Source organism: Cryptosporangium japonicum (genome assembly GCF_039524755.1).
Lineage (GTDB): Bacteria > Actinomycetota > Actinomycetes > Mycobacteriales > Cryptosporangiaceae > Cryptosporangium > Cryptosporangium japonicum.
The window spans coordinates 323827-378145 of record NZ_BAAAGX010000016.1; the positions used below are offsets into that span (position 1 = coordinate 323827).

Genomic DNA, 54319 nt, shown 5'->3' on the forward strand with positions numbered 1-54319 from the left:
GGTGGTCGGGTGGGGTGTCGACCGGCCGGAGCCGCCGGCCGACGCGGTGGCGGGGTTGCGGCAGGAGGTCGCGACGCTGCGTGCGGAGCGGGACGCGCGCACGGCCGCGGCGGCGCGCCGGCAGGACGCGCGGACCGCCGCGGCGGCCCGGCAGCGCGAGCGGCTCACCAGGGTGGCCGACGCGTTCGCCGGGCTCGACGGGGTGCGGGTCGAGCGGCGGCCCACCGAGGTGAGGCTGGTGTTCACGTCGGGGTTGTTCCGCTCGTCGACCGAGTTGACGGCGACGGCCCGGCCGGTGCTGGCCGAGGTGGGTCGCCGGCTGGCGCCCCTGGCCGTGGTGACCACCGTGGTGGGTCACACGGTCGCGGTGCCGGGCGGACGGACGAGCGGCGGTTCGGTGGTGGGGTACGGCCGGGCCGAGGTGGCGACGCGGGAGCTGGCGGCGGCGTCCGGGTGGTCGCTGGCGGAGTTCGTGCTGGAGAGCGCGGAACAGTCGGACGGGCCGTTCCCGGACGCCCGGCGCAACCGGACGGTGACGATACGGCTGCGCCCGGTGTGATTCCCGGTGAAGTCCGGCGCGCGCCCGGACGCGGCTGCGAGGCTGAGGAGCGATCGCTGGCCTCCCCACGGCGAACGGAGGTGCAACCGTGCCCGCACCCGACGCCACCCGAGCGCAGGACGGCCCCGAGCCGGACGGCGAACCGTGCGACGGTCCCGGCCCCGATCGTGATCGGGACGATGACCACGGGCCGGGTCCTGATCGGCGCGATGGCGATAAGGCCGGTCGTGACGCGGTGGAGGGCCACGGGCCGGGGCGAGACGCCCGAAATGGCCACTGGCCCGGTGGTGATGCGCCGGCCGGCGACGGACGGGGTCATGGTTCGCGCGACGGTTACAGAACGCGTGGTGAGGTGCCGGACGGGCGCGGGGCGCTGGGGGGCGGGTTGGAGGAGTTTCGGGCGGCGGCTCGGGCGGCGGCGTCGGCTCGGGCGGTGATGACCAATGCGGCTCGGCAGCGGGAGGTGGCGCTGGCGGCGGTGCGGCAGGCGGAGGAGTCGGCGCGGCACTACCGCGAGATCGATCTGCTGCGGACCGAGGACGCCCGCCTGGACCGGGAGCTCGAGGCCGCCCGTACCGAACTCGTGGCGGCTGAGCGGGCGGCGGCCACCGCGCGCAGTGCCGCGGGCCGGCTGCCGTTGACCGCGCTGACGCGTCGGCGGGAGGCCAGATCGGACGCGGCCCGGGCCACCGCGATCGCGGACGCCGCCAGGGTTCGTCTGGTCGCGGCGGAGGAAGCGGCCGGGTCGCGACGGACGCTCACCGACGCACGGGTGGCGCGCGAGCACGCGTCGGTGCGGTTCTCCCGGGCCGAGGTCCACGCCCGACTCGAGCGCCTCCGCGACGCCGACGAGCGCCTGCTCGCCGCGCAGGCCGCCGCCGAGGACGCGGCCGCGATCGAACGCGCCGCCGCGGCCCGCCGCCGCCCCCGACCGAGCCCGCCCCCCACCGAGCCCACCCCCGACTGAGGGCGCCCCTGATCGAAGCCGCCCCTGACCCAACTCGGCTCTGAGCAACGTCGCCCGTGGACGCGGACGGAACCCGCTGGCGGGCGGGGAATCACCCCGCGTCGGAAGCGGCGTCGACAATGGCCGGATCGGGTTCCGGCTGGCCGGGGAAGAGTCTTCGCCACAGATCGCGCTGGGCTGCGGCCGCGGAACCGCCGAACTCCCCGACGGACTCCCGCCACCACCCGCTGACCTCGGAACAGCCGGCCATGGCGCGTGCCAGCTCGTCGCGCAGCCACGTGTAGTGACCGTCGTCCAGGCTGGCGCGGAGGTCGGCGATGCCGCTGGGATCGAAGTTCCAGCAGTAGGTGCGCAGGATCTGGCGTAAGCGCAGGGACGGGACGGTGCGATCGTGCGTGCCTGGTATCGAAGGAGCCTGCATGGCGTGTTCCTCCCGCAACGGCGTGTTCACCCGAGCGTCAGGCTAGCGATACGCAACGCACATGAACACACTCCGACGGGCTCGAATTTGTGAGAACCAATGTGTGAATCGCAAATCTGCAATTCCCGCAACAACCGTCAGGCGTAGCTGGGGAGGGCCGGGTCCGACGCGAAGTTGTCGGTGCTCTTCAGCAGCAGGTCGCGCACGAACGCCCGGCGGAACAGCGAGTTGCGCAGCCACAGCCCCGACCGGGTACGCGGCGCGAGGAAACGGCCCGGGTCGGCGCGCTTCTGCCAGCGGCCGGCGTACGGGCGCAGGTGCTGCTCGTACGCGCTGAGCGGGCGGCCGGCCGCCAGCTCACCGGCGAGCACGTACGCGCCGACGATCCCGGTACCCACGCCCATCCCGCCCAGCGTGACGCCCCACGCTGCGTCGCCGAGCAGCGCGACCCGCCCGTTCGTCCACGTCGGCGCCTGGACCCGGCTGATCGAGTCGAAGTAGAGCTCCGGGGCGTCGGCCAGGCCGGCCAGCAGCTCCGGCACCCGCCAGCCGAGGCCGCGGAACGTCGAGGTGATCAGTTCCTTCTGTTGTGCGACGTCGTGGAAGTCGACGGGCAGCTCGGGTGCGGCGAACACGAGCATCGCGGCGGTCGGGCCGAGCACCGCGAGCCGGCCCGGCACCCCGTAGTGCAGCACGTCGGAGCCGGTGCCGGACACGTTCCAGCCGGCCAGGTAGTAGCGGAGATGGCGCACGAAGTCGCGCTCCGGCCCGAAACTGAGCCGCCGCACGCCGGAGTGCATCCCGTCGGCGCCGACGACGACGTCGAACGTGCGGGTGGCCGCGCGCCGGAACTGCACCTCGACGCCGTCGGGGGTCTCGGTGAGGCCGGTGATCGTGTCGCCGAAGACGTACTCGGTGGACGGGGCGCTGTGGCGGACCAGCGTCGCGGACAGGTCGCTGCGCCGCACCTCCAGCTCGCCGCCGGTGAACTCGGGCGGTAACCGGAAGATCTCGCTGCCGTCCTCGGCCACGAACGTCATCGCGCTGCCGTGGGTCTGCTGCTCGCGCAGGTCGTCGAGGACGCCGAGTCGTTCGAGGACACCCAGGTGGGTGGGGCCGCGGAAGTCGACGGCGAAGCCGCTGGTGCGCACGCGCGGTGCGACCTCGACGACGGTGACGTCGGCGCGGGCGTGGACACGCCGGAACGCCAGCGCGAGGGCCGGGCCGGCCACGCCGGCTCCGGAGATCAGTACTCGAATCGTCATGGGCAAAACTGTATCCGTTGGATACAGATTACGCTAGACGCAGTTGACGACGACGACGCGAGGAGAACGAGTGGATGTCCTGTGGGGCGAGCGGCCCACACCCCGGCGAGGCCCGCGCCCGGCGTTCGACCGCGAGCGCATCGCCAGGACCGGCATCGAGATCGCCGACCGGGAGGGCCTCGCCGCGGTGACCATGCAGCGCGTCGCCGAGAGCCTCGGCGTCACGAAGATGGCGCTCTACCGGTACGTGCCCGGCAAGGCCGAACTCGTGGCGCTGATGGTCGACATCGGAATCGGCGAGCCGCCGGAGGTCACCGGCGCGACCTGGCGTGCGGTCCTCGCGGTCTGGGCGCGCGAGCTGTTCGCGCGTTTCTCCGAGCACCCGTGGTCGCTCGAGGCCACCCGCGGCGCCCGCCTCGTCGGGCCGAACGAGCTCGGCTGGATGGAGGTCGCGGTCGCCGCCCTGGCCGGCTCCGGGCTCGACGGCGCGGAGACGCTCGACACGGTCGTGGTGCTGACCGGCCACGTGCGTGCGCTCGGCGAGCAGACCGGGGCGTTCGACACGGTGTCGGCCGAGGACGCGCTGACGACCGGGTTCCAGGCGATCCTGGCCGGACGCGAGGACCGGTTCCCGGCGGTGACGGCGGCGTTCGCCTCGGCCGCGGCGAGCGGCAAACAGAACCAGGCCCTCGATTTCGGCGTCGAGCGCATCCTGGACGGCGTGGCCGCCCTGATCGCGTCCCGCCGGTAAAATCGAGTATGGACACCGAGGCGATGTACCAGCGTTACGTCCTGGCCGGCGCGATCCGGCGCGACCCGGGCGCGGTCGCCGAGCTCTTCACCGCCGACGGTGTCCTGGAGTCGCCGCTGGTGCCGGCCGGGCATCCGTTTCCGCCCCGGCTCGCCGGCCGCGACGCGATCCGCCGCGGCCTGGCCGACTACTACGCCCGGTCGACGCCGCGCGGCGGCACCGTCGACGGCGAGCGGTCCTCGCTCGTGCTGCACCACGCCGGCCCGGACACGCTGATCGCCGAGCTGGACGCCGCGTTCACCGACGCGCCGCCGGTCTCGATGGTGCAGGTCTTCCGGTTCCGCGACGGCCTGATCGCGCACCTGCGTGACTACTTCCACCCCGACGCGCTCGGCTGACGCCCCTCAGCGCGACCACTCGGGGTCGCGGCCGAGGAAGCGCAGGAGCCGGGCCGCCGCGTCGTCGCCGGGCTCCGGGTCGAGCGCGGGGCCGAACGCGAACGCGCGCAGGGCCCCGGCGATCAGCTCGGCGACCGGGATGAGGTGCGCGGCCAGCTCCGGCGTCAGCGGCGAGGGCTGACCGGTCGCCACCGCGACGTCCCACGCGTGGACGGCGGCGTCGAGCGCGGCCGCGTCGACCACGGTCTCGGCCGGCAGCGGCCCGAGCGGTAACGGGCACGCCACCTCGGGCGTGCCCGGCGCGACCGTGGCGAACGCCGCCGCCGCGGCGGCCAGCGCCGCGTCCAGGTCGGTGGCGCCCGGCCGGCCCTCCGACGGCGCGAACGGGTCCTCGGCCGGCCCTCCGCTCCCGGTGATCGCGGCCGCGTAGCCGAGCTGGTCACCGGCGGCGTGCCGCACCACCTGGGCGACGTTCCACTTCTCGCACGGCGTGCGCAGCGCCCAGCCGCTCTCCCCGATTCCGGCGACGACCGACCGCAGCGCCCCGTGAGCCTGCTCCAACACGGTCCACGACATCGCACAGCTCCCTCGTTTCGGAACGGAACCAATCGTTCCGTTCGAGGTCTCCACCCTAACGGAATGGATCGTTCCGTTCAAGGGATATGCTGACGTCATGCCGAGCCTGAGCGGACGTCGCGCCGAAGCCGCGCGCAACGACCGGACGATCCTCGAAGCCGCCCGCGAGGTGTTCCTGCGCGACCCCACCGCGCCGATGTCCGCGGTCGCCGACGCCGCCCACGTCGGCATCGGCGCGCTCTACCGGCGGTACGCCAGCAAGGACGACCTGCTCCGCACGCTCTGCGGCAACGGGCTCACGCAGTTCGTGGCGATCGCCGAGCAGGCCGCCACGGTCGACGACCCCTGGGACGCCTTCGCCGGCTACATCACCGCGATCGTCGAGGCCGACGTGCACTCGCTGACCGTCCGCCTGGCCGGCACGTTCACCACGACCGCCGAGCTGAGCACCCTGGCCGGCCGGGCCTCGACGCTCGGCACCGCGCTGTTCACGCGCGCGCTGGACGCCGGAGCGCTCCGCGGCGACCTGCAGCCCAACGACGTCACGATGGTCTTCGAACAGCTGGCGGCGATCCGCCTCGACGACGCCGGGCGCACCGCGGCGCTGCGCCGCCGGTATCTGACGCTGCTGCTCGACGCCCTGCGGCCCGCGGCCGCGGCGACCCCGCTGCCCGGCACCGCCCCCACCCCCGCTGAACTGGGCGAGCGCTGGCGCCGCGAGTAGACGACAGTTGTCGGTCTGCTCTAGCGTCGGCCGATGTGAGCGCCAAACGGCCGATGATCGACAACACCGACCCGCGGGCCGTCCGCACCCGGGAGAAGCTGCTGGCCGCGTTCCGGGACGCGGTCCGCACGCAGGACCCGGCCCAGATGACCGTGGCCGCGCTCACCCGCACGGCCGGCGTCAACCGCACCAGCTTCTACACGCACTTCGCGTCGCCCGAGGACCTCGCGGTGCACGCGCTGAGCGAGCTGTTCGACCTGGTCGGCAACGCCGACATCGTGCTGCGCGCGGACGGCTCGGTGACCGGCGTGCAGGCCAGCCGGCGCGCGCTCACCGACATCGTCGGGTTCGTCGCCGAGCGCCGCGCCTCGTACGTGAACCTGCTCGGGCCGGGTGCGGCGCCCACGGTGAAGAAGGCGATCACCGACGCCTACGTGCGGCGCACGATCGAAGCGCTGGAACGCAACGAGAACCGCCCGCCCGACGTCGACCCGGTCGTCACCGCGCACTTCCTGGCCGGCGGCGTCCTCGGGGTGCTCGGCGGCTGGCTCGCGGCCGAGGAGCCCGAGCGCTCCCCCGACGCGCTCGTCGAGGCGCTGATCCGCTGCCTACCGGCCTGGATCGTCGCCGGCTGACGGCCACCTCTAAGGTGCGCACGTGCCACTTAGCGACACCGACATCGCCGCCGCGCTCGCGGACGTCCTCGACGGCGACCTCACGCTCCCCTACCCCGGCGACTGGGGCATCGGCCCCGACGGCAACGGCCGCACCCGCGTCGCCGTCGACCAGGGTCTGTCCACCATCGTCGTCGACCGCACTGACGGCACGGTGCTGCTGGTGGGCCCGGACGGCGACGAGTCGGTGATCAACAGCTCCCCGGACACCCTCGCCGAGTTCGCCGGGCAGTACAGCGCCGCGCTGGGCGCGTCGGCGGTGCCCGACGACGCGGACGAGGCCGACGAGTACTGGGAGTCGCTCGGCGAGCAGCTGCTCGAGCGGTTCCGGGGCATCGACCCGGTGGCCGTCGAGGACGCGGAGAGCTTCTGGTCGGTGGCCGTCGAAGAACTCGGGTACGGCATGCACGCCCCGAACTGACGCTTACGGTGAGCGGGTGGACGTGCTCGACTCCGGCGGCGCGGACCGCCCGCCCCGGTTCCGGCCGCCCCCGTTCCGGCCGCCCCCGTTCCGCCGGCCGCGGCTCGGGGTGCGGGGCCGGGTGGTGCTGGCGGTCGTGCTCGCCGCGGTGCTCGGCACCGTGGTCTGGGCGAACCGGCCGTCGGACACGATCACCGGCGCCCGCCTGCTCACCACGCTCGACGACGGCGGGACCGGCGCGGGCATCGTGCGCAGCGTCGCGTTCAGCCCGGACGGCCGGCTGCTGCTGACCGGCGGGGACACCCGGTCGCCGACGCTGTGGGACGTCGCCGCGCGCCGGGCGCTGCGCACGTTCGAGGTGGACTACCGGCTGCCGGTCAGCAGCGTCGCGTTCAGCCCCGACGGGCGCACCGTCGCGTTCGTCGGCGGACCGCTGCAGCTCTGGGACACCGCCACCGGGGCCCGCCGGCCCGGTCCGGCGTCCGGCCAGGCCATCGGCGTCACCGCGGTGGCGTTCGGGCGTACCGGCCGGATCGCGACCAGCGACACCGGCGGGAGCGTCTACCTCTGGGACGCGGCCACCCGCACCGCGCTCGGGCCGCCGATCGAGGTCTACGACATCGGTGACGTGCTCGACGTCGGGTTCTCGCCGGACGGGCGCCGGATCGCCACCGCGGGCGGCGACGGTGTCGTCGAGTTCTACGACGTCGAGACCCGGCGCCGCAGCGGCGGCGAGCTGATCGGGCACGAGGGCCCGGTGCTCGGCGTGTCCTGGAGCCCGGACGGCACGACGCTGGCCACCGCCGGCTCCGACGGCACCGTCCGGCTCTGGGACCTCGCCGGCCGCGAGCCGATCGGCGCGCCGCTGACCGGCCACGACGGCAGCGTCTACGAGGTGGCGTTCGCGCCCGACGGTCGCACGCTGGCCAGCGCCGGCGAGGACGGCACCGTGCGGCTCTGGGACATCGGCGACCACGAACGGCTGCAGGTGCTGCGCGGGCCCGGCAGCGCGGTCTACGACGTCGCGTTCTCCCCCGACGGCCGCACGCTGGCCACCGCGGGCGCCGACACCCGCCTCTGGGAGCTGCGCCGGGGCTAGCGGAACCGGGCGATCGTGGCGCTGAGGAGCACCAGGAGGAGCGCGGCGGCCGGCACCACGAGCAGACCGGTCCGCAGCGTCCAGGTGTCGGCGAGCGCACCGATCAGGGGCGGTGCCAGCAGGCTCCCGACCCGGGACACGCTGCCCACCAGGCTCAACCCCACCCCGGCACGCAGGCCGGGCAGGCCGTCGGCGTAGCGCATCGCCGCCGGGATCATGGTGGCGATGCCCAGGCCGGCCGCGCCGAACGCGGCGATCGTGCCCGCCGTCGACGGGACGGCCAGTGCCGCGCCGACGCTCACCCCGGCGAGCGCGGCGCCGGCCCCGGCGACCAGCGGGTCGCCCCAGCGGGTGACCAGGCGGTCGCCGACGAGACGCCCCAGGGTCTGCATCGACTGCAGCGCAGCGAACGCCAGCCCGCCGACCGCCGGCGCGGCGCCGAGACCCTCGCGCAGGTACACCCCGCTCCAGGTCGCGCCGGTGTCCTCGATTCCCTGGGCGAGCGTGGCCAGGCACCCCAGCACCAGGACGCCGACGCCCAGCCGCACCCGCCGCCGCACGGGGGCCGGCGCCGCACCGGGCCGGGCGAGCGGACCGGCGGGCCGGCCGTCCTCGCCGGTGAGCAGGAACCGGGACGCGGTCGACGCGACCAGCCCGAGCACGACGGCCACGATCGAGAAGTGCACGACCGGCGGCACGTCCCCGCCGGCGGCCGCGCTCCCGAACACTCCCCCGGTGACCGCACCGATGCTCCAGACGGCGTGCAGCGAGTTGAGGATCGAGCGGCGGTAGAGCCGTTCCACCCGCAGGGCGTGCGCGTTCTCCGCGATGTCGGCCACCGTGTCCAGCGAGCCCGCGACGAAGAGCGCGGCGGCGAACGACCACCAGGACCCGGCCAGCCCGACGACGACGAGGTTCGCGCAGGCGCCGAGCGTCACCGCGGTGGCCACCCGGCCCGATCCCCAGCGGCTGACGACCAGGCCGCCGCCGAACCCGACGAGCAGCGCGCCGAGCCAGAACGCGGCCACGGCCGAGCCCAGGCCCGCGTTCGACAGCCCCAGGTGCTCCTTCACGTCCGGGTACCGGGGCACGACGCTGGCGAAGACGGCGCCGTTGGTGAAGAACAACGCCGCCACCGCCGCCCGGGCCCGCCGCGCCGCGGGGCCGGGCCGGAGGGCGCCGGGGCGCTCGGGAGAGGTCACCGGAGCAAGCCTGCCGCAGCCGACCCGCTCTGCCCTCCCCCCACGCCGGAGGCCGGAAAGCTAGGCCCGGGCCGCGGTGACGAACTCGGTCCAGGTCTCCGGGTCGATCGGGTACGCGGTGTACGCGGACGCCCGGTCCACGACGCCGCTCAGCTTGGCCGCGAACGCCGCCCCGGCCGCGGCCGGCGTACCGACGACGGCGAACTCGTGCAGCATCTCGTTGTCGATCAGCCCGGCCATCTCGTCCCAGCGGCCCTGTTTGGAGAGTGCGGTCAGCTCCGGCTGGACGTCACCCCAGCCGTGCAGTTCCAGCACCGACCGGTACGCGGGCGTGGACGCGTAGAACGCGATCTGCTTCCTCGTACCGGCGACCGCCGCCGCCAGCGACGCGTCGTCGCGCCCGGTCGCGACGAACGCCGGCCCGCAGATCGTGAAACCGGTCAGGTCCTCCCGGCCGCGCCGCAGCGCCGGGAGCGTGACCTCCTCGACGTAGCGCCGGGTGGTGAACGCGTGCAGGATGAACCCGTCCGCGACCTCGCCCGCCACCGCGGTCATCTGCTCGCCGACGCCGGCCAGATACACCGGCGGCGGCCCCCACTCGTGCGGCGGCGGCGCGAACATCGGCGTCATCAGCGTGTGCGTGTAGAACTCGCCGCGGAAGTCCAGCGGGGTGCCGTCCTGCCAGGCCGACCAGATCGCCCGCAGCGCGAGCACGTACTCACGCATCCGCGCCGCCGGGCGTGACCACGGCATCGAGAAGCGCCGCTCGACGTGGGCCTTGACCTGCGAGCCGAGGCCCAGCACGAACCTGCCCCGGCTGTAGCGCGCGAGGTCGAAGGCGGTGCCCGCGAGCGTCATCGGCGAGCGGGCGAACGCGATCGCCACCGACGTACCGACGTCGAGGCGCGTCGTGGCGTCGGCGACGCGCAGCGCGATCAGGAACGGGTCGTGGGTGGTCTCCGGGATCCACACCCCGTCGTAGCCCGCGGCCTCGACCTCCCGTGCGGCCTCGGCCGTGCCCTCGCGCAGGCCGCCGTCCAGGCGCATCAGAAGCCTCCCGCTCCGCCGTCGACGACCACCCGGTGCCCGTTGACGTACCCGGCGCTCACCAGGAACAGCACCGCCTCGGCGACCTCGTCGGCCGAGCAGACGTGCCCGTAGGGCGACCGGCCGTCCAGTTCGCGGAGGTCGGCGGCGCCCACGGTCGCGCGGGCCAGCCGGAAGCCCATCTCGGTGTCGACCAGCCCGGGCGCGACCACGTTCACGTGCACGCCGTGCCCGGCCTCCTCGCGGGCGAGCGTGCGGGCCAGCGCCTCCACCGCGGCCTTGCCCATCGTGTACGGCGCCCCGCCCGGCGGCGCCGTGTGCGCGGCGATGCTGGACACGAAGACCAGGTCCGACCGCGGCGCCCGGCGCAGGTGCGGCAGCGCGACCTGGGCGAGCCGGTGCGGCCCGAGCGCGTGGACACGCAGCACCCGCTCGAGTTCGGCCGGGTCGGTGTCGACGACGGTGCGGCCCCGGCTGGCGATGCCGGCGTTGCTCACGACCAGGTCGAGCCCGCCGAGGTCGGCGACCGCGGACGCCACCGCGGCGTCGGTCTCCCCGGCGTCCGCGATCGACGCCCGGTAGGCCCGGGCGCGACGCCCGAGCTCCTCGATCGACGCGACGGTGTGCGCGGCGGCGTCCTCGTCGCGCACGTACGTCACCGCGACGTCGGCACCGGCCGCGCCCAGCGCCAGCGCGACGGCCCGCCCGATGCCGCGCCCGCCGCCGGTGACCAGTGCCCGCCTGCCTGCCAGCTGTCCCATCACCGCACCCTAGGCGCCGACGAAGTTCGGGGACCGTTTCTCCAGGAAAGCCCGTGGCCCCTCGGCCGCGTCCGCCGAGGCCATCACCGACCGCCCGAGCGCCTCCTCGATCGCGAACGCCGACTCCTCGGGCAGCGTCTCGGTCTGACGCAGCGTCGCCAGGATCGCCCGCACGGCCAGCGGCCCGTTCGCCGCGATGCGCGCGGCGATCTCCCGCGCCGTGGCCAGCGCCTGCCCGTCCGGCACCACGCGGTTGATCAGCCCGAGTTCGTAGGCCCGGGCCGCCGGGATGTCGGCCCCGGTGAGCAACATCTCGGCCGCGACCGCGTACCCCATCTGCCGGCGCAGCCGCACCGCCGACCCGGCCATCGGGAACAGCCCGCGCTGCACCTCGGTGACGCCGAACACCGCGCTCCGGCCGGCCACCCGGATGTCGGTGCCCTGCAGGATCTCGGTGCCACCGGCACGCGCCACGCCCTCGGCGGCCAGGATGACCGGCTTGGTCGGACGGTACGTCTTGAGGTAGGCGGCCAGCGAGATGCCCGGCTCGTCCTGCAGCCGGGCGATCCACTCGTTGTCACGCACGCCCGCGCGCAGCCGTCCGATCTCGGCCAGGTCCATGCCGGCGCAGAACGTCGGGCCGCGGCCGGTCAGGATCGCCACCCGTAACGTGTCGTCGGCGTCCAGGCGTTTCCACGCGTCCAGCAGCCGGCACAGCACCTCGGCGTTGGTGGCGTTGCGTTTCTCCGGACGGTTGAGCGTGACGGTCAGCACGGGGCCGTCCGCCTCGGCCAGCACCAGCGGTTCGGTCACGGTGCACCTTTCGAATCCTCGAGGTGGCCGCGGATCGCGGCCCCGATGGCCGGGGACTGCAGGAGCTCGGCGAACGCGGCGCCTTCCCGGCGCCGGGCCGCGGCGACGAGGTCCCGCCGGGCCGCGGTGATCAGCGCCTTGGTGGCACGCACCGAGGCCGGCGGGTGCGCGGCGATCGTGGCCCCGAGTTCGAGCGCGGCCGGGAGCAGGTCCTCCGCCGGGTGGCGCGCCAACGCCAGACCGGACGCGACGGCGTCGGCCGCGGAGATCCACTCCGACGTCAGGAGCGCGGCCGCCGCACGCTGGAACCCCATCCGCTCGGGCAGCAGGTAGCTGCCCGCCGCCTCGGGCACGACCCCCATCTGTGTGAACGGCGCCCGGAGGCGCGCGTTCTCCGACACCAGCACCAGGTCGCAGTGCGCGAGCAGGGTGAGCCCGAGCCCCACCCCGGCGCCGTTCACGGCGGCGATCAGCGGCTTGCCGAACGCCACCACCGCGTCCAGGAAGACGTCGAACGGCGGACCGGCGGCGCCCTCGGCGGCGTTCGCCATCTCGGCCAGATCGGTGCCCGCGGTGAACGACCGCCCGGCGCCGGTGAGCACCACGACGCCGACCGTCTCGTCCCGGTCGGCGGCGGCGAGCGCCGCGGCGGCGGCCCGGTAGAGCGCCGCGTCGAACGCGTTCGCGCGGTCCGGCCGGTCGAACGTCACCACCCGCACCCGGCCGTGGTCCTCGATCCCGACGCGACCTTCCGAAGCAGCGGCCACCCGAGTCCCTCCGCTTGACGCAACACTGTGATTACACCGTAATCTAGAACGCGTTCTCGCTTCGGCGAAACCCCGAACGGAGGGTCGGATGTGACAACGTTCGTCGAGTCGACCGTACGGTTCCCGTACAAGCGGTCGTTAGGCCCGGTCATCGGGCACTTCATGACGCAGCTGACCGAGAAGCGCCTGGTCGGCATCCGCTCCGGGGAGCGGGTGATCGTCCCGCCGCTGGAATGGGACCCGGACACCGCCGAGCAGCTCGAGCCGAACTTCGTCGAGGTGGGGCCGGCCGGCACCGTGCGCAGCTGGTGCTGGGTCGCCCGGCCGTCCGCGCAGCACCCGCTCCGCCACCCGTTCGCGTTCGCGTTGATCCAGCTGGACGGGGCCGACACGACGGTGATGCACGCGGTCGACGCCGGGGAGATCTCCACGATGGAGACCGGCATGCGGGTCGCGCCGCGGTGGCGGGCGACGCGCGTCGGGCACATGACCGACATCGAGGCGTTCGTCCCCGGCGAGGAGCCGGTCAGCCCGGCCGACGATCAGGGCCCGGCCGCCGAGCCGGTCACGATGATGAACTACGACGCGCAGATCGCGTACACCACGCCGGTGCCGGAGACCCAGCTCGTCTTCGCGAGGGCGTTCGCGCAGGGACGCATCGTCGGGCTGCGGTGCCCGAACTGCAACCGGATCTACACGGGTCTGCAGCAGGCCTGCCCGGTCTGCGCGATCCCGCTGACCGCGAGCCACGAGGTCGAGCTGCCGCAGACCGGCACGATCACGACGTTCACCATCATCACCCCGGTGCAGTACCCGGGCCAGACCGAGACCGAGCCGTTCGCCCGCGTCCACGTCCTCTCCGACGACGCCGGCGCCGTGCACGCCTACCAGCCGGTCGTCGACCTGCCGAACGAGGACGTCCGCCCGGGTCTGCGGGTCAGGGCCGTCTGGACGGAGCAGGACGGAACGAAGGAACTGGCCGGCTGGACCCCCACCGGCGAACCCGACCTCGACGACCCGACGATCGTGAATCGGATCTTCTGATGGAACCTATCGCCATCGTCGGCTGGAGCATGACTCCGATGGTCCGGCGCACCGACAAGTCCGAGGCCCGCCTGCTCTTCGACGTCGTCACCGGCGCCACCGAGGACGCCGGCATCACCCGCGCCGACGTCGACTTCTCCTGCGCGGGCTCCTGCGACTACGTGGCCGGGCAGGCGTTCTCGTTCGTGCAGAACATCGACGCGGTCGGCGCCTGGCCGCCGAAGCGTGACTCGCACGTGGAGATGGACGGCGCCTGGGCGCTCTACGAGGCCTGGGTGCGCCTGCAGCTCGGCGACATCGACGTCGCGATCGCGATGGGTTCCGGCCGGTCGTCGACCGCGGACCCGGCGACGATCTACCCGATGGAGATGGACCCGTACTACCTCGCACCGCTGGGCGCGGACGCGCTGTCGTTCGCCGCGCTGCAGGCCCGCGTGCTGCTCGACGCCGGCCTGGTGACCGAGCGGCAGCTGGCCGAGATCGCGGCACGCACCCGGCGCGACGCCCGGGACAACCCGTACGCCCAGGTCTCCGGCGACTTCGACGTCGACACGCTGCTCACCGAGGATTTCGTCCGGGCTCCGCTGCGGCGCCACGACGTCTCGCCGATCACCGACGGTGCCGCCGCCGTGGTCATCGCCCGCGGCGACAAGGCCCGGGAGCTCACCGATCACCCGGTGTGGATCACCGGCTTCGCGCACTCGGCCGAGCCGCACCAGCCGGGCGTGCGTGACCTGACCACGTCGAAGTCGGCCGCGCGGGCCGCGAAGGCCGCGGGCGCCGACCGGGGCCCGATCGAGGTCGCCGAGCTGCAGACCGCGTTCACGCACGAGGAACCCGTCCTGGCCGCCGCGCTGGGGCTGGAGAACGTGCCGATCAACCCGTCCGGCGGCCCGCTGGCGGCCAACCCGGTCATGGCCACCGGGCTGGTCCGGGTCATCGAAGCCGCCCGGGCCGTCCGCGACCACGGCCGGCACCGGACGCTCGCGCACTCGACGTCCGGCCCGTGCCTGCAGCAGAACCTCGTCTGCGTGTTGGAGGGATCCCGGTGAGCAGCAAGCCCTGCGCCATCGTCGGCATCGGCCAGACCCACCACAAGACCCGTCGCTGGGACGTGTCGCTCGGCGGCCTGGTGCGCGAGGCCGCCACCCGCGCGCTCGAGGACGCCCAGCTGACCTGGGCCGACATCGACGCGGTCGTGCTCGGCAAAGCGCCCGACCTGTTCGAGGGCGTGATGAAGCCCGAGCTGTACCTCACCGACGCGCTCGGCGCCGCGGGCAAGCCGATGTTCCGCGTGCACACGGCCGGGTCGGTCGGCGGCACGACCGGCATCGTGGCCTCGCACCTGGTCGAGTCCGGCGTCCACCGCAACGTTCTGGCGGTGGCGTACCAGAAGCAGTCGGAGGGCAACGCGCAGTTCGCGCTGGGCTCGGGCAAGGGCGCGTCGCTGGGCGCCGGTGGGGCGTTCGCGCCGTACATGCGCGCGTACATCCGCACCACCGGCGCGCCGGCCGACATCGGGCCGATGGTCGCGGTGAAGGACCGGCTCAACGCGCTGAAGAACCCGTACGCGCACCTGAAGCTCAAGGACATCAGCATCGAGACGGTGAAGGACTCCCCGATGATGTGGGAGCCGGTGCGCTACCTCGAGTCGTGCCCGTCGTCGGACGGCGCGTGCGCGGTCGTGTTCACCGACGAGGCGGGCGGGAAAGCGGCGGCGTCGGACGGCCGCCCACCGGCGTGGGTGCTGGCGTCCGCGGTGCGCTCGGAGCCGTCGTCGTTCCCGGGCCGCGACCCGGTCTGGACGGTCGGGGCCGCCGACTGCGCCGCGGAGATCTACCGGACGGCGGGCATCACCCGGCCGCGTGAGCAGATCGACTGCGCCGAGCTCTACGTGCCGTTCAGCTGGTACGAGCCGATGTGGCTGGAGGCCCACGACCTCGCCGACCGCGGCGAGGGCTGGAAGATGGTCGAACGGGGCGACACCGCGCTCGACGGCTCGTTCCCGGTGAACATGTCCGGCGGTGTGCTGTCCAGCAACCCGATCGGCGCGTCCGGCCTGCTCCGCTTCGCCGAGGCCGCGCTGCAGGTGCGCGGGATGGCGGGCGAGCACCAGGTGGAGGGCGCGAAGGTCGCGCTCGCCCAGGCCTACGGGGCGTCCGCGCAGTACTACAGCATGTGGCTGGTCGGCAGCTCACTGGACCCGGTCGGTTGATGCCCACCGCGGACGAGATCGTCCGCGCCGCCGTCGGGATCCTGTACGAGCAGGGTCTCGACGCGGTGAGCATGCGCACGGTCGCCGCCCGGCTGGGAGTGTCCCCGGTGCCGCTCTACAGCCGGGTCGGCAACAAGGAGGCGCTGCTCGACGCGGTGGCCGACACCGTGCTCGCCGACGTCGCCCCGGCCCATTCGCCCGGCGAGAGCTGGCAGGACTACACGGTCCGCTGGGCCTCGACGCTCCGCGACCGCCTCACCGCGATCCCGGACATCCGGCGGCTGCTCAGCCTGCGCCGCTCCTCGCTCGTGCCCGCGGCCACCGCTCTCGTCGCGACCCTGCGCGACGAGGGCGGGTTCGGCGGCCGGGCGGCGATCGAGGCGGTGCAACTGCTGTCCTGGGCGACGATCGGCTACGCGGTGCTCGGGCACCCCCCGGACTCCCCGCCGCGGCCCGGCCCGTCCACCGTGACCAGGGACCAGGCCGACCACCTCTTCGACCGGCACATCAAGTACCTCGTGCAGGGGCTGGAGCGGGACCGGCCGCGTACCGGCTGACCCCGCGGAGGAACGCGACGGTCTCGTCCTCCCGGTTGGTCTCCTCGCCGGCCGACGTGCCGTAGGCGCGGTTCGCCGAGAGCTTCACGATCGTCGCGCGGCTCGGCGGATCCACGTACACGAACTGGTTGTAGACGCCGATCGCGCTGAACTCACCGCGGTTGCCCTCGGGCAGCCACCACTGGTAGCCGTACCCGAGGTTGACGCGCTCACCGCCGACGACCGGCTGCCACGGCGCGAGGTGCGGCGCACCGACCACGGTGGAGTCGTGCACCCAGTCGGCCGGCACGAGCTGCGTCCCCCGCCAGCGCCCGCCGAGGCGGTAGAGCTCGCCGAGGCGCGCGTAGTCCCGCGCGGTGAGGTTCAGCCCGCCGTAGGCGACCTCGGTGCCGGCCGAGTCGGCCAGCCAGTACCCCGGCGACTCGAACCCCAGCGGCTCGACCAGCTTCTCGGTCATGTACCCGCTGAGCGAACGCCCGGTCGCGTGCGCGATCAACGCGCCCAGCACCTGCGTCTCCCCGGAGTTGTACCGGCAGATCGTGCCGGGCCGGGCCTGGCGGGCCATCGTCGCGACGAACTCGTCGAGCGTGCCGAAACCGGCGAGCGCGGCGTTCAGCCGGAAGACGTCGGATCCCGGGTCGGCGTAGTCCTCGTTCCAGCGCGCGCCCGACGACATGCGCAGGACGTCGCGGATCGCCACGCCGTCGTAGGCCGACCCCGGGGCGACCGGCACGTACGTGCTGATCGGCTCGTCGACGCCCGCGATGTGCCCCTCGGCCAGCGCGATCCCGACCAGCGCGGAGACGAAGCTCTTCGCCACCGACATCGACAGCCACGGCACACCCGGCCCGCCGGTGAGCCAGTAGCTCTCGTGGCGCACGGCGCCGTCGACCAGCACGAGCAGCGCGGCGGTGTCGGTCTCGGCGAGGAACCCCTCGGTGGAGCGGGCCCGGCCGCGGTACTCGAACGTGTCCGGGAGCCCGACCGGGTCGCCCTGCGGCCAGGCGTACGGCGCGGATGACGGCGCCAGGTCGCGGGTGGGCACGAAGTCGTTCATCCGGCAGAAGTTCTCGTGCTGCGGCACCCCGGTGAACAGCCCGACGTCGACGATGGACTTGGCCATTGATCCAGTTAACAGGAAGTCGTGCCGGTCGGCAGCCGACCGTGGTCAACCCGGTAGTTCAGGCACCGCCGGCGGCGATCGGCGGCGGCCCGGTCCGGGTCCGGGAACGACGCCTCGACCGTCGCCCGGCAGGCGTGGCCGGTGGCGTCGCGCCGGCAGTTCCGCTGCTGCGTGCGCATCTCCCGGGTCCGGTGCGCCCCGGTGGCGACGCCCCACCGGTACACCGCCCAGGCGCCGCCGGCGTCGCGGGCGTCGAGACGGTAGACCCAGGACCCGGTGGCCACGGCCCGCTCCGGCGGGCCGGACAGGATCGTGAGCAGCAGCGCCGCGGTGATCAGCGCGAGCACCGCACCGGTGGCCGCGCGGACGGGAAGCATCGTCATCGGGTACCGAGCGTAGGCGAAAACGCACTTACGGTAGGACCCGGCCATCCGGGGGCAGCGGGACGTTGAACGGCGTCACGACCTGGATGTTCGACGACGTCGAGCCGACCGGGCCCGGCAGCGCACCGTGCGCGCGCAGCAGCAACCGGCAGGCGTGGCGCACGTCCTGGTGCAGATCGTGGTGCAGTACCGCGGAGAGCGCGCCGTTCCGCAGCAGCCGCCGGTTGTCGGCGTCGAGATCGTGGGCGACGAACACCGGCCGGTGCGCCCCGAACGCCTCCACGATCGCCGCGTTCCCGCCGCCGATCGAGTACACGGCGGCGACGTCGCGCCGGGGCAGCCGTTCGATCAGGCCGCGCATCGTCGCGTCGAGCCCGTCGCTGTTGTCGATCTCGACGACGGTCCGGTGCGGCAGCGCCCGCCGGAACCCGGCTTTGCGCTGGTCCTCGCCGTGGAAGTACCCGCGGCTGAGCGTCAGCAGCACGTCGCCGGGCCGGTCGCCGAGCCACTGGGTGATCAGGTACGCGGCGGTGGCGCCCGCGGCCCGGTTGTCGATGCCCACGTACGCCAGCCGCCGGCTGCCGGGCAGGTCGGTGGCGAACGTCAGCACCGGGACGCCGGCGCCGGCGAGGTCGTCGACCGCGTGCCGGACGGACGGCACGTCCGGTCCCTTGAGGATGACGCCGTCCGAACCGCGCCGCCGGAGGCGACCGAGCGTGGCGACCAGCTCCTCGGGCGTTCCGGTCTCGCGCAGGTGGTAGCGCACCCGGATGCCGGCCGGGCGGAGCAGCGGTAACTCCGCGTCGAACGCCCGGCGCACGGCCGAGGAGAACCGCTCGGGCGTCTGCATCACGAGGTCGACGAGGAACGTGCGGCCGGTGAGCCGCACCTGGGTGCGCTGGCGCTCCAGGTCGGCGATCGCGCGGTGCACGTCGTTCGTCGTGTCCGGGCGGACCCCGCCCCGGTGGTGGAGGACGCGGTCGACCGTCGCCTCGCTGAGCCCCGCCTGCCTGGCGATCTCGCGGATGCGGAACGCGTGGCCCACCGCGGCCTCCGTTGAGGGGTTTTTGAGGGATCCGGCCGCTTGATTATCCGGAGCGCCTTTCTACGCTGCAAGGTGTCGAAGGGAACGCCCATGTGGTTTTCGGAACGCGACTGCCGGGTCGAACATCTCGCCGCTCTGGTGGACACGAAGACAGCACCCGACGATTATCCGTTCGCCTCGTCGATCGAGCAGAACGTCGTGGTCTACGACGCGAATCGGTTGCCGGACCCGGCCGAACTTTCCCTGGCCCTGTCCGACGGGCCGGGTGTCGTCGTGATCACCGGCGCGTTCGCCGACGCGTCGATCGTCGATCGCGCGACCGCGGTGTTCGACGCCATGATCGCCGATCAGCCCGCGGGCGGCGACCATTTCGCGCCGCCCGGTGCGAACGACCGGGTGTGGAACGCGCTGGAGAAACTCGCGCTGCGCGCCCCGGACGTCTTCGCCGAGTACTACGCGAACGACGTCGTCGCGCTGGCCGCGACCGCCTGGCTCGGCCCCGGCTACCAGGTGACCTCGCAGGTCAATGTGGTCAATCCCGGGGGTGCGGCGCAGAGCGGCCACCGCGACTACCACCTCGGCTTCATGTCCGCGGCGCAGGCCGGGCGCTACCCGGCCGCGGTGCACAGGCTCTCGCCGCGGCTGACGCTGCAGGGCGCGGTGGCGCACTGCGACATGCCGGTGGAGAGTGGACCGACGATGTACCTGCCGCATTCGCAGAAATACGAGCCGGGTTATCTCGCGATCGAACGGCCGGAATTCCGGGACTATTTCGACGCCCATTCCGTGCAGTTGCCGTTACGCAAAGGGGACGCCGTGTTCTTCAACCCCGCGCTGATGCACGCCGCCGGCACGAATCGGTCCGCCGACATCCGGCGAATGGCGAACCTGCTGCAGATCTCGTCGGCGTTCGGGCGGGCGATGGAAAGCGTGGACCGGGAGCGCATGTGCGACGCGGTCTTTCCGTTCCTGCTCGCGATGCCGGATCCGGGCAACGTCATCGCGGCCACCGCGGAGGGCTACGCGTTCCCCACCGACCTCGACCGCGACCAGCCGGTGGACGGGCTCGCCCCACCCAGCCAGGCCGACGTGTTACGGCGCGCGGTGTCCGAGCGGTGGTCACCCGGCACGTTGCGGAACGAACTCGCGGCCCACTCCGCGCGGCGGCGGTGATCACGATGCGACTCGGACTGATCGGGCTCGGCCGCATCGGACGTTTCCACGCCGGCCTGCTGCGCGGCCTCCCCGCGGTGAAGGACCTGCTGGTCACCGACCTCGACCCGGCGCTCACCGCGCAGGTCGCGGCGTCCCTCGACGCCGAGCAGGCGAGCTCGCCGGAGGCGCTGCTGGCGGCCGGCGTCGACGGCGTGGTGATCGCCACCCCGACGCCGGCGCACGCCCCGCTGGTGCTCGCGGCGGTGGCCGCCGGCATCCCGGCGTTCTGCGAGAAACCGCTGGCCACGACCGCGGCCGGTGGGGCCGCGCTGGTGCGTGAGCTGGCCGGCTCCGACGTGCCGGTGCAGGTCGGGTTCCAGCGGCGCTTCGATCCCGCGATGGCCGCGGTGCACGACGCCGTGCGGCGGGGTGAGCTCGGCTGGCTGCACACCGTCCGGTCCACGACCCTGGACCCGGCGCCGCCGCCCCGGGCGTACATCGCCGCCTCCGGGGGCATGTACCGCGACTGCGGTGTGCACGACTTCGACATCCTGCGCTGGATCACCGGCCGCGAGGTCGCCGAGGTGTACGCCACCGGCAGCAACAAAGGTGCCCCGTGGTTCACCGAGGTCGGTGACGTCGACACGTCGAGCGCGATCCTCACGTTCGACGACGGGACGCTCGGGCTGGTGTCCAACACCCGCTACAACGCGCGGGGCTACGACGTGCGCCTCGAGGCGCACGGGTCGGCCGACAGCGTGGCCGCGGGCTGGGAGCCGCGGGTGCCGGTGCGGTCCCTGGAGCCCGGCGGGTTCCGGCCGGCCGCGCAGCCCCACCAGTTCTTCATGGACCGCTTCGCCGACGCCTACCGGCTGGAGTTCGAGGCGTTCACCGAGGTGGTGGCGGGCGCCCGGCCCTCGCCCTGCACGATGGCCGACGCGCTGGAGGCCGACTGGATCGCCGAGGCGTGCGTCCGCTCGGCCGCCGAGCACCGCCCGGTCGCGCTCGCGGAGGTGCGCACCTAGGGCGGGCCGGGCGGGGCCGGGCGGAGCAGGGCCGCGAGGATCGTGTCGCGGGCGGCGCGGACGGTGGCGTCGTAGGAGGACGGGTCGCGGCCGAGGCGTTCGGCGCCGGCGCGCAGGGCGCCGGAGAGCAGCTCGACCGTGAGCCCGACGTCACCGACGTCGCGGAACTCCCCGCGCGCGACCCCCGCGCGGACCACACCCTCCACCTCGGCCACGACCGCGGCGAACGGGTTGCCCGGCCCTTTCGGCAGCTCGTCGACGAGCGGCCCGGAGCCCGGGCGGAACATCGGCTGCAGGGCCTGATCGGTGGACGCGTCGAGGACCGCCTCGACGATCTCCCCCATCCGGTCCGCGGCCGGCACCTCCGCCCTGGCCGCGATCGCGGCCACCCGGTCGAGCGTCGGCCGGGCCGCGCGCTCGGTCAACGCCAGCACCAGCGCGCTCTTGTCGCGCGCGTAGTTGTACAGCGTGTTGCGCGCGAGCCCGGCCCGGGCCGCGATGCTCCCCATCGTGATCGCGTCGTAGTCCTGCTCGAGCATCAGCTCGCGCAGGGCCGCGGCGAGGTCGGCCCACACCCGCTCGTGGTGCTGCTCGATGCTGGCTCCGCGGATCCGGGGCATCTAGCTCCCCACGCCCGCGAGGTGCGCGTTCTCCTGGTAGGAGGCGGTGAGCCGCACCTGGCTGAACCGCCAGCCGTCCGCCGTCCGTACCGCCTCGTTGTCGTAGAACCCGACCACCAGCCAGCGGTCGGGCCCCTCGCCGGGAAGCCAGTGCTCGGCCCGGACGTGGGCGTGGGCGCTCGCGCGGTCACCGTCGAGCGTGACGACGTGCCCGGTGATGGCGTGATGGGTGGCCAGGAACGGCGCGAACGAGGCCCGCAGGATCTCGACGTAGTCGGCGAGCGGCAGCGTCATCGGCGCGATCCCGGCCACCGACTCGAAGTCGAGCGTGACGGGATCGGTGAAGACGAGGCCCGGCAGCTCGTCGTACTTCTTCTGGTCGGCGAGGTCGGCGTAGCGGCCGAACAACTCGACGATCTCCGCGTGCGTGTCCATGCGTCTCTCCTTTTAGCGACAACCTGTCGTAAACGATACGACAGGTCGTCGCAAACGGCCAGCGCGCGAGGTCGTTGTGGAGATGCTCGATTTTGTAGTACACCTACTACATGCCGGCCGATGTGACGATCGACGTGCGGAACTTACGGATGCGCTATGGGGACACCGACGTGCTGACCGGGGTCTCGTTCACCGCCCGACCGGGTGAGGTCCTCGTCCTGCTCGGCCCGAACGGGGCCGGCAAGACCACCACGATCGAGATCCTGGAGGGGTTCCGGCGGCGGTCGGCCGGCGACGTGCTGGTGCTCGGCGCCGACCCGGCCCGCGGCGGGGAGAGCTGGCGCGCCCGCGTCGGCATCGTCCTGCAGTCGTGGCGCGACCACAGCAAGTGGCGGGTGCGTGAGCTGCTCGAGCACCTGAGCCGGTACTACCGCGCGTTCGCCACCGACCGCCGCCCGTGGAACGTCGACGACCTGCTGGTCGCGGTCGGCCTCACCGCCCAGGCCGGCTCCCGGATCAGCAGCCTCTCCGGCGGCCAGCGACGCCGGTTCGACGTCGCGGTCGGCATCATCGGGCATCCCGACCTGCTCTTCCTCGACGAGCCGACCGCGGGCTTCGACCCCGAGGCCCGCCGCGAGTTCCACGACCTGGTGCACGAGATCGCCGACGACGACACCACGATCCTGCTGACCACCCACGACCTGGACGAGGCCGAGAAGCTCGCCGACCGCATCCTCATCCTGTGCGGCGGCACGATCATCGCCGACGGCTCGGCCGACGCGCTGACCCGGCGGATCTCCACCCAGGCCGAGGTGCGCTGGAGCGTCGACGGCACCCGCTACGTGCACTCCACCGAGGACGCGACCGCGTTCGTGCGCGGCCTGTTCCACCGGCACGACGACACGATCACCGACCTCGAGGTGCGCCGGGCCAGCCTCGAGGACACGTACATGACGATGGTCCGGCAGTTCGAGGCCGGCCGGCGCGACGCCGCGGTCCGCGAGTTCTCGGAGGTGGCGTCGTCGTGAACCCCACGCTGAACGCCGTCCGCGCCGGTGTGTCCCGTGGCCTCATCGAGCTCCGCCAGACGCTGACCACCCCGATGGACCTGTGGAACCACGTGCTGCCCAGCGTCATCTACCTGGTCGTGTTGTACTTCACCCGCGGCGACACGGTGCCGGGCACGGCGTTCTCGCTCGGGGCCAGGACGCTGCCCAGCCTGATCGGGATGACGATCGTCTTCAGTGGCCTGTCGACGATGATGATGTCGCTCGCGGTCGAACGGGAGGACGGCACGCTGCTGCGCGCCAAGGCCGTGCCGAGCGGCATGGTCGGGTACCTCGTCGGCAAGATCGTGCTGGTGTCGTCGATGACGATCCTCAACATCGCGGTGATCCTGGTGCCGAGCCTGTTCCTGCTCGACGGGCTGGCGATCGGCAGCGTCACGTCGTGGCTGACGCTGGCCTGGGTGCTGGTGCTCGGCCTGGTCGCGACGCTGCCGCTGGGCGCGGTGCTCGGCGCGCTGATCGACAACCCGCGCAACGGCGGCCTCGCGATCCTGCCGATCATGGCGCTGATCGCGATCTCCGGGATCTTCTACCCGCTCGACGGGTACCCGGACTGGCTGGCGTCGCTCGGGCGGGTGTTCCCGGTGTACTGGCTCGGCCTGGGGATGCGCTCGGCGCTGCTGCCCGACGGCATGGCCGCGGTGGAGCACGCGGGCTCCTGGCAGCACCTGGAGACGCTCGGCGTGCTGGGGGCCTGGGCGATCGCCGGGCTGGTCGCGGCGCCTATCGTTCTGCGCAGGATGGCGCGCCGGGAGTCCGGCTCCGCCGTGATCGCGCGGAGGGAGCGGGCCCTGCAGCGGGCCGCATGAGGGGACCATGGACAAGAACGAGGCCATTTACAACCGGATCGCGATGCTCCGGGCCGAGCGGGGCATCTCCCGGCGCGAGCTGGCCGAGGCACTCGGCGTGCACTACCAGACGGTCGGCTACCTCGAGCGCGGCGAGTACAGCCCGTCGCTGCACCTCGCGCTGCGGATAGCCGGGTACTTCGAGGTAGCGGTCGAGGTCGTCTTCTCCACCGCCCCGTTCCCCCGCCTCGGCAGCTCCCGCCGATCGGCCTAGCGGGGGTCAGCGGGCCAGGCCGGCGATCAGGAAGCCGACCACGCGGCGGGCGTCGTAGCGCGGATCGTTGCCGATGCACAGGTTGCCGACCGCGTAGAGCAGCTCGAACGGGTCGACGTCGTCGCGGATCTCGCCCGCGGCGGCCGCGGCGGCGATCAGGTCGCCGCAGACCGGCTGGAGACGGTCGAGGAAGTACGCGTGCAGCGAGTGGAACCCGGCCTCGTCAGACTGCAGTGCGGTCGCCAGCCCGTGCTTGGTCACCAGGAAGTCGACGAACATGTCGATCCAGCGGGCGAGCGCGGCGTGCGGCGTGCCGCTCGACTCGAGCAGGGCGGGCCCGGCCGCGGCGGTGGCCTCCACCTGGTGCCGGTACACCGCGATGATCAGGTCCGACCGGGTCGGGAAGTGCCGGTAGATCGTGCCCATGCCGACGCCGGCCGTGGCCGCGATGTCACGCACCGGGGCGTCCACGCCCGAGGCGACGAAGACGGCCGCCGCCGCGTCGAGAAGCGCCTCCTCGTTCCGCCGCGCGTCCGCCCGCTTCGCCATGGCCCCATGGTGCCCCACGACCTGCCCGGTTGCTAAACGGAGCATTGCTCCGTATGTTTGTGGAACAACGCTCCGCTTAATCGAGAAGGTACCCCGCCATGAGCACCACCGTCGTGTTACCCGCCCCCGACCGGGGCGACGACCTGCCGGTCCGCGTGTCCGTTCCGGCAGCCGGCGACCACCTCCCGGTGATCGTCTTCTCGCACGGCTTCGGGGAGTCGAAGGACGGCTACGACCCGCTCGTCGACCACTGGGTCGCGAACGGGTTCGCCGTTCTGCAACCCACCCACCTGGACTCCCGGACGCTGAACCTGCCCCCGGACGACCCGCGCACGCCGGAGATCTGGCGCCTGCGCGCCGCGGACCTGACCCGGGTGCTCGACGCGCTGCCGACGATCGGCCGCCTCGACCTCGACCGGGTCGCGGTCGCCGGCCACTCCTGGGGCGCCCAGACCGCGGGCATGCTGCTCGGCGCGCGGGTCGTCGACGTCGACGAGGACTGGACCGACCCGCGGATCAGCGCCGGCATCCTGCTGGCCGCCACCGGCACCGGCGAGGAGCTCGTGCCGTTCGCGGCCGAGAACTTCGCGTTCATGCGCCCGGACTTCGCGACCCTGAAGACCCCGACGCTCGTCGTGGCCGGCGACGCCGACCAGTCGCGGCTCTCCACCCGGGGCCCGGACTGGTTCACCGACGTCTACCGCCTGAGCCCCGGGGCCACGCACCTGCTGACGCTCTTCGGCGGCGAGCACTCCCTCGGCGGCATCACCGGCTACGCCTCCGCGGAGACGACCGACGAGAACCCGGAGCGGGTCGCGCAGATCCAGCGGGTCACCACCGCCTACCTGCGCGGAACGGACCTCACCGTCGACGCCGCGCAGGGGAAGCTGGAGCAGAAGTGACGCCGACGTTCGGCATCATGACCGCGCCGGCCCAGGTCGGCTACGCGGACCTGCGGAGGGTGTGGCACGAGGCCGACACGGTCGCGGAGATCGACCACGCCTGGCTCTACGACCACCTGATGCCGATCTTCGGCGACCCGGACGGCCCGGCGTTCGAGGGCTGGACGCTGCTCTCCGCGCTCGCCGCCCAGACCTCCCGGCTGCGCGTCGGGCTGCTGGTGACGAGCAACCGGTTCCGGCCGCCCGCGATGCTCGCGAAAATGGCTGCGACCGTCGACGTGGTGTCCGGTGGACGACTCGACTTCGGCATCGGGGTCGGGTCGCGGCCCGGTCATCCGCTGGCCCGCCGCGAGTACGAGGCGCACGGTCTGCCGTTCGCGGAGACCGCCGACGCGATCGGCGCGTTCGCCGAGGCCTGCGCGGTGATCCGGCGGCTCTGGACGTCCGACGAGCCGTTCGACGCCGACGGGGAGTACGTGCGGCTCACCGGCGCGTTCGGCAACCCGAAGCCGGTGCAGCGCCCCGGCCCCCCGATCGTCATCGGCGGGCGGGCGTCCTCGACGCTGCGGGTGGCCGCCGAGCACGCCGACGTGTGGAACATCCCCGGCGGCGGGGACATCGCCGACCTGGCCGAACGCAGCGCCCGGCTCGACCGGTACTGCGCCGGGATCGGCCGGGACCCGGCCGAGATCGTGCGGTCGATGCAGCTCGGCGTGGCGTACGAGGCACCGGGAGCCGCCCGGGACACGATCGGCGCCGCGCTCGACGCCGGGTTCCGGCACTTCGTGCTGAGCGTGCCGGCCCCCTACCCGGACGGCGTGGCCCGGTGGCTGGCCGACGAGGTGATCCGGCCGGTACTCTCGTCTTGAGCGACCGCTCAAAAATCTGTCGGACGAGGAGTTCCGCCATGAGGTTCACCGCCGCTGCTCTGGTCACCGGTCTGATCGGCGGGGCGGTGACCGCGGCGTTCTGGGCGCTCGTCGAGGTGGCCGAGTCCCCGGCGGAGCAGGTGCTCGCGGTCACGCTCCCGGTATTCCTGGCCGGGCTGATCGGGTGGCGGCTGGCCGGGGCGGGCCGGGCACCGGGGGCGGCACCGGGCGCGTGGCGGCTCGGGGCTCTCGCGGCGGCGGGTGCCGCCACCATCGCCGCGGCGCTCGGCGCGCCCCAGGTCGACGCCGTCACCGGCGACCTCGTCCACAACCTCGGGGTGTTGCTGCTCGTGCTGTTCGTGGGCGCGGTGCTGGGAGTGGTGCCCGCCGTGGCCGTCGCGCTGGTGGGCACGGTGGCGCTACGCCCGCTGCGCCGCGCCCCGCTTCCCGTCGCCCAGCTCACCCTGACGCTCGTCGCGATGGCCGTGACCGCCGGGTTCGCGCTCTGGGCCGCCCCGCAGCCGCGATCCGCGCTCGTCCTCGGCCTCGCCACCACCCTCGCGGGCCTCGGCGCCGCCCTGCTCACCCCCTGGGCCCTGGCCCCCGGCGGCGTCGCGCACCGCAACCGGTGACGTGCCGGTCGGGAGCCGCCCGGGTGCAGACCGGGCCGCGGGCTACAGCGGACACCACCGGCAACCGAAGAGCACGGTGTCCACGTCACCGGCCCAGGGAGGGGCAGCGCCATGCAGTTCGTCGAATCGACGCTCGGTGACCCCGCGCGCCTGGCCGAGGTCGGGCGCTACGACCACCGCGACCCCGCGCTGACCGCCGCGCTCGACGACATCGCCGCCCGCACGGTCGCCTGGACCGGCCGGCCGATCAGCCTGATCACGCTGCTGGACGGCGGCACCCAGTACTGCGTCGGGCTGCACGGGCTGCCCCCGGTGGTGCGGGTGGGCGACCGGGTCGTCGACCGGTTCAGCGTCCCGGTGCGGTGGTCGTTCTGCGCACCGATGGTCCGCAGCGGGCACTCGCGTGTCGTCGGGGACCTGCGTGCCGAGCCGATGCTCGCCGCGAACCCGTTCGTCACCGTGCTCGGGCTGCGCGGCTACGTCGGTGTGCCGCTGATCATCGAGAGCGGACGGGTGGTCGGCAGCCACTGCCTGCTCGCCCCGGAGCCGATCACCGTGGGCATCGCCGACATCCTGGCCCTGGAGACCGGCGCCGCCGACGCCCTCGCCGTCCTCGGCCGGCACCGTTCCTGACGCCGGGCGCACACCGGCCCCGCCGGTCCGATGTCCGTACCGGGCCGTTGCGTTGCACGCTGTCGGCTAGATGACCGTAGGTGGCGCGTCCACTGTGACCGGTAGCACCCTCGTCGACACCACCGGACCGCCCGGTGAGAACGGGGAACCAGTCATGACACTCAGGACACTGCGCGGACGTCTGGCCACCGCGGCGGCGTTCGCGATGGTCGCCGCCGCGGTCGGCGGGATCGCCGCACCGGCGTCCGCCGCCGCGGCCGCACCCCAGGCGCCGTCCTCACCGCCGCCGCTCACCACGTCGCGCACGATCGACGCGTTCGACTGGAAGAACGCGACGCTGGACACGCCGTGGACCCGGGCCCGCCTGCGTGACGGGCTGCGCTGCCCGAGCGGCCGGGTCACCTTCCGCGAGGTGGCCCCGGACGAGAGCGACTACGGCCAGGTGATCCGGGGCCGCGCGACGCTGCTGGTGCGCAAGGTCGACACCGCCGACGTCAACCGCGACGGCCGGCCCGACGTCCTCGTGCACTTCCTGTGCCAGCGGACGAACAAGGACGTCGGCTACTCCTGGTACTACGTCTACACCTTCACGAAGGTGCGTGGGTACCACGGCTCGTTCAAGGGCTACCGGCCCCAGGTGCTGGACTTCGTGACGTCGTCGGACTTCGCGTCGAACGGCCGGTGGAACATCACCGCGATCGACGCCCGCCGCGGCGGCGTCGACGTCGAGCAGTGGGTGCGGGCCCGGCGCTCGTTCACCGTGGACCGGACGTTCCGGTGGACCGAGCGCTGGGGCCTGGTGCCCAACCGCCCGCTCCCGATCCACCCGGAAGCCGACCGCGCGCCGCGCTGAGCACCACGGGCCCCGGGGATACACCCCGGGGCCCGTCCCGACTCAGCCCAGCAGGTCGGCCACGTCCTGACGCACGCTCGCCAGCTCCGGGAAGAACAGGTCGCCCGGGCACAGCGTCGCCGCCCACTCCCGGTGCCCCGGGATCGTCGGCACGGTCTTGGTGGCGCCGCTGATCGGGTTGACGTACGCGGTGGTGCCGAGCGGGTCGAGACCGCCGAGCGCGACGATCGCGGCCAGCAGGTAGGTCAGCGACCGGCGGGCGGCCGCGGTGGGCTGCCGTCCGGTGAAGTCGCCGAGCAGGACGATCCCCACGTTGCCGGCGTTGAAGCCGCCGACGTGCGCGGCGTTGTTCATCCTCGGCCGGCCGCCCGGACCGAGCGGGCCGCCGTACACCGGGAACGGGTCGGTGCCCGACCAGCGGCCCTCGTAGACCCGGCCCGCCTCGTCGATCGCCAGGTGGTAGCCGAAGTCACCGAAGTCACGCGTGATCGTCTGGTCGTAGTAGATCGCGCGCATCGTCGCGGCCGGGTCGGGGTCGTCGTTGATGCCCGCGGAGTGGTGCACGGTGACGGTCTGCACCGGGTAGTAGTCGGCCGGGAACCGCTCGACGCCGTCGTCGGTGAAGCGCAGCGTCTCGTCGGCGCCCCAGGCCGCGCGGCTCAGGTACGGACGGCCGACCTTCCGGGTGGAGAGCGGCGTCGACGAACCGGTCGCCGCGGCGGTGGCCCGGGTCGGGCCGTCCACCGTGTTCAGCTCGGTGACCGTGCCGGTGCCGGGCAGCGTCAGCTCGTACCCGACCCCACCGGGGACGTTGATCAGCGCGCGCTTCGCGACCGCGCGGCCGTCCCGCCCCCCGTCGCAGCCGTGCAGCGCGGTCCAGTCGCCCCAGCCCGACCGGGTGCGGACCCGGACCGCGGCGCCGTCCGCGGGCCCCGTCCAGCCGACCGCGAGGTGGGTCAGCGGGAACTTCGACTCGTCGGCCTTCCGGCGCGCGTTCACCGCGAGCTTGCTGGCGAGCGTGTCCGGGATCGGGCTACCGGCGGCCGGAGCCGGCCCCGGGGCGGCCAACGCGGTGCCCGGCGCCCCCAGGACCGGTAACCCGGCTAACACTCCGGCGGCGGCGGCGAGTACGGAACGACGGGACGGCATCGGTGTCCTCTCGGCGGGAATCATCCACTCCGGACTTACTTAACCGGAGTTGTCAAGATTCCCACCGGTAACTTCGGTTCCACCGGCGGGGTCGGGCGGAGCACCAGGTACGCCTCACCGGCGACCAGGAGGAGCCAGAGCGCGCCGTTGGTCCCGCCCAGCATCCAGTCCTCGGTGGCGATCGTCGGCACCACCGCCAGCACCCCGACCGTGAACCAGGCGGCCGGCCACCCGCCGGCCCGGCGTCGGCGCAGCGCGTGAACGACGAGCAGTCCGACGCCGAACACGAACGCGGCCGCGCCGAGGACCCCTCCGCGCCGGAAGGCGCCGACGGCCGCGTTGTCGGTGTTGAGCTGGCGGCGCGGACCCTCGGGCGGCGCACCGTCGTCGAGCCGGGTGACCACCGCACGGGACGTCGTCGCGTTCCCGAACAGCTTCTCGGCGAGCGGCGCGTCCTCCCAGTCGCGCCAGACCTGCCGCCAGGTGTCGGTGCGCCCGCTGGTCGCCGCGGCCACCGGGCTGCCGCCGGGGCTCGCGCCGGTGTTGAACCGGTCGCGGGTCAGGTGGTCGAGGCCGCCGGACGAGACGTACACGATCACCAGCACGAGGAACGGCGTCGCGGCCGCCGGCCACCGGCGGCGGTAGTCCGGCAGGTCGGCGCGGCGGCGCCGGAGGACCAGGAACGCGTGCACCACGGCGGCGCCGCCCGCGAACACCAGGCCGGTCCGGGAGTTGCTCAGCAGCAGGAGAAGCCCGGCCAGCCCGGTGACGGCCAGCCGCTGCGCGAGCCCGAACGCCCGGTCGGCGCCGACGCGGATCGCGGCGATCACCGCGAGCCCGGCGAGCGAGTTCGGGTGGTAGAAGAGCCCGAGGCCGCCCCAGAAGCGGTCACGCATGCCCTGCGCCGAGCCGGCCGGCGCCTCGCGCACCGTGTCGAACACGCTCCCGGCCCCGGCCCACAGCAGCGCGGCCACGCCGAGCAGGATCGCGGCGGCGACGGCGACGCTGGGGTCGCGGCCGGTGCCGCGCACGAAGGCGATCACGGCCAGGACCGCGAGCGCGAACACCCCGGCGTACGCGGCCCGCTGCGCGCCGACGGTCCAGTGTCCGACCAGGGCCGCACCGGCGACGCCGAGCGGCCAGTACGCCAGCCCGGTCCAGGCCCCGCCGAGGCGCGGCACCTGCCGGAGCCCGCCGAGCCACGGCCGGCTCCACCACGCCCAGAGCACTCCCCCGGCCCCGAGCACCGCCCAGATGACGACCGGCCGGTCGGTGGAGGTCCAGGTGAGGATGCCGGCGAGCACCAGCGTGCCGCCGAGCACGGTGCCGCGCACGCTGGCGCCGGGGAGCGTGAGGGCCAGCGCGGCGACCCCCGCCGCGATCAGCGCGGCCACCGCCGCCTCACCGGCCTCGGTGACGCTGCTCGTCCGGACGAACTCGACGATCGCGGCCGCGACCACGAGGGCCGCCGCCGGCAGGAGCCTGATCATCCGGCCGCGGCCTGGCCCAGCACGCGGTCACGCACGGCGCGCCGGAACCCCGGCGGGAGCAGCCACACCTGGGCGTAGGTCAGGTAGTCGATCGGGCCGGGCCGGCCGTGCCGCACGGCCTCCCCGAGCAGGTCGGCGAAGACCCGCGGGCTCCTGCTGGTGGCGGCCATCGACGCGACGACGCTCATCGCCAGCGCCGCGTACGCGCGGGGGGTCACGCGCTCGCGGCTCTCCTTGAGCCAGGCGATCGACTGCTCCCAGGGCGCGTCGGCGCTGATCCGCTGACGGTTCTCGTCGGCGTGCCAGATGACCAGCGGCTCGTCGGCGTAGACCAGGCCGACCCCGTCGTGCTCCAGGCACCGCAGGCTCCAGTCGAGCTCCTGCAGCCGGCGTAACCCGGGGGTGAACGGCACCCGGCGCAGCAGCGCGGTGGGCGCGGTGATCGTGGAGGTCTGCAGGAATCCGTCGCCGTGGAACACGCCCCGGCGCACGGTCAGGTACTCGGTCGGTTGCTCGCCGTCGTCCGGTAAGCGGCGCGGGAGCACGGTGTCGGCCCGCGGGGTGCGCATGTACAGGCGGCTGGAGACGATCGGCAGCGCGTACGGCGACGTCCGGGCGAGCGCCAGCTGGGTCGCGAGCTTCTCCGGCAGCCACTCGTCGTCGTCGTCGAGGAACGCGGTCCACTCGCCCCGCGCGGCGCCGACGCCGGCGTTGCGTGCGTCCGGCGCGCCGCCGGACTCCACGAGCTCGACCGCGCGCACCCGGTCGTCCCCGATCCCGTCCAGCGCCGCCCGGGTCGCCGGGTCCGGGCCGTCCACGACGACGACCACCTCGAGGTTACGCAGCGTCTGCGCGAGCGCGCTCCGGACCGCACGCACCACCAGTTCCGGGCGGTTGCGGGTGGGGATGACGACACTCACCGGGAGACTCTGCACGAGTCCACACCGTTCGCGCTCGACCCGACCGACGCGCGACGCGCGGGTGGGCGTCAGGTGAACAACTGATTAGCGCCAGACTGGGCCCATGAGTCGTGAACAGATCCTCGTCGACGTGGTGAGTCTCCACGCCGCCGAGCGGACCCCGGCGTTGCTCGACGTCCGCTGGGCCCTCGGCGATCCCCACGGTCGCGACCACTACCGCGAGGGCCACCTCCCGGGAGCGGTCTTCGTCGACCTCGAGGCCGAGCTCGCCGGGCCCGCGAGCCCCGAGGGCGGGCGCCACCCCCTGCCCGACGTCGCCGACCTGCAGGCCGCCGCGCGCCGCTGGGGGCTGCGCGAGGGCGAGCCGGTCGTCGTCTACGACAACACCGGCGGGCTCGCGGCCGCCCGCGCCTGGTGGCTGCTGCGCTGGGCCGGGTGCGGGTCGGTGCGGGTGCTCGACGGCGGGTTCGGCGCCTGGGTGGAGGCCGGCTACCCGACCGAGACCGGCGACCACGAGCGCGAGCCCGGGAACGTGACGCTCAGCCCCGGTCACCTGCCCGCGCTCACCACCGACGACGTCGCGGCGTTCCCGGGCACCCTGCTCGACGCCCGCGTCGCCGAGCGTTACCGCGGCGAGGTCGAGCCGGTCGACCGGCGCGCCGGTCACATCCCGGGCGCGCACAACCTGCCGACCACCGGGAACCTCGGCCCCGACGGCCGGTTCCTGCCCACCGACGCGCTCCGGGAACGGTTCGCGCCCTACGCCGACACCGAGATCGGCGTCTACTGCGGGTCGGGCGTCACCGCGGCCCACGAACTGGTCGCGCTGGCCGTCGCGGGCATCCCGGCCACGCTCTACCCGGGCTCGTGGTCGGCCTGGTCCGCCGACCCGGCGCGTCCGGCCGAGACCGGGGAGCGCGCCGACCCGGGTGATTGACTCTGCGTTGTAGAGTTCTTGGTATGACAGAGGCATATCTGGACGAGCTCCGTGGCCGCGTCCGCAGCGACCGGCGGGCGGTCACGGCCCCCCTGCTGACGTTCGGCGCGCTCGTCGTCGCGCACGTCCTGATCGCCGCCGCGGTCTCGGCGGCGACCGAGAGCGCGATGGCCGCGCACCTCACCGCGCTGGTCTACTGGCCGCTCGCCGGAGCGCTCGGCCTGCTCGCGCTCTGGCGGTACGCCCGCCACGTCGCGGCCCGCGACGGGGTCGGCGAGGGGCCGCGCTCCTACCGTCCGATCACGATCGGCTACCTGGTCAGCGTGCCGCTGCTCGCGCTCCTGTTCGTCCCGGTGCTGTTCGTCGGCGTCTTCGCGCCCCTGGTGTGGCCGGCCGCCGTGCTCTACGCGATCGCGGTCAAGCAGCACACCACCGAGCTGCGGACGGTGGCGAAGGTGCTGGCCTTCACCGGCTGCCTCGGCGCGCTGGCCGCGCTGTCGGGCAACCCGTGGCTGTTCAGCGGCGTGGAACTCGCCGGGGGGCTCGCGCTGCTCGGCCGGGGCCTGGCCCGGCGGTGACCGAACCGCACCCCGCACTCGGGCTCGACGACACGATCCACCAGAAGACCCGCCTCGCACTGCTGACCGTGCTGGACGAGGCGGGCCAGGCCGACTTCCCCTACCTGAAGAAGCTCCTGGGCCTCACCGACGGCAACCTGGGCCGCCACCTGGACATCCTCGCCGCGCAGGGCCTGATCGAGATCACCAAGGGCTACGAGGGCCGGCGTCCGCGCACCTGGGCGGCGATCACGCCGGCGGGTGAGCAGGCGTTGGCGGCGGAGATGCGGCTGTTGTCCAGTCTGGTCACCCGCTTCAACGAGAAACGCCGATGAGCAAACGCGTCCCGGGCTGCACGGATCGGCGGGTCCGGGGCGTGTGAGGTAGGTGGACCCCAACGGCTTCGACGCCTACGTGGCGGCGCACGGTACGCCGCTGCTCCGGTTCGCGTTCCTGCTGACCGGCAACTACCACCTCGCCGAGGACATGCTTCAGGAAGCCCTGATGCGGGTCCATCGGCGCTGGTCGACGCTGGAACGCACGGACGCGATCGGCAACTACGTACGCAGGGCGATCCTGCGTCAGTACCTGAGCTGGCGGCGGCGCCGCTCCTCGGGCGAGACCCCGTCGGCCACCGCGCCCGACGTGGCGCTGCCGGGCAGTGACCACGCGGAGCGCTACGCCGAACGGGACGCGCTGCGGCAGGCGCTCACCGCCCTGCCGCGCCAGCAGCGCGCCGTGCTCGTGCTGCGCTTCTACGAGGACCTCGACGACACCGCGATCGGCGAGCTCATCGGCTGCTCGCCGGCCACGGTGCGGGCGCACGCCAGCCGCGGGCTGGCCCGGTTACGCGGAACAGTGCACGAGTTGGAGGGGGGACGGCTCCGATGAACGAGACCGAACAGGCCGTGCGGACCGCGCTGACCGACTGGGCCGCCGAGGTCTCCGCGCGGCCGGGACTCGCCGGCGCCGTGCTGGCCCGGAACACCCGCGCGCGCCGGCGCCGGCGGGCGCTGCTGAGCTGCGTCGCCGCGGTGGTGGTCCTGGCGGGCGCCGGCGCGCTCTGGGTCGTCGCGCCCTGGCGGACCCCGGACCGGCTCGTCCCGGCCGCGCCACCCCGCCCGGCGGACAGCGCGCCCCCGTCGCCGGTGGACTTCGGCTGGCTCCCGGACGGGTTCGACACCGAGCAGCTGGATCTGGTTCCGCCGGGCGTGTGGAGGCTCACCGCGACGTCCGGCCGGGAGCCGATCGAGGTGACGATCTCCGACCAGGAGCTCACGCCGACCCGCGGCACCGGAAGGACCGGAACCGTCGACGTCAACGGCGTCACCGCGACGACGTACTCGGTGCCGCCGCACGAGGTCGGCGCCCCGCCCTACGGCACGAACCCACCCGACGCCGACGGGGCGACCGAGGAGATCACCTGGCAGCGGAAGCCCGGCCAGTGGGTCCGGGTCCACCTGCACTTCGCCGGCGGGAAGAAACCGCTGGCCGCGACCGGGGAGGAGCTGCTCCGGGTCGCGCGGGGCCTCCGCGACACCGAGCGCCGGGTGCCCGCCCTGGTCAGCATCGCCGACCCGACCGGCCTGCACGTGGTCGCGAGCCAGTACGACGAATGGCGCGGCGCCACGATCAACCTGATGCGCGGATCCGGGAAGGTCTGGATCACCGCCGACTCCGGGGAGAAGGACCTGACGCCGTGGATGATCCGGCTCGGCAACGCGGACACCATCACCGGTTACGCCGGCTTCCGGGACGTCGAACCGGTGCTGGAGACCCGGGAGCTGCCCGGCCGGACGGTCCTCCGGAAGCGCTCCTACCAGGCGCTCTGGAAGACCGCGCTGGTGCGGTTCCCGGAGAACCAGGTCGCGGTGGTGCTCGTTCCGAAGAACACGAGCGACGCGGACCTGATGACCCTCGCGTCCGGGGTCACCCCGGGCCCGGACTACATCCCCGTCCGCCGGTGAGCGGACGGGGACCCGCTCACCGGTTCAGCGGATCGCGCGGCAGGCCCAGGATGCGCTCGGCGATGACGTTGCGGCTGATCTCGGACGTGCCACCGGCGATCGTCATGGCCCGGGAGTACAGGTAGCCGGTCGTCAGCAGGTCCGCGGTGCCGTCGATCGCCCCCGGGCCGGCGAGCAGCAGGCCGAGCTCGCTCAGCGACTGCGCGAGCTCGGCCCCGATCAGCTTCGTGAGCGCACCCTCGATGCTCGGTTCGGTACCGCCGACCACGGCGCGGGTCACCATCCGCAGGTTGAGCAGGCGCGTCGACTGCTCGATCGCGACCAGCCGGCCGTACTCACGCAGCAGGCCGACGTCGGTGACGCCGAACCCGTCGATCACCCGGACCAGCTGCGACGCGCGGATGCCCAGCGTGGTCTCCCGGCCGATCGACACGCGCTCGTTGCCCAGCGTCGCGCGGGCCACGGTCCAGCCCGCGTCGACCGCGCCGACGACGTCCTCGTCGGGGACGAAGACGTCGGTGAAGAACACCTCGTTGAACATCGCCGCGCCGGTGATCTCCTTCAGCGGCCGCACCTCGACGCCGGGGGCGGTCAGGTCGACGACCATCGCGGTGATGCCCTGATGCTTGGGCACCTCGGGGTCGGTGCGCACGGTCGCGAGCCCGCGGTTGCAGTACTGGGCCCCGCTGGTCCAGACCTTCTGCCCGGTGACCCGCCAGCCACCCTCCACCTTGATACCCCGGGTCTGCACGGCGGCGGCGTCGGAACCCGCGCCGGGCTCGCTGAACAGCTGGCACCACACCAGGTCGCCGCGCAGCGACGCCGGGATCCAGCGTCGGATCTGCTCGTCGTCGGCGTGCTGGCTGATCGTGAGCGTCACCCAGCCGCCGATGCCCAGCTGCGGGACGTCGACGCCGGTGAATTCCTGTTCGATGACGAGCTGTTCGATCGGCCCGGCGGCCCGGCCCCACGGCTTCGGCCAGTGCGGCACGAGGTACCCGGAGTCGACCAGCAGCCGACGCCGGTCCGCCGGCTCGGCCGCGCGGTAGGTCTCCAGGAAGCCGCGGGCCTCGGCGCGGTACGCCTCGGCCTCGGGCGGCAGGTCCACCGCGTACTCGCGGCGCACCCCGGCCAGCGCCGACGCGGCGACGTCGTCCCTGGCCGTGGTCACCGGGCCCCAGAGCGCGGCGAGCGTGATCGCGCGACGCAGGTACAGGTGGGCGTCGTGTTCGAAGGTGAAGCCGATGCCGCCGAGGATCTGGATCGCCTTCTGCGCGTTGGCCTGGTAGGCGTGCAGCGCGCTCGCGGCGGCGACCGCGGCGGCCTGATCGGCCTGGACCCCGTCGGCCGCATCGGCCCCGGGCGCCCCGGCGGCGGACGCCGCGCGGGCGGCGTCCCAGGCGGTGGCGGTAGCCGTCTCCGCCTCGACGAGCATGTCGGCCAGGTGGTGCTTGACCGCCTGGAAGCTGCCGATCGTGCGCCCGAACTGCTCGCGCACCTTCGCGTACTCCAGCGCCATCGTCAGCGTGGCGTGCGCACCACCGGCGGCCTCCGCGGCGGCGAGGGTGCGCCCGATGCGCACGGCGAGCCGGGCGGCGCCGGGGAAGATCCGCGCGGCCACGTTCTCGGCCCGGAGCCTGGCCGCGCCGAGCGACGGGTCGAGGCCGGGCGTCGGCTCGCTGACGACGTCGGCGAGCGGCAGGAGCGCGAGGTCGTCCGCGCCCACCCGCACCACCGCGTGGTCGGCCCAGCGGGCGCCGGGCACCGGCCCGACCGCGCCCGACACCGTGCCGCCGGACCCGGTGAGCGCGCCGGTGAGGCCGAGCACCACGATGCGCGAGCCGTCGGCGAGACCGGGCAGCAGCCCGGCCTTCACGTCGTCGGGGGCGACCGCGTCGAGCACCGCACCGGCGGCGACGGCCGCGACGAACGGGCCCGGCGCGGGTGCGGCCCCGAGCTGTTCGGCGACGACGGCGAGCTCGGTCAGGCCGGCGTCGGAGCCGCCGTGGGCCTCGGGCAGGTGCAGGCCGGTCCAGCCCAGGTCGGCGATCTGCTTCCAGGCCGGGTTGGTGGGGGTGTCCCGGGTCAACGCCTCGCGGGTGGCCCGGCGCAGCTCGTGGGCCGTGGCGAACGAACGGACGACGTCGGCCAGTTGCCGGTGATCGTCGGTCAGGGCGAGGGCCATCCATACCTCCGGGAGCAGTGACACGCGCGACGACGGGCGGTTCCGCAGCCTCCGTTCTACGGCGTCGGTCGGTCCACGTCAGCCACTTGGCCGAACCGGCGATGTGAACGACGATTTGCGGGATTACGGTAGGAGCATGACCGAGCGCCGGGCCGAGTTGCGCGAGTTCCTCCGGAGCCGGCGGGCGCGGGTGACCCCGGCCGACGTCGGCCTCCCCGACACCGGACGCCGTCGCACGCCCGGGCTGCGCCGCGAGGAGCTGGCGATGCTCGCCGGGGTCGGCGTGTCCTGGTACACGTGGCTGGAGCAGGGCCGCGACATCCGGGTGTCGGACGCGGTGCTCGACGCGATCGGCGCGGTACTGCGTCTCGACGCGGCCGAGCGCGACCACCTGTTCCGGCTGGCCGGGCTGGTCGCGCCGCCCCGGGTGGAGCGCCCGGCGCCGCTCTCCCCGGAGCTGCTGCGGCTGCTCGACGCGTGGGCGCCGCGCCCCGCGTACGTCCGGGACCGGCACTGGAACTTCGTGGCGGTCAACGAGACGGCGCGGCGCGTGTTCGGCTACGGCGGGGCCGACGACAACTGCCTGGTGGCGTTGTTCACCGACGCGCGGTTCCGGGCCGTGCAGCGGGGCTGGAGCGCGAACGCCGCCGCGAGCGCGGCCGCGTTCCGGGCCGACGCGGCGCGGTACCCCGGCGACGGCGAGTTCGACGCGATCGCGGCCCGGCTGTCCGCGGCGAGCCCGGAGTTCGCGGCCCTGTGGGCGCGCCACGACGTCGTCGAGTACACGGCCGGGGTGAAGGAGATCGAGCACCCCGACGCGGGCCTGCTGGTGTTCGAGGCCACCGTGCTGCCGGTGCCCGGCCGCCCGGGGCACCACCTGGTGCTGCACAACGCGCGGCCGGGCACCGGCACCGCGGAGCGGCTGGAGGCGCTGCGCAGCCTGGTGGTGGCACACCCCGGATGAGCAGGCACTGCCTCCGGCGCCGCGGTCGCCGGAGAGTGGCGGCATGCGTGCGATCACGATTCCGTCCTTCGGCCCCGCCTCCGTCCTGACCCCCGCGTCGGTGGAGACGCCGACGCCGGGACCCGGCCAGGTCGCGATCGACGTCGGCTTCGCCGGGGTGAACTTCGCCGAGGTGCTCTACCGGCGCGGGCTGGTGGACGTGCCGTTGCCGTTCGTGCCCGGGATCGAGGTGGCCGGGCGGGTCCGGGCGCTCGGTGCGGGGGTCACCGGCCCGCCGGTCGGGACGCCGGTGGCCGCGCTGACCGTCGTCGACAGTGGTGGGTACGCGGGCGTCGCGGTGACCGACGCCCGGCTGGTCGCGCCGCTCGGCGACGTGCCCCCGCGGACGGCGGCGGCGGTGCCGTCGAACAGCACGACCGCGTTCCTCGCGCTGGACCTGGTCGCGCGCCTGCGGCCGGGCGAGAGCGTGCTGGTGCACGCCGCGGCCGGTGGACTGGGGAGCCAGCTGGGACAGGTGGCCCGGCTGCTCGGCGCCGGCCGGGTGGTGGGAACCGTCGGTTCCGCGGCCAAGATCGACGCCGCGCGCGCGTTCGGGTACCCGGAGGTCGTGCTGCGCGACGCGGTGACCGGGTCGTTCGACGTCGTCGTCGACATGGTCGGCGGCCCGGCGCGCCGGCTCGATCTGCTCGCGCCGCTGGGGCGCCTGGTGGTGCTGGGAAACGCGTCCGACGCCCTCGACGTGGCGGTGTCGGCGAACCGGCTCTGGTTGTCCAGCACCGCCGTGCTGGGGTTCAACCTGGCGGCGGTCTCGGCGCACCGGCCGGCCGAGGTGGGTGCGGCGCTGCGCCGGGCGGTCCGCGCGGTCGCCGCGGGTGAGCTGCGGGTCGACGTCGAGGCGCTGCCGTTCGACGCGGCGGCGGAGGCGCACCGCCGGATCGAGGCCGGGACGACCACCGGGAAGCTGGTGCTTGACCTCACGCCGGTGCGTCGCTAGCTTGGCTTTAAACCGATGAGTTGAAAAGAGGGGCCGATGCCGGTCGACGAGCTGTCCCGGGTGTTCGCGGCGCTCGCCGACCCGACGCGGCGCGACATCGTGGCGCGGCTGTCGGTCGCCGACGCCACCGTCAACCAGCTCGCCGAGCCGTACCGGATGAGCCTGCAGGCGGTCTACAAGCACCTCCGCGTCCTCGAGGACGCCGGCGTGGTGACCCGGGTACCCGGCCCCCAACCGCGGCCGGTTCACCTCGAGATCGAGGCGCTGACGTCGATGGACGAATGGATCGAGCGGTACCGCCGCCGGGCCGAGGAGCGCTACCGGCGCCTGGACCAGGTGCTGGCCGCCCTGAACGAGGAGGAGTCCGCCCCGTGACCGAGATCGAGGCCGATCCGGCGCTGCCGATCATCCGGATCAGCCGGGACTTCCGCGCCACCCCCGCGCAGTTGCTCCGGGCCCACACCGACCCGGCGGTGTTCGTGCGCTGGATCGGGCCGGACAGCCTGGACAACCGCATCGACTACTGGGACGCGCGCACCGGCGGCCGCTGGCGCTTCGTGTCCAGCCGGGCCGGCGAGGAGTTCGCGTTCCACGGTTCGTTCCACGAGATCCGGCCCGACCGCATCGTGCAGACGTTCACCTGGGAGGGCGACCCGGACGGCGTCTCGCTGCAGACCCTGCGCTTCGCCGACCTCGGCGACGGGCGCACGCGGCTGCTCACCCAGTCGCTGGTGGAGAGCTTCGAGAGCCGCGACGCCTGGTTGAAGAGCGGCATGGAGGTCGGGTTGAACGAGGGTTACGCCGCACTGGACGGGATGTTGACCGATGGCGCTGTCTGAGCTCTCCCCCGCCGAACGCCACCGGGTGATCGCCGGTGCGTTCACCGACCGGGTCCGCGGCACGAAGGACTGGGACGTCCCGTCGCCGGTGGCGTCGTGGACCGCCCGGGACGTGGTGCGTCATCTCGTCGGGTGGTTCCCGGCGTTCCTGGCCGGCGGCGCCGGGGTGACGCTCCCGGCGGGCCCGCCGGTGGACGCGGATCCGGCCGGCGCGTGGGCGACGCAGGCCACCGCCGTCCAGGCGCTGCTCGACGACCCGTCGACGCCGGCACGCACGCTGTCGAACCCGCACCTCGGCGACGTCCCGCTCGATCGGGCGATCGACCAGTTCTACACCGCGGACGTGTTCATGCACACCTGGGACCTGGCCCGCGCGACCGGCCAGGACGACCGGCTCGACCCGTCGTTCGCGGCGATGCTGGTCGAGGGCATGGAGCCGATCGAGGACGTTATGCGCGCGTCGGGCCAGTACGGCCCGCGGGTGGCGGTGCCGCCGGGCTCCGACGGCCCGACTCGCCTGCTCGGCTTCATCGGCCGCGACCCGTTCTGGACCCCGGCCTAGGGAGCCACTCGATCAGCGCGGCGGCGATCGCGGCCGGCTGGTCCTCGGGGAGGAAGTGGGTTCCGGTGCCCACGCCCACCGCGGACAGCCGGCGTGCGTTCGCCCGGCACCAGGCCAGTTCGGACGCTCCGATCACCGCACCGGGCTCGCCGAACAGCAGCAGTTTCGGCACCGGCGACCCGGCCAGCACCCGCTGGTTGGCCCGCACCACCGCGGTGACGTCGCCGGCCTCGCCCGCCACCGGGATCTCCCGGGCCCAGGCCAGCAGCGGGCGGCGGCTCGCCGGGTCCGGATAGGGCGCGCGGTAGGCGTCCCGCTCGTCCGGGGTGAGCGTGCGGACCACCCCGGCGGGCAGCACCGTCTCGAGGAAGACGTTCTCCTCGAGCACGAGGCGCTCGCCGCGGCCGGGTTCCCGGATCGCCGCGAACAGCTCGTCCAGCCGCGCGACCGGATGGAGGTGCCCCTCCAGGAACGCCACCGCGTCCACCAGGTCCGGCCGCCGCCCGAGCAGGTCGAGCGCCAGCACCGCGCCCCAGTCGTGCCCGACCAGCGTCGCCGCGCCGAGGTCGTCGGCGAACGCCTCGACGTGGCGGGCGTGGTCGGCGAACGAGTACGCCAGGTCGGGCCGGGGTGAGCGCCCCATGCCGATCAGGTCGAGCGCGACGCACCGGAAACCGGCCGCCGCGACCGGCTCCAGTACGTGGCGCCACAGGTACGACGACGTCGGGTTGCCGTGCAGGAACAGCACGGTCGGTCCGGTGCCGACCGAGACGGAATGCAGAACGTGGGTCACGGTGTGCCTTCAGCTCGCGTTCAGGTGCGGTGGCGGAGGATGGCGGTTTCCGATCCTCCCGGAGGCCGATCCATGCGTGTTCTCGTCGTCGACGACGAGCAGCGGCTCGCCCGCACCCTGCGGCTCGGGCTCGAAGCCGAAGGGTTCGCCGTCGACGTCGCGCACGACGGCGTCGACGGGCTCTGGCTGGCCCGCGAGAACTCGTACGACGCGATCGTGCTCGACCTCATGCTCCCCGGGATCAACGGCTACCAGGTGTGCGCGACGTTGCGGGCGGAGAAGAACTGGACGCCGATCCTGATGCTCACCGCCAAGGACGGCGAGTGGGACCAGGTCGAGGGGCTCGACACCGGCGCCGACGACTACCTCACGAAACCGTGCTCGTTCCCGGTGCTGGTGGCCCGGCTGCGCGCGGTGTCGCGGCGCGGCGCGCGGGAACGCCCCACCCAGCTGGAGGTCGGCGACCTGCGGCTGGACCCGGCCGCCCGGCGGGTGTGGCGCGGCGACGCCGAGATCGGACTCACCGCCCGCGAGTTCTCGCTGCTCGCGTTCCTGGCCCGGCACGCCGGTGACGTCGTCTCCAAACGGCAGATTCTCGACGCGGTGTGGGACGTGGACTTCGTCGGCGACCCGAACATCGTCGAGGTGTACGTGCGTCACCTGCGCAACAAGATCGACCGCCCGTTCGGCCGCACGGCGATCCAGACCGTGCGCGGCGCCGGGTACCGCCTGGGCAGCGACGGTGGCTGACCGGGGCGTCCGGACCCGGACGACGGTGGCCGCGATGCTCGTCGTCGCGGTGGCCCTGCTCGCCGGGGCCGTCGCGCTGGTCGTGCTGGTCCGGGGCTCGCTGCGCGACGGGCTGGAGAACACCGCCGAGCAACGCGCCGCGGAGCTGCTCACGCGGGCCGGGAACCCCACCCCGGACGACGACGACGACCTCGACGACCTGGTCTGGCAGGTCACCCGCGCGGACGGCACGGTCGTCCGCTCGGCCGTGCCGCTCCCGGCCGAACCCGGCGAGATCCGGCTCGACGGCGCCGACCACCCCTACCTCGTCGTCACCGACCGCGAGGACGGCACGAGCGTGTCGGTCGCGGTGTCGCTGGAGGAGCTCGACGACTCCACGTCCGCGCTGGTGACCCCGCTGGCCGTCGGCGTGCCGCTGCTCGTGCTCCTGGTCGGCGGCGTGACCTGGGTGGTCGTGTCCCGGGCGCTGGCACCGGTGGAACGCATCCGGCGCGAGGTCGAGGAGATCACCGGCGACCGGCTGGACCGCCGGGTGCCCGAACCCGGGTCCGGCGACGAGATCGGGCGCCTCGCCCGCACGATGAACCGCATGCTGACGCGCCTGCAGGACGGCCAGCGACGGCAGCGCCGGTTCGTCGCCGACGCCTCGCACGAGCTGCGCTCGCCGGTGGCCGGGCTCCGGCAGGTCGCCGAGATCTCCCGGGCGCACCCCGGCGCGCTCCCGGACGGGGAGCTGGCCGACACCGTGCTGGCGGAGTCCACCCGCCTGCAACGCCTCGTCGAGCAGCTGCTCCTGCTCACCCGGGCCGACGCCGGCGGCGTCGACGGCGCGCGGACCGACGTCGACCTGGACGATCTGGCGTTCGGGGAGGCGCGCCGGATCGCCCGCGGCGGCCTGGCCGTGGACACCGGCGGGGTCGGCGGCGGGCGGGTGCGCGGCGACGAGAGCGCGCTCGCGCAGGTGGTGCGCAACCTGGTCGACAACGCGGCCCGGCACGCCGCGGGCTCGGTCGCGATCGGGGTGCGCGCGGCCGGGGACACGGTCGAGCTCACCGTGGACGACGACGGGCCCGGCGTGCCCGCCGCCGAGCGGGAGCGGGTGTTCGAGCGGTTCGTGCGGCTGGACGAGGCCCGCGCCCGTGACGCCGGTGGGAGCGGGCTGGGGCTGGCGATCGTGCGTGAGATCGTGGCCGCGCACGGCGGATCGGTGGGCGTCACCACGGCACCGCTGGGCGGAGCGCGGTTCACCGTGCGGCTCCCCGGCTGAACCGGCTTTCAGGTGCGTTCAGGGGAGATTCAGGGTCGGCCCCGCAGGCTGTGCGGCATGAACACCACCAAGCTCCGCAGCAAGCGCGTTCTCGCCTCGACCGCCGTGGTCGCCGCCCTGGCCGTCGGCGGGGGCGTCTGGGCCACGACGGCCTACGCGAACGACGACGTCACGGGAGCCGACCGGGACCGGGTGGTCGAGGCGGCGGTGGCGGCGGCCGGTGGCGGCACCGCGACCGACGTGGAGACCAGCGACGACCGCGGCGAGGCCTACGAGGTCGAGGTGCGCCGCGAGGACGGCACCGAGGTCGATGTCACCCTGGACCGGGACCTGAAGGTCGTCACCACGGAGACCGACGCTCCGGACGCCGGCACCGCCGCCGCCCCGTCCACCGCGCCGTCGGCCTCGGTCGCGGCCGACGACCGGCCGCTGACCCCGGCCGAGCAGGCCTCGGCCGGGAAGGCCGCGGTGGCCGCCGTCCCCGGCAGCACCGTGATCGACGTCGACCGCGGCGACGAGCCGGGCGTCGCCTACGAGGTCGAGGTGCGCGCGGCCGACAACGCCGAGTGGAACGTCGACCTGGATTCCGCGTTCGCGGTGGTCGGCAAGACCGCCGACTGACGCTCAGCCGGCCGTGGCCAGGACCTGACCGGTCTCCAGCAGGGACTTGAGGTCGGAGAGCAGCCGCGGCCAGCCCTCGCTGATCATCGAGCGGAGCAGCCCGCCGGGCTCCAGGTCCCCGTGCACCACGGTCAGCTTGACGACACCGTCCCCGGCCGGTTCGAGCTCGAACGTGACCGCGGAGCGGGGCTCGGCGGCGAGCCGGTCACGCGTCGGCTCGTCGATGCCGTTCGCGGCCGCCCACTCGGGCGTGAACGTGTGCCAGGTGTACGAGAGCCGCCGGTAGGGCTCGTACACCAGCACGCGCTGGTCCGGGTGCGAGGTCTCGGTGCCCCGCTCCGACCAGGACATCGGGGCGTCGGCGGCCCAGTCGGAGCGGAACTCGACGCCCCAGTAGGCCGCGGTGAACGCCGGCTCGCGCAGTGCGTCCCAGAGCTGCTCGGGGGTGGTGCGGATGTACGTGGTGTAGACGAAATCCACGGTGCTCTCCAGTGCGGTTCGCAGGTCGGCCAGTGCACGGGCGCGGTCGCGGTGGTACCGGTTGATCCAGCGGTCCGCGATGGCGGTGATCGGACCGGCGTCCAGATAGTGCAGTTTCTCGCGGCCGTGCCGGGATACGCGGATCAGGCCGGCCGCTTCGAGCACGGCCAGGTGCTTGCTGACCGCCTGGCGGCTCATGTCCAGCCCGGCGCAGAGCTCACGCAGGCTCTGGCCGTTGCGCTCGTTGAGGCGGTCGAGCAGGAGCCGGCGACTCGCGTCGGCCAGCGCTTTGAACGCGTCGTCGGAGACCTGATCCACGACGCTATTTAGGCAACCTTTTAGTTGCCTGTCAAGGGGTGCGGCGCGGGACCGGCACCACCAGCACGAGGAGAGCGAGCGCGCCCGCGACGAGCGCCGGCACCGCCCTGGGCTCGCCGATGAGCCCGCGCCAGAACGGTTCCTGCACGTAGTTGTGCGCCTCGGTGACGCGGTCCGGCAGCGCCCGGTAGAGCGTCCAGGCCACGGTCGGGATCAGCAGCACGAGCGCGACGCCGGTTCCCAGCAGGAGCACGCGGCGCCGGACCGGCCGGTCGCGCGTCCGGCGGTCGCCCCACGCGACCAGCCCCCACCCGAGCACCGCGCCACCGAGCGCACCGGCCAGGCCGGCGAGCGTCACGGCGGTGGTCGGCTCGCGGAGCACCTTGGTGAAGAGCCCGCCGCCGTTGCCCCAGAACGTGTCGATCACGAAGATCCGCAGGTGCCCGCGGGTGGCGACGACGTTCGACTCGGTCGAGCCCTCGGTGGTCTCGGTCGACTGGCCGACGATCCGCCAGCCGGCCGCCTCCAACCGGTGCCGGACCGGGTCGAGCGACGGGCCCGGCCCCGGGGCGGCCGGCCCGTACTCGGCGATCGTGATCAGCGTGCCGGTGTCGGCGACGTCGTTGCGCACCGGGTCGGCCCGCGTGAACGGCGCCGGGTCGCCCGGGCTGACCAGCCGGCCGATCTCGGCGAACTCCGCGGCGGTCGGCAGCGGGCTGGTCGCCTCCCAGGCGCGCCACGACGCCAGCGCGCCACCGAACAGCGCGAGCACGGCCGCGAGAAGGATGCCGAGGAGGACCGGACCCGGGTCACGGCGGGAGGCTGTCACGGCGGCGAGCGTAGTGATCGCGCGCCACCGGCCCGTGGTGGTCCGGGCGGGGCCGGTCGGTGGGGGGTTGGTGCGGTCGGGGCCAGCCGGCGGCGGTGGCGGGGTCAGGCGGGGGCGGTGGTGCGGTGGACGGCGGTCAGTGCGTCGAGGACGCTCACGATCAGCCGGCGTTGCTCGGTGGTCAGACCGGCGCCGACCCGGTCGATCTCGGCGGCGACCGGCCCGAGCGCGCGCACGACCGCGGCCTCGGCCCGGGCGGTGGCCCGGACGATCTGGCGGCGGCGATCACGCGGGTGGGGTTCGCGGCGGGCGTACCCGGCGCGCTCGAGCCGGTCGACGAGGCCGGTCGCGGCGCCGGAGCTGAGTCCCAGCAGCCGCCCGAGCTCGACCGGACCGGGCGGCTCGGACGCCGCCAGCACGTGTTTCAGCGCCAGGTAGTCCCCCGCGGAGAGACCGACCCGGCGCGCGACCGACGCGTCGAACTCGGCCACGGCGACGGCCAGGTGATGGACCGCCCAGGTCAACGGCTGCGCTTCCACGTCACCCAAGGTACCTTGGAAACCAAGCAACTTTGTTGCGGAGGTACCCCGTGGAACAGAGTACGCACGACCGCGTCCGCTCGATCGCCCTGGCCGGCGCGTGCGCGGCGTTCGTCGCCGTCCCGAACCTCGGCGCGCTGGTCGGCCGCGGCGAGCGGACCGACCGCTACGACACGGTGATCACGCCACCGAGCTACGCGTTCGTCGTCTGGGCGCCGATCTTCGCCGGCGTCGTGGTCGCCACCGTCACCCAGGTCCGCGGCCGCGACCAGGAGACGAGCCGGCGCACCGGCTGGCCGCTGACCGGCGCGTACCTCACGAACACGGCGTGGTCGCTCGCCGCGCAGACCGACCGGTTCGCCGCCACCCCGTTCCTGCTGCCGCCGGCCGCGGCGTTCGCCGGGGTGGCGCACGCACGCCTGCAACGCCTGGCCACCCCGGGCCGGGCGACGAGCGTCGGCACCGGGCTCCTGCTCGGGTGGACGGCCCTGGCGAGCGCGGTGAACCTGGCCGCCGGGGCGAACCTGGCCGGTGCCGGCGCGCGGTCGCCGCGCACGGTCCGTTCCTCGGCCGCCGGGCTCCTCGGGGTGGGCGGCGCGGTGGCCGCGGGGGTCGCCGCCAGCCGGCACGGCGCCGGTGCGGTCGCGGTCACGTCCGGCTGGGGTCTGCTCACCACCGCGCTCTCCCCGGCCCGCCCGGGCCGGGTCCGTCTGGCCGCCGCGGCCGGCTTCGCGGCGATCACGACGGGCTACGCGCTCTCCCGCCGCGCTCGGCGCCGACCGTTGGGCCGCGTACAGCGCCGACCGTCAGGCCGCGTACGGCGCCGACCGTCGGGCCGCGTACGGCGCTGATCGGAGGGGCGGCCCGTCGTCCGGGAGAATCGGTCCGTACACCCCGAGAAAGATGAGGTGGCCCGTGACCGAGGAGAACGCCTGGCTCCGGATCCTGGCCAAGGATCCCGGGCACTCGGAGCGCTACGTCCAGCGGTTCCGCCGGCTGGCCGCGCAGGGCCGCGACCTGGGCGGCGAGGCCCGGTTCGTCGACGCGCTGCTGCCCAGGGGCGCCCGCGTGCTGGACGCCGGTTGCGGCACCGGCCGGGTGGGCGGGCTGCTGGCCGCGATCGGGCACCGCGTCGTCGGCGTCGACCTGGATCCGCGGCTGGTCGCCGAGGCCAGGGCCGACCACCCGGGCTCGGAGTGGATCGTCGGTGACCTCTCGCGGCTCGACCTGCCGGGCGCCTTCCACGTCGTGGTGTGCGCGGGCAACGTGATGACGTTCGTCGCGCCGTCGACCCGGGTCGAGATCCTGCGCCGCTTCCGCGCGCACCTGGCGCCCGGCGGGCGGGTCGTCACCGGGTTCGGCGCCGGCCGCGAGTACGGGTTCGACGACTTCCTGGCCGACGCCAAGGAGGCCGGCCTCACCCCGGACCACACGTTCGCCACCTGGGATCTCCGCCCGTTCGGGCCGGACTCCCCCTTCCTGGTGGCGGTGCTGAGCCTGGCCTGACGCTCAGGCCCCGGACTCGACGTACCGGTTCTTGCCGGCGTGCTTCGCGGTGTACATCGCGGCGTCGGCCTCGCGGATCAGCTCGTCGGCGTCGGCGTCGGCGCCGCTGAGCACGATGCCGATGCTCGCGGACACCCGCGCCTGCGCGCCGTCGACGTCGATCGGTGCCTGCAGGTCGGCGAGGACCCGTTCGGCGGTCCGGCGCGCGTCCGGGGCGGCCGACAGGCCCTCGAGGATGATCGCGAACTCGTCGCCACCGAAGCGGGCCACGGTGTCCACCGCGCGCAGGCCGACGCGGAGCCGGTCGGCGACCGTGCGCAGCACCGTGTCACCGGCCTGGTGCCCGAGCCGGTCGTTGACCTCCTTGAACCCGTCGAGATCGACGAAGAGCAGCGCGACCATGCGCTCGGCCCGGGCGTGCGTGGCCAGCGCGTGGGTGAGGCGGTCGTAGAAGAGCGTCCGGTTGGCCAGGCCGGTCAGCGGGTCGTGGAACGCCAGCCGCTGCAGCTCCAGTTCGCGCTCGCGCAACTGGGCCTCGACGCGCTCGCGCCGGGCGATGTCCAGGCGCAGCGCCGCGGTGGCCTCGTCGACCTGCTGCAACGCGCGGCCGCGGCTGCCGGCGAGCACGCCGGTCAGCACACCGAGCATCAGCGTCAGCGCGGCTCCGGCCGCGAGCGTGAACCGGCCCATGCCCCGGTCGGTCGCGGCGATCAGACGGGCGGTCGGGCGGATCGTGACCAGCCACCGCCGCTGGCCGACGACGACGGTCCGGCGCCGGGTCAGCGACTCGTCGCGCACCAGCCGCCCGGGGTTAGCGGTGGTGAGCACCGCGGCCGGGGCCGTGGCCTCGGCGACCTCCACCCGCACCGCGCCCTGACCGCGCTCGAGCAGCGTCGGGGACAGGAAGTCCTGCCCGCGGACCGGCATCACGATCCAGCCCTCGAACACGTGCGGGCGGGTCGAGCCGAGGCCGGTGTAGACCGGGACGGCGAACACCACCGAGGCCTGGCGGCTCAGCGCCGGGATGCCCTCGTCGCGCAGCAGCGTGAACGCCGGGCTGATCGCCAGCGTGCCGTTCGCGCGGGCGACCTCCAGCGCCTCGGTCGGTTGCGGGCGCTGCGCCAGGTCGATGCCGACGATCGTGGCGCTGTTGTCGAAGATGCGTTCGAGCACGACGAACGCGTGTTCCGACCTGCCCGGCGTGGGGTGCAGCGCCAGGCCGGTGGAGCCGCGGGCACGCCAGTACGCCTGCACCGCGGGCGTCCCGGCCGTGGTCGACGGCACGATGAAGCTGATGCTGGCGGCACCGGCCAGCCGCGAGTTGTCCAGCCCGGCCGTGATCCGGGCGAAGTCGTCGCCGCGCAGGTCGGACTGCGCACCGATCGCGGCGGCCAGGTCGCGCAGCGTCTCGCCGTAACGCACGACCCGGTCGGTGACGGCGATCGCCAGCTCGTCGGCGTAGCGGTCCATCACCTGGGCGGAGTAGCGGTCCTCACCGGCCTCGACGACGTCGTACGCGGCCCAGGTCACGGCGCTGCCGGTGACGAGCACCGCGACGACCAGGGCGAGGCCGCTCCGCCTCCGCCGGTTCCGCCCGCGCTCCACCACGCCGTTCAGATCGGCACGCCCGCGGCGACACTGACCTATTGCCGGGACCGGTCGTAGGTCTCCCGAGCGGCCTCGACGTCGTCGATGTGGGTGTCGGCCCAGCCCTTGACCGCGGCCATCACCGGGAGCAGGCTCAGCCCGAGCGGGGTGAGCGCGTAGTCCACCCGCACCGGCGTGGCCGGCGTGACCGTGCGGGTCACGAGGCCGTCGCGTTCCAGCGTCCGCAGCGTCTGGGTCAGCATCTTCTCGCTGACGCCCGCGATGAGCCGACCGAGGTCGCTGTAGCGGCGCGGGCCGTCGGCGAGCCCGGTGAGCACGAGGCTGACCCATTTGTCGCTGATCCGGTCCAGCAGGCGCCGGGCCGGGCACTCGGCCAGGTAGGCGTCGTAGGCCTCGCGTCGTTCCCGCCGGAGTTCGGCCCGGGTCCGGGTGGTCATGTCCGCACTCCCCGCTCCGGTACGCACTTCGGAGTGCGTACTTACCCGCGGAGAGTAGCTCTCCGTAGGTTCGGGGCCATGAGATCGGTGGTCGTGCGTGCGTTCGGAGGGCCGGAGGTTCTCGAGGTGGCCGAGGTGGCGGTGCCCCGGCCCAGGGCCGGGCAGGTGCGTCTCGCGGTCGCCGGCGCCGGGGTGAATCCGGTGGACGTGCAGACCCGGTCGGGTGCGCTCACCGCGGGTGGCCTGCTCCCGCCGCGGCCGCAGGTGGGGCTCGGCTGGGACGTGTCCGGCACCGTCGACGCGGTCGGGCCCGGGGTGCGGAGGTTCGCGGTGGGTGACCGGGTGCTGGCCCTCTCGGACCGGTTGGCGCTCTCGTCGAAGGCCCAGGCCGACTACGTGGTGCTCGACGCCGACGCCGTGGCTCACTGCCCCGACGGTGTCGACCTGCTCGCCGCGGCGACACTGCCGCTAGGCGCCCTGACCGCGGCCCAGGCCCTCGATCTGACCGGCCTGGTGCTCCCGGCGGCGGAGCCGTTCCCGGCCGGAACACGACCGGGCGCGGGGACGCCCGCCGGTGCGCCGGCCGCTGGGACGGTGTCCGGAGGTGGGTTGCGCCCGGCGACTGGAGCACTCCCGAACGAGGGCGGGCTCCCGGCGGCTGGGAAGCATCTTGGCGCCGGGACGCCGAGCGCTGGGACGCACTTGGGCGCTGAGACGCACTCGGGCGCTGAGACCCCAGGGTCTGGGACGCACTCGGGCGCTGGTCCTGGAACACCGGGCGCTGGAACACCAAGCGCTGGAACACCAGGCGCTGGAACACCAAGCGCTGGAACACCAAGCGCTGGAACACCAAGCGCTGGAACACCAAGCGCTGGAACACCAAGCGCTGGAACACCAGGCGCTCAGACCCCGGGCGTTCAGACCCCGGGCGCTCAGACCCCGGGCGCTGAGACGCTCTCCGGCGATGGAACGCTCCCGGCGGGTGGCAACCTCCTGGCGGCTGGGACGCTGCCGGGCGCTGGAACACTTTCGGGCGCGGGGTCGCATTTGTGCGCGGCGGCACTGCCAGGCGGTGACGCACTGCCGGGCGGGGCACTGCCGGGCAGGCCGCAGGGCGGGGCGCTGCCGGGCAGGCCGCAGGGCGGGGCGCTGCCGAGCGGGCCGTGGGGCGGGGTGCTGCCGGGCGCGGGGTCCGCGGGCGGGACGCTGCTGGTGACCGGGGCGGCGGGTGCGGTCGGTGGGTATGCCGTTGAGTTGGGTGTCCGAGCGGGGCTGCGCGTCATCGCGGTGGCGGGGGCCCGGGACGGGGAGTGGTTGCGCCCACTCGGCGTCGAGGCGGTCGTGCCACGCGACGCCGATCTGGCCGAGAGCGTCCGCGCCCTGGTGCCCGGCGGGGTCGACGCCGCTTTCGACGCGGCGAACCTGGGAGCGGTGGCGCTGGATGCCGTCCGGGGCGGCGGAGTGTTCGTCGCCGTGCTCGGCGGCGGTCCCGTTCCGCTGCGGGGCATCCGGGTCGAGCACGTCTGGATCCGCGCCGACGGCCCCCGCCTCGAGTCGCTCGCCGCCGCGGGCCTCCAGCTCCGGGTCGCGGATGTCCTCCCACTGACCGAGGTCGCCGAGGCCCACCGCCGCCTGGAACGAGGCGGCCTACGCGGCCGCCTAGTGCTGCGCCCTTGACCCCACCCCCTCACACCACGCCCCCGTACCCGAGCCTTGACCCGCGCGTTGATCCCCGCGCACCTGCCCCCGCGCGGCCGGTCCCGCTCCCCTGGCTCCGCGCAGCTGGCTCCGCACCCCTGGCTCCACACCCCTGGCTCCGCACGGCCGGCTCCACACCCCTGGCTCCGCACGGCCGGCTCCGCACGGTCGGTTTCCCACCATCGGCTCCGCGCCGCTGGCTCCGCGCCCCTGGCTCCGCGGGCTGGTTTCGCCTTTGGCTCCGCGCGCCCGGTATCGCGCGGCTGGCTCCGCACGGTCGGTTTCCCACCATCGGCTCCGCGCCGCTGGCTCCGCGCCCCTGGCTCCGCGGGCCTGGTTTCGCGGGCCTGGTTTCGCACCCCAGCTGCGCGCGGCCGGTTCCACACCCCTGCCTCCGCATGGCTAGCTCCGCGCAGCTGGTTACGCACCCCTAGCCGCGCGCGGCCGGTTCCACGCCCCTGGCTCCGCACGGCTAGCTCCGCGCAGCTGGTTACGCACCCTTGGCTGCGCGCGGGTGGTTACGCACGGCCGATTCGGCCCTCGGGTCATCGGCAACTAGCCGCGCCCCTCACGCCAGCCCACGTGCGGCACAGCTCGTATTGCACAGCCCTCCCAGGGGCACATCTGACCCATGGGCTCCACGCCCCAGACTTCACGCCCCACGCCGCACGCCAGGCTGCGCGCCCGGGCATCACCCAGTGCGCCAAGCCCCAGGCGTCACTCCGGCGCTCCACGCCCCAGGCATCACTCCCGCGCTCACGCCCCAGGCATCACTCCCGCGGCCCCAAGCCCCAAGCGTCACTCCGCGCCCGCATCCTGTTTCACATCCCGATCTCGACCGCTGGCCCCGCGTGCCTCGGGCCGTAGCCTCGAGCCGCAGCCACGCCCCGCATGCCTCGGCCGCAGCCTCGCCCCGCATGGCGGATCCTCAACCTCGGGTCGGTCTCGGCCCAGGTGCCTCGGGCCGCAGCCCCGCGCCACAGCCCCGCACCACAGCCCCGCACCACAGCCCCGCACCACAGCCCCGCGCCACAGCCCCGCGCCACAGCCCCGCGCCGCAGCGCTCGTACGTCGGCAGCTCGGAGCTGTCCGAATACGCGGTCGTGGATTCCCCGCGGCCGCCCACGCCCATCTCCCCGATGCGGCTCGCGCGGCTCGCGTTTGACCTCGCCGAGTCATCCGACCCCACCCAAAAGGCAGAAACCCGAGACCTGCCGATGGCGATACGGGAGATCAGGCCGGCTGCGTGAGGCGCTCGATTGCCAGCTCCCGCACCCGGAAACGTTGGAGCTTTCCCGTCGCCGTCACCGGCATCTCGTCGAAGAGCAGAATGTGGCGGGGGCGTTTGAACGCGGCCAACCCCTCCCGGCAGAACGACGACAGGTCGGACGGCGTCGTGGCCGCCCCCGGCGCCAGGACCACGCAGGCCACGGGCTTGTCCAGGCCGGCCTCGTCGGGCACCGAGACCACGGCCACCTGGGCGACGTCGGGATGGGCCCGGAGATGTTCCTCGACCTCGGTCGGCGACACCCAGATGCCACCGGCCTTGATGATGTCGTCGGTGCGTCCGAGCGAGCTGTAGTACCCGTCCGCCGAGCGCACGTACGTGTCGCCGGTACGCACCCACGGGCCCTGGAACACCCGGCGGGTCACCTCGGTGCGTGACCAGTACCCGGACGCGGCCGAGCTCCCCCGCACGTAGAGGTGTCCCGGGGTGCCGTCGGGCACCGCGGTCCCGTCGTCGTCGACGATCTTCGCCTCGTAGCCGGCGACGATCTCGCCGGTCGCACCGGCCCGGGTGCGGCCCGGACGGCCGCTGATGAAGATGTGCAGCATCTCCGTCGAGCCGATGCCGTCCAGCATCTCGACGCCGAAGAACTCGGTGAACCGGGTGAACAGCGGGGCCGGGAACGCCTCCCCGGCCGAGACGCAGGCGCGCACGCTCGTGAACGTGTCCGGCGGCAACCCGGCCGACAGCAGCGCCGCGTAGTACGTGGGGCCGGCGAAGAACAGCGTCGGACGGTGCTCCGTCACTGTTCGCATCGTGGCTTTGGGGTTCGGGCGGGAACGGTCGAGCACCGTGCGCGCGCCGACCGCGAACGGGAACGTCAGGCTGTTGCCCAGGCCGTAGGCGAAGAAGATCTTCGCGACCGAGAAGCAGACGTCGTCCGGGCCGATGCCCAGCACGTCGGCGGCGTAGGTCTCCGCGGTGTCGCGCAGGGACCCGTGCCGGTGCACCGCGGCCTTCGGCGTGCCGGTGGTGCCCGAGGTGTAGAGCCAGAACGCGGGCGACTC

61 protein-coding genes and 4 pseudogenes (1 of these 65 cut by a window edge) are annotated in these 54319 nt (G+C 74.0%); 40 read left to right on the forward strand and 25 right to left on the reverse strand.

Annotated elements, in window-relative coordinates:
- Both ABD437_RS21175 and ABD437_RS21180 read left to right on the forward strand, forming a co-directional pair.
- Positions 1–559: pseudogene (locus tag ABD437_RS21175) on the forward strand (hypothetical protein); the annotation flags it as partial.
- A 436-nt stretch (positions 560–995) separates the two neighbouring features.
- Positions 996–1526: a hypothetical protein gene (locus ABD437_RS21180; RefSeq protein WP_344650621.1), complete on the forward strand. Its 531-nt coding sequence runs from the start codon at positions 996–998 to the stop codon at positions 1524–1526.
- Positions 1527–1617: 91 nt separating this feature from the next.
- Here the strand turns inward: ABD437_RS21180 and ABD437_RS21185 are convergent, their stop codons facing one another.
- Together ABD437_RS21185 and ABD437_RS21190 are read right to left on the reverse strand one after the other, a co-directional pair.
- On the reverse strand, positions 1618–1977 hold the full coding sequence (locus tag ABD437_RS21185; protein WP_344650622.1) for a hypothetical protein: 360 nt from the start codon (positions 1975–1977) through the stop codon (positions 1618–1620).
- Between the two features lie 107 nt (positions 1978–2084).
- Entirely contained in the window at positions 2085–3212 is a 1128-nt protein-coding gene (locus ABD437_RS21190; protein ID WP_344650623.1) for an FAD-dependent monooxygenase, read from the reverse strand.
- 70 nt (positions 3213–3282) lie between these two features.
- Between ABD437_RS21190 and ABD437_RS21195 the strand changes: the two genes are divergently transcribed.
- Both ABD437_RS21195 and ABD437_RS21200 read left to right on the forward strand, forming a co-directional pair.
- Positions 3283–3963 carry a TetR/AcrR family transcriptional regulator gene (locus ABD437_RS21195; protein ID WP_344650624.1) on the forward strand — a complete coding sequence of 227 codons (681 nt, stop codon included), beginning with the start codon at positions 3283–3285 and terminating at the stop codon, positions 3961–3963.
- An 8-nt stretch (positions 3964–3971) separates the two neighbouring features.
- Positions 3972–4361 carry a nuclear transport factor 2 family protein gene (locus ABD437_RS21200; RefSeq protein WP_344650625.1) on the forward strand — a complete coding sequence of 130 codons (390 nt, stop codon included), beginning with the start codon at positions 3972–3974 and terminating at the stop codon, positions 4359–4361.
- Positions 4362–4367: 6 nt separating this feature from the next.
- On the opposite strand, the gene ABD437_RS21205 is transcribed toward ABD437_RS21200, so the two are convergent.
- The gene (locus tag ABD437_RS21205) at positions 4368–4937 is read right to left on the reverse strand and encodes a TIGR03086 family metal-binding protein (protein ID WP_344650626.1); all 570 of its coding nucleotides are present in this window, start codon (positions 4935–4937) and stop codon (positions 4368–4370) included.
- Positions 4938–5034: 97 nt separating this feature from the next.
- On the opposite strand from ABD437_RS21205, the gene ABD437_RS21210 reads away from it, so the two are divergent.
- From ABD437_RS21210 to ABD437_RS43065, 5 genes and pseudogenes are all read left to right on the forward strand, one after another.
- Positions 5035–5661, forward strand: coding sequence for a TetR/AcrR family transcriptional regulator (locus ABD437_RS21210; protein ID WP_344650627.1), 627 nt, complete (start codon positions 5035–5037; stop codon positions 5659–5661).
- 35 nt (positions 5662–5696) lie between these two features.
- Positions 5697–6296: a TetR/AcrR family transcriptional regulator gene (locus tag ABD437_RS21215; RefSeq protein WP_344650628.1), complete on the forward strand. Its 600-nt coding sequence runs from the start codon at positions 5697–5699 to the stop codon at positions 6294–6296.
- Between the two features lie 22 nt (positions 6297–6318).
- Positions 6319–6756, forward strand: a complete 438-nt coding sequence (locus tag ABD437_RS21220; RefSeq protein WP_344650629.1) for an SUKH-4 family immunity protein — start codon at positions 6319–6321, stop codon at positions 6754–6756.
- A gap of 247 nt (positions 6757–7003) precedes the next feature.
- Positions 7004–7450 (forward strand): annotated as a pseudogene (locus ABD437_RS43060) (WD40 repeat domain-containing protein); the annotation flags it as partial.
- 51 nt (positions 7451–7501) lie between these two features.
- Positions 7502–7843 (forward strand): annotated as a pseudogene (locus ABD437_RS43065) (WD40 repeat domain-containing protein); the annotation flags it as partial.
- Between the two features lie 8 nt (positions 7844–7851).
- Here ABD437_RS43065 and ABD437_RS21230 read toward each other — a convergent pair.
- The 5 genes from ABD437_RS21230 to ABD437_RS21250 are packed head-to-tail and all read right to left on the reverse strand — an operon-like array spanning position 7852 to position 12445.
- A complete protein-coding gene (locus ABD437_RS21230; RefSeq protein ID WP_344650631.1) occupies positions 7852–9057 on the reverse strand; it encodes an MFS transporter in 1206 nt (401 codons plus the stop codon).
- Positions 9058–9117: 60 nt separating this feature from the next.
- Entirely contained in the window at positions 9118–10104 is a 987-nt protein-coding gene (locus ABD437_RS21235; RefSeq protein ID WP_344650632.1) for a TIGR03617 family F420-dependent LLM class oxidoreductase, read from the reverse strand.
- A complete protein-coding gene (locus ABD437_RS21240) occupies positions 10104–10865 on the reverse strand; it encodes an SDR family NAD(P)-dependent oxidoreductase (protein ID WP_344650633.1) in 762 nt (253 codons plus the stop codon). The genes ABD437_RS21235 and ABD437_RS21240 overlap by 1 nt, the downstream gene beginning before the upstream one ends.
- Positions 10866–10874: 9 nt before the next feature.
- Entirely contained in the window at positions 10875–11678 is an 804-nt protein-coding gene (locus ABD437_RS21245; RefSeq protein ID WP_344650634.1) for a crotonase/enoyl-CoA hydratase family protein, read from the reverse strand.
- Positions 11675–12445, reverse strand: coding sequence for an enoyl-CoA hydratase/isomerase family protein (locus tag ABD437_RS21250; RefSeq protein ID WP_344650635.1), 771 nt, complete (start codon positions 12443–12445; stop codon positions 11675–11677). The genes ABD437_RS21245 and ABD437_RS21250 overlap by 4 nt, the downstream gene beginning before the upstream one ends.
- Positions 12446–12535: 90 nt before the next feature.
- Here ABD437_RS21250 and ABD437_RS21255 point away from each other — a divergent pair, with 90 nt between their 5' ends.
- Genes ABD437_RS21255 through ABD437_RS21270 form a run of 4 tightly spaced genes read left to right on the forward strand, consistent with a single transcriptional unit; the run spans position 12536 to position 16261 of the window.
- Positions 12536–13489 carry an OB-fold domain-containing protein gene (locus ABD437_RS21255; RefSeq protein WP_344650636.1) on the forward strand — a complete coding sequence of 318 codons (954 nt, stop codon included), beginning with the start codon at positions 12536–12538 and terminating at the stop codon, positions 13487–13489.
- Positions 13489–14541, forward strand: a complete 1053-nt coding sequence (locus tag ABD437_RS21260) for a lipid-transfer protein (RefSeq protein ID WP_344650637.1) — start codon at positions 13489–13491, stop codon at positions 14539–14541. Before ABD437_RS21255 ends, ABD437_RS21260 begins: the two co-directional genes overlap by 1 nt.
- Positions 14538–15704, forward strand: coding sequence for a thiolase domain-containing protein (locus ABD437_RS21265; RefSeq protein ID WP_344650638.1), 1167 nt, complete (start codon positions 14538–14540; stop codon positions 15702–15704). The genes ABD437_RS21260 and ABD437_RS21265 overlap by 4 nt, the downstream gene beginning before the upstream one ends.
- Entirely contained in the window at positions 15704–16261 is a 558-nt protein-coding gene (locus ABD437_RS21270) for a TetR family transcriptional regulator (protein ID WP_344650639.1), read from the forward strand. The genes ABD437_RS21265 and ABD437_RS21270 overlap by 1 nt, the downstream gene beginning before the upstream one ends.
- Here ABD437_RS21270 and ABD437_RS21275 read toward each other — a convergent pair.
- From ABD437_RS21275 to ABD437_RS21285, 3 genes are read right to left on the reverse strand one after another with little or no spacing between them, the layout of a single operon-like run.
- A complete protein-coding gene (locus ABD437_RS21275) occupies positions 16212–17384 on the reverse strand; it encodes a serine hydrolase domain-containing protein (RefSeq protein ID WP_344650640.1) in 1173 nt (390 codons plus the stop codon). The genes ABD437_RS21270 and ABD437_RS21275 overlap by 50 nt on opposite strands.
- Before the next feature lie 8 nt (positions 17385–17392).
- Positions 17393–17767, reverse strand: coding sequence for a hypothetical protein (locus tag ABD437_RS21280; protein WP_344650641.1), 375 nt, complete (start codon positions 17765–17767; stop codon positions 17393–17395).
- 28 nt (positions 17768–17795) lie between these two features.
- Positions 17796–18812 (reverse strand): LacI family DNA-binding transcriptional regulator, encoded by a 1017-nt coding sequence (locus ABD437_RS21285; protein WP_344650642.1) that lies wholly within the window; start codon positions 18810–18812, stop codon positions 17796–17798.
- A gap of 90 nt (positions 18813–18902) precedes the next feature.
- Here ABD437_RS21285 and ABD437_RS21290 point away from each other — a divergent pair, with 90 nt between their 5' ends.
- Positions 18903–19985 carry a phytanoyl-CoA dioxygenase family protein gene (locus tag ABD437_RS21290; RefSeq protein WP_344650771.1) on the forward strand — a complete coding sequence of 361 codons (1083 nt, stop codon included), beginning with the start codon at positions 18903–18905 and terminating at the stop codon, positions 19983–19985.
- Positions 19986–19990: 5 nt separating this feature from the next.
- A complete protein-coding gene (locus ABD437_RS21295) occupies positions 19991–20992 on the forward strand; it encodes a Gfo/Idh/MocA family protein (protein WP_344650643.1) in 1002 nt (333 codons plus the stop codon).
- Here the strand turns inward: ABD437_RS21295 and ABD437_RS21300 are convergent.
- Together ABD437_RS21300 and ABD437_RS21305 are read right to left on the reverse strand one after the other, a co-directional pair.
- The gene (locus ABD437_RS21300) at positions 20989–21612 is read right to left on the reverse strand and encodes a TetR/AcrR family transcriptional regulator (protein ID WP_344650644.1); all 624 of its coding nucleotides are present in this window, start codon (positions 21610–21612) and stop codon (positions 20989–20991) included. The genes ABD437_RS21295 and ABD437_RS21300 overlap by 4 nt on opposite strands.
- Positions 21613–22047, reverse strand: coding sequence for a nuclear transport factor 2 family protein (locus tag ABD437_RS21305; protein WP_344650645.1), 435 nt, complete (start codon positions 22045–22047; stop codon positions 21613–21615). It lies immediately after the preceding gene.
- Positions 22048–22157: 110 nt separating this feature from the next.
- On the opposite strand from ABD437_RS21305, the gene ABD437_RS21310 reads away from it, so the two are divergent.
- Genes ABD437_RS21310 through ABD437_RS21320 form a run of 3 tightly spaced genes read left to right on the forward strand, consistent with a single transcriptional unit; the run spans position 22158 to position 24176 of the window.
- A complete protein-coding gene (locus ABD437_RS21310) occupies positions 22158–23075 on the forward strand; it encodes an ABC transporter ATP-binding protein (protein ID WP_344650646.1) in 918 nt (305 codons plus the stop codon).
- A complete protein-coding gene (locus ABD437_RS21315; RefSeq protein WP_344650647.1) occupies positions 23072–23923 on the forward strand; it encodes an ABC transporter permease in 852 nt (283 codons plus the stop codon). The genes ABD437_RS21310 and ABD437_RS21315 overlap by 4 nt, the downstream gene beginning before the upstream one ends.
- 7 nt (positions 23924–23930) lie before the next feature.
- Positions 23931–24176: a helix-turn-helix transcriptional regulator gene (locus ABD437_RS21320; RefSeq protein WP_344650648.1), complete on the forward strand. Its 246-nt coding sequence runs from the start codon at positions 23931–23933 to the stop codon at positions 24174–24176.
- 6 nt (positions 24177–24182) lie between these two features.
- Here ABD437_RS21320 and ABD437_RS21325 read toward each other — a convergent pair whose 3' ends face one another.
- A complete protein-coding gene (locus ABD437_RS21325) occupies positions 24183–24725 on the reverse strand; it encodes a TetR/AcrR family transcriptional regulator (RefSeq protein WP_344650649.1) in 543 nt (180 codons plus the stop codon).
- Positions 24726–24823: 98 nt separating this feature from the next.
- Here ABD437_RS21325 and ABD437_RS21330 point away from each other — a divergent pair, with 98 nt between their 5' ends.
- The 5 genes from ABD437_RS21330 to ABD437_RS21350 all read left to right on the forward strand — a co-directional run bounded on the left by ABD437_RS21330 (position 24824) and on the right by ABD437_RS21350 (position 28614).
- Positions 24824–25627 carry an alpha/beta hydrolase family protein gene (locus ABD437_RS21330; protein WP_344650650.1) on the forward strand — a complete coding sequence of 268 codons (804 nt, stop codon included), beginning with the start codon at positions 24824–24826 and terminating at the stop codon, positions 25625–25627.
- 17 nt (positions 25628–25644) lie between these two features.
- Positions 25645–26496 (forward strand): LLM class flavin-dependent oxidoreductase, encoded by an 852-nt coding sequence (locus ABD437_RS21335; RefSeq protein ID WP_344650772.1) that lies wholly within the window; start codon positions 25645–25647, stop codon positions 26494–26496.
- Between the two features lie 38 nt (positions 26497–26534).
- A complete protein-coding gene (locus ABD437_RS21340; RefSeq protein ID WP_344650651.1) occupies positions 26535–27128 on the forward strand; it encodes a hypothetical protein in 594 nt (197 codons plus the stop codon).
- Positions 27129–27239: 111 nt separating this feature from the next.
- Complete coding sequence (locus tag ABD437_RS21345; RefSeq protein ID WP_344650652.1) at positions 27240–27761, forward strand: hypothetical protein; 522 nt, start codon at positions 27240–27242, stop codon at positions 27759–27761.
- Positions 27762–27915: 154 nt separating this feature from the next.
- The gene (locus ABD437_RS21350; protein WP_344650653.1) at positions 27916–28614 is read left to right on the forward strand and encodes a hypothetical protein; all 699 of its coding nucleotides are present in this window, start codon (positions 27916–27918) and stop codon (positions 28612–28614) included.
- 42 nt (positions 28615–28656) lie between these two features.
- Here ABD437_RS21350 and ABD437_RS21355 read toward each other — a convergent pair whose 3' ends face one another.
- From ABD437_RS21355 to ABD437_RS21365, 3 genes are read right to left on the reverse strand one after another with little or no spacing between them, the layout of a single operon-like run.
- Positions 28657–29763, reverse strand: a complete 1107-nt coding sequence (locus ABD437_RS21355) for a peptidoglycan recognition protein family protein (protein ID WP_344650654.1) — start codon at positions 29761–29763, stop codon at positions 28657–28659.
- Between the two features lie 35 nt (positions 29764–29798).
- On the reverse strand, positions 29799–31253 hold the full coding sequence (locus ABD437_RS21360; RefSeq protein WP_344650655.1) for an O-antigen ligase family protein: 1455 nt from the start codon (positions 31251–31253) through the stop codon (positions 29799–29801).
- Positions 31250–32173 (reverse strand): glycosyltransferase family 2 protein, encoded by a 924-nt coding sequence (locus ABD437_RS21365; protein ID WP_344650656.1) that lies wholly within the window; start codon positions 32171–32173, stop codon positions 31250–31252. The genes ABD437_RS21360 and ABD437_RS21365 overlap by 4 nt, the downstream gene beginning before the upstream one ends.
- Before the next feature lie 103 nt (positions 32174–32276).
- On the opposite strand from ABD437_RS21365, the gene ABD437_RS21370 reads away from it, so the two are divergent.
- From ABD437_RS21370 to ABD437_RS21390, 5 genes are read left to right on the forward strand one after another with little or no spacing between them, the layout of a single operon-like run.
- Positions 32277–33110 carry a sulfurtransferase gene (locus ABD437_RS21370; RefSeq protein WP_344650657.1) on the forward strand — a complete coding sequence of 278 codons (834 nt, stop codon included), beginning with the start codon at positions 32277–32279 and terminating at the stop codon, positions 33108–33110.
- Positions 33111–33133: 23 nt separating this feature from the next.
- Positions 33134–33688, forward strand: coding sequence for a hypothetical protein (locus ABD437_RS21375; protein ID WP_344650658.1), 555 nt, complete (start codon positions 33134–33136; stop codon positions 33686–33688).
- Entirely contained in the window at positions 33685–34002 is a 318-nt protein-coding gene (locus ABD437_RS21380) for a transcriptional regulator (protein ID WP_344650659.1), read from the forward strand. Before ABD437_RS21375 ends, ABD437_RS21380 begins: the two co-directional genes overlap by 4 nt.
- A gap of 52 nt (positions 34003–34054) precedes the next feature.
- Positions 34055–34558, forward strand: a complete 504-nt coding sequence (locus tag ABD437_RS21385; protein ID WP_344650660.1) for a SigE family RNA polymerase sigma factor — start codon at positions 34055–34057, stop codon at positions 34556–34558.
- Entirely contained in the window at positions 34555–35634 is a 1080-nt protein-coding gene (locus ABD437_RS21390; protein ID WP_344650661.1) for a hypothetical protein, read from the forward strand. Before ABD437_RS21385 ends, ABD437_RS21390 begins: the two co-directional genes overlap by 4 nt.
- Before the next feature lie 16 nt (positions 35635–35650).
- Here ABD437_RS21390 and ABD437_RS21395 read toward each other — a convergent pair whose 3' ends face one another.
- The gene (locus ABD437_RS21395) at positions 35651–37819 is read right to left on the reverse strand and encodes an acyl-CoA dehydrogenase family protein (protein WP_344650662.1); all 2169 of its coding nucleotides are present in this window, start codon (positions 37817–37819) and stop codon (positions 35651–35653) included.
- Positions 37820–37955: 136 nt separating this feature from the next.
- Here ABD437_RS21395 and ABD437_RS21400 point away from each other — a divergent pair, with 136 nt between their 5' ends.
- From ABD437_RS21400 to ABD437_RS21420, 5 genes are read left to right on the forward strand one after another with little or no spacing between them, the layout of a single operon-like run.
- On the forward strand, positions 37956–38783 hold the full coding sequence (locus tag ABD437_RS21400; protein ID WP_344650663.1) for a helix-turn-helix transcriptional regulator: 828 nt from the start codon (positions 37956–37958) through the stop codon (positions 38781–38783).
- Positions 38784–38826: 43 nt separating this feature from the next.
- Positions 38827–39777: a quinone oxidoreductase family protein gene (locus ABD437_RS21405; protein WP_344650664.1), complete on the forward strand. Its 951-nt coding sequence runs from the start codon at positions 38827–38829 to the stop codon at positions 39775–39777.
- A gap of 36 nt (positions 39778–39813) precedes the next feature.
- Positions 39814–40152, forward strand: a complete 339-nt coding sequence (locus ABD437_RS21410) for an ArsR/SmtB family transcription factor (protein WP_344650665.1) — start codon at positions 39814–39816, stop codon at positions 40150–40152.
- Positions 40149–40616, forward strand: coding sequence for an SRPBCC family protein (locus ABD437_RS21415; protein WP_344650666.1), 468 nt, complete (start codon positions 40149–40151; stop codon positions 40614–40616). Before ABD437_RS21410 ends, ABD437_RS21415 begins: the two co-directional genes overlap by 4 nt.
- Positions 40603–41178 carry a TIGR03086 family metal-binding protein gene (locus tag ABD437_RS21420; RefSeq protein ID WP_344650667.1) on the forward strand — a complete coding sequence of 192 codons (576 nt, stop codon included), beginning with the start codon at positions 40603–40605 and terminating at the stop codon, positions 41176–41178. The genes ABD437_RS21415 and ABD437_RS21420 overlap by 14 nt, the downstream gene beginning before the upstream one ends.
- Here the strand turns inward: ABD437_RS21420 and ABD437_RS21425 are convergent.
- Positions 41144–41971: a haloalkane dehalogenase gene (locus ABD437_RS21425; protein ID WP_344650668.1), complete on the reverse strand. Its 828-nt coding sequence runs from the start codon at positions 41969–41971 to the stop codon at positions 41144–41146. The genes ABD437_RS21420 and ABD437_RS21425 overlap by 35 nt on opposite strands.
- A gap of 72 nt (positions 41972–42043) precedes the next feature.
- Here ABD437_RS21425 and ABD437_RS21430 point away from each other — a divergent pair, with 72 nt between their 5' ends.
- Genes ABD437_RS21430 through ABD437_RS21440 form a run of 3 tightly spaced genes read left to right on the forward strand, consistent with a single transcriptional unit; the run spans position 42044 to position 44609 of the window.
- Positions 42044–42721 carry a response regulator transcription factor gene (locus tag ABD437_RS21430; RefSeq protein WP_344650669.1) on the forward strand — a complete coding sequence of 226 codons (678 nt, stop codon included), beginning with the start codon at positions 42044–42046 and terminating at the stop codon, positions 42719–42721.
- Positions 42714–43988: a sensor histidine kinase gene (locus ABD437_RS21435; protein WP_344650670.1), complete on the forward strand. Its 1275-nt coding sequence runs from the start codon at positions 42714–42716 to the stop codon at positions 43986–43988. Before ABD437_RS21430 ends, ABD437_RS21435 begins: the two co-directional genes overlap by 8 nt.
- Positions 43989–44045: 57 nt before the next feature.
- On the forward strand, positions 44046–44609 hold the full coding sequence (locus tag ABD437_RS21440; protein ID WP_344650671.1) for a PepSY domain-containing protein: 564 nt from the start codon (positions 44046–44048) through the stop codon (positions 44607–44609).
- Between the two features lie 3 nt (positions 44610–44612).
- On the opposite strand, the gene ABD437_RS21445 is transcribed toward ABD437_RS21440, so the two are convergent.
- The 3 genes from ABD437_RS21445 to ABD437_RS21455 all read right to left on the reverse strand — a co-directional run bounded on the left by ABD437_RS21445 (position 44613) and on the right by ABD437_RS21455 (position 46775).
- On the reverse strand, positions 44613–45407 hold the full coding sequence (locus ABD437_RS21445; RefSeq protein WP_344650672.1) for an ArsR/SmtB family transcription factor: 795 nt from the start codon (positions 45405–45407) through the stop codon (positions 44613–44615).
- Positions 45408–45438: 31 nt separating this feature from the next.
- On the reverse strand, positions 45439–46236 hold the full coding sequence (locus ABD437_RS21450; protein ID WP_344650673.1) for a hypothetical protein: 798 nt from the start codon (positions 46234–46236) through the stop codon (positions 45439–45441).
- 104 nt (positions 46237–46340) lie between these two features.
- Positions 46341–46775: a MarR family winged helix-turn-helix transcriptional regulator gene (locus ABD437_RS21455; RefSeq protein ID WP_344650674.1), complete on the reverse strand. Its 435-nt coding sequence runs from the start codon at positions 46773–46775 to the stop codon at positions 46341–46343.
- 50 nt (positions 46776–46825) lie between these two features.
- On the opposite strand from ABD437_RS21455, the gene ABD437_RS21460 reads away from it, so the two are divergent.
- Positions 46826–47626 carry a hypothetical protein gene (locus ABD437_RS21460; RefSeq protein ID WP_344650675.1) on the forward strand — a complete coding sequence of 267 codons (801 nt, stop codon included), beginning with the start codon at positions 46826–46828 and terminating at the stop codon, positions 47624–47626.
- A gap of 52 nt (positions 47627–47678) precedes the next feature.
- Positions 47679–48281, forward strand: coding sequence for a class I SAM-dependent methyltransferase (locus tag ABD437_RS21465; protein WP_425558194.1), 603 nt, complete (start codon positions 47679–47681; stop codon positions 48279–48281).
- A 3-nt stretch (positions 48282–48284) separates the two neighbouring features.
- Here ABD437_RS21465 and ABD437_RS21470 read toward each other — a convergent pair whose 3' ends face one another.
- Complete coding sequence (locus ABD437_RS21470; RefSeq protein WP_344650676.1) at positions 48285–49886, reverse strand: diguanylate cyclase domain-containing protein; 1602 nt, start codon at positions 49884–49886, stop codon at positions 48285–48287.
- A gap of 38 nt (positions 49887–49924) precedes the next feature.
- Positions 49925–50326 carry a winged helix-turn-helix transcriptional regulator gene (locus tag ABD437_RS21475; RefSeq protein ID WP_344650677.1) on the reverse strand — a complete coding sequence of 134 codons (402 nt, stop codon included), beginning with the start codon at positions 50324–50326 and terminating at the stop codon, positions 49925–49927.
- Between the two features lie 78 nt (positions 50327–50404).
- Between ABD437_RS21475 and ABD437_RS21480 the strand changes: the two are divergent.
- Positions 50405–50743, forward strand: a pseudogene (locus ABD437_RS21480) (alcohol dehydrogenase catalytic domain-containing protein); the annotation flags it as partial.
- An 837-nt stretch (positions 50744–51580) separates the two neighbouring features.
- On the forward strand, positions 51581–52003 hold the full coding sequence (locus ABD437_RS21485) for a zinc-binding dehydrogenase (RefSeq protein WP_425558200.1): 423 nt from the start codon (positions 51581–51583) through the stop codon (positions 52001–52003).
- 1254 nt (positions 52004–53257) lie between these two features.
- Here the strand turns inward: ABD437_RS21485 and ABD437_RS21490 are convergent.
- A protein-coding gene (locus ABD437_RS21490) for a benzoate-CoA ligase family protein (RefSeq protein WP_344650678.1) crosses the window boundary here: on the reverse strand, positions 53258–54319 show its 3' portion. The gene runs 516 nt beyond the window's last position; the window shows 1062 of its 1578 coding nt (coding positions 517–1578); the start codon falls outside the window, past its right edge; the stop codon is at positions 53258–53260.

What these genes read in the sequence shown, in the direction of transcription:
- ABD437_RS21180 (WP_344650621.1), top strand. Translation starts at nt 996, where the DNA reads ATGACCAATGCGGCTCGGCAGCGGGAGGTGGCGCTGGCGGCGGTGCGG.
- ABD437_RS21190 (WP_344650623.1), bottom strand. Translation starts at nt 3,212, where the DNA reads ATGACGATTCGAGTACTGATCTCCGGAGCCGGCGTGGCCGGCCCGGCC.
- ABD437_RS21200 (WP_344650625.1), top strand. Translation starts at nt 3,972, where the DNA reads ATGGACACCGAGGCGATGTACCAGCGTTACGTCCTGGCCGGCGCGATC.
- ABD437_RS21205 (WP_344650626.1), bottom strand. Translation starts at nt 4,937, where the DNA reads ATGTCGTGGACCGTGTTGGAGCAGGCTCACGGGGCGCTGCGGTCGGTC.
- ABD437_RS21210 (WP_344650627.1), top strand. Translation starts at nt 5,035, where the DNA reads ATGCCGAGCCTGAGCGGACGTCGCGCCGAAGCCGCGCGCAACGACCGG.
- ABD437_RS21235 (WP_344650632.1), bottom strand. Translation starts at nt 10,104, where the DNA reads ATGCGCCTGGACGGCGGCCTGCGCGAGGGCACGGCCGAGGCCGCACGG.
- ABD437_RS21240 (WP_344650633.1), bottom strand. Translation starts at nt 10,865, where the DNA reads ATGGGACAGCTGGCAGGCAGGCGGGCACTGGTCACCGGCGGCGGGCGC.
- ABD437_RS21260 (WP_344650637.1), top strand. Translation starts at nt 13,489, where the DNA reads ATGGAACCTATCGCCATCGTCGGCTGGAGCATGACTCCGATGGTCCGG.
- ABD437_RS21270 (WP_344650639.1), top strand. Translation starts at nt 15,704, where the DNA reads ATGCCCACCGCGGACGAGATCGTCCGCGCCGCCGTCGGGATCCTGTAC.
- ABD437_RS21275 (WP_344650640.1), bottom strand. Translation starts at nt 17,384, where the DNA reads ATGGCCAAGTCCATCGTCGACGTCGGGCTGTTCACCGGGGTGCCGCAG.
- ABD437_RS21280 (WP_344650641.1), bottom strand. Translation starts at nt 17,767, where the DNA reads ATGACGATGCTTCCCGTCCGCGCGGCCACCGGTGCGGTGCTCGCGCTG.
- ABD437_RS21290 (WP_344650771.1), top strand. Translation starts at nt 18,903, where the DNA reads ATGTGGTTTTCGGAACGCGACTGCCGGGTCGAACATCTCGCCGCTCTG.
- ABD437_RS21295 (WP_344650643.1), top strand. Translation starts at nt 19,991, where the DNA reads ATGCGACTCGGACTGATCGGGCTCGGCCGCATCGGACGTTTCCACGCC.
- ABD437_RS21300 (WP_344650644.1), bottom strand. Translation starts at nt 21,612, where the DNA reads ATGCCCCGGATCCGCGGAGCCAGCATCGAGCAGCACCACGAGCGGGTG.
- ABD437_RS21305 (WP_344650645.1), bottom strand. Translation starts at nt 22,047, where the DNA reads ATGGACACGCACGCGGAGATCGTCGAGTTGTTCGGCCGCTACGCCGAC.
- ABD437_RS21310 (WP_344650646.1), top strand. Translation starts at nt 22,158, where the DNA reads ATGCCGGCCGATGTGACGATCGACGTGCGGAACTTACGGATGCGCTAT.
- ABD437_RS21320 (WP_344650648.1), top strand. Translation starts at nt 23,931, where the DNA reads ATGGACAAGAACGAGGCCATTTACAACCGGATCGCGATGCTCCGGGCC.
- ABD437_RS21325 (WP_344650649.1), bottom strand. Translation starts at nt 24,725, where the DNA reads ATGGCGAAGCGGGCGGACGCGCGGCGGAACGAGGAGGCGCTTCTCGAC.
- ABD437_RS21330 (WP_344650650.1), top strand. Translation starts at nt 24,824, where the DNA reads ATGAGCACCACCGTCGTGTTACCCGCCCCCGACCGGGGCGACGACCTG.
- ABD437_RS21335 (WP_344650772.1), top strand. Translation starts at nt 25,645, where the DNA reads ATGACCGCGCCGGCCCAGGTCGGCTACGCGGACCTGCGGAGGGTGTGG.
- ABD437_RS21340 (WP_344650651.1), top strand. Translation starts at nt 26,535, where the DNA reads ATGAGGTTCACCGCCGCTGCTCTGGTCACCGGTCTGATCGGCGGGGCG.
- ABD437_RS21345 (WP_344650652.1), top strand. Translation starts at nt 27,240, where the DNA reads ATGCAGTTCGTCGAATCGACGCTCGGTGACCCCGCGCGCCTGGCCGAG.
- ABD437_RS21350 (WP_344650653.1), top strand. Translation starts at nt 27,916, where the DNA reads ATGACACTCAGGACACTGCGCGGACGTCTGGCCACCGCGGCGGCGTTC.
- ABD437_RS21355 (WP_344650654.1), bottom strand. Translation starts at nt 29,763, where the DNA reads ATGCCGTCCCGTCGTTCCGTACTCGCCGCCGCCGCCGGAGTGTTAGCC.
- ABD437_RS21360 (WP_344650655.1), bottom strand. Translation starts at nt 31,253, where the DNA reads ATGATCAGGCTCCTGCCGGCGGCGGCCCTCGTGGTCGCGGCCGCGATC.
- ABD437_RS21370 (WP_344650657.1), top strand. Translation starts at nt 32,277, where the DNA reads ATGAGTCGTGAACAGATCCTCGTCGACGTGGTGAGTCTCCACGCCGCC.
- ABD437_RS21375 (WP_344650658.1), top strand. Translation starts at nt 33,134, where the DNA reads ATGACAGAGGCATATCTGGACGAGCTCCGTGGCCGCGTCCGCAGCGAC.
- ABD437_RS21390 (WP_344650661.1), top strand. Translation starts at nt 34,555, where the DNA reads ATGAACGAGACCGAACAGGCCGTGCGGACCGCGCTGACCGACTGGGCC.
- ABD437_RS21395 (WP_344650662.1), bottom strand. Translation starts at nt 37,819, where the DNA reads ATGGCCCTCGCCCTGACCGACGATCACCGGCAACTGGCCGACGTCGTC.
- ABD437_RS21400 (WP_344650663.1), top strand. Translation starts at nt 37,956, where the DNA reads ATGACCGAGCGCCGGGCCGAGTTGCGCGAGTTCCTCCGGAGCCGGCGG.
- ABD437_RS21405 (WP_344650664.1), top strand. Translation starts at nt 38,827, where the DNA reads ATGCGTGCGATCACGATTCCGTCCTTCGGCCCCGCCTCCGTCCTGACC.
- ABD437_RS21410 (WP_344650665.1), top strand. Translation starts at nt 39,814, where the DNA reads ATGCCGGTCGACGAGCTGTCCCGGGTGTTCGCGGCGCTCGCCGACCCG.
- ABD437_RS21420 (WP_344650667.1), top strand. Translation starts at nt 40,603, where the DNA reads ATGGCGCTGTCTGAGCTCTCCCCCGCCGAACGCCACCGGGTGATCGCC.
- ABD437_RS21430 (WP_344650669.1), top strand. Translation starts at nt 42,044, where the DNA reads ATGCGTGTTCTCGTCGTCGACGACGAGCAGCGGCTCGCCCGCACCCTG.
- ABD437_RS21440 (WP_344650671.1), top strand. Translation starts at nt 44,046, where the DNA reads ATGAACACCACCAAGCTCCGCAGCAAGCGCGTTCTCGCCTCGACCGCC.
- ABD437_RS21465 (WP_425558194.1), top strand. Translation starts at nt 47,679, where the DNA reads ATGAGGTGGCCCGTGACCGAGGAGAACGCCTGGCTCCGGATCCTGGCC.
- ABD437_RS21475 (WP_344650677.1), bottom strand. Translation starts at nt 50,326, where the DNA reads ATGACCACCCGGACCCGGGCCGAACTCCGGCGGGAACGACGCGAGGCC.